Origin of the sequence: Pseudomonas sp. IT-P176, assembly GCF_949767245.1 — a bacterium.
GTDB lineage: Bacteria > Pseudomonadota > Gammaproteobacteria > Pseudomonadales > Pseudomonadaceae > Aquipseudomonas.
In genome coordinates this window covers 57,672-106,521 of the sequence record NZ_CATKPN010000032.1, presented here as the reverse complement: position 1 = coordinate 106,521, position 48,850 = coordinate 57,672, and the positions used below count along the sequence as shown (strand labels likewise).

Genomic DNA, 48,850 nt, shown 5'->3' with positions numbered 1-48,850 from the left:
TTGGTGCCGGCTTTGATGACCACGGTATCGCCGTTGCTCAGGGTCACGGTCAGGTCCTGCTTGAGGACCTGATCGACCTTGACGGTGAACTTCGGTGCAGCGTTTTCCAGGACGTCGCCGTTGCTTTCGATGGTGACGGTAACGGTGTCGATGCTATCGGAGATGGTGGTAACGGCCGGAGTAGTGCTAGGCACCAAGCTCTCAAAGTTACCGCCAGTGGTAGCCGTGATCGTCGTGCTAACGGTGCTGCCGTTGACATACACGTCGTTCGCTGGGGTATCGACCACTACAGAACCGCTGGTTTTACCCGCCTCGATGACGATGACCGAGCCATTGCTCAAGGTCACGGTCATCGGCGTGCCCGCCGGGTTGGTCAGAGTTGCAATGTAAGTGATCTGACCGCCTTCGGTAATACCGCCGGTGGCGGTAAGGGTCAGGCCAGTGGCATCCGGCGAGTCGGTAATGGTGGTGACAGCTGGTGTAGTGTCCGGCACCAGGTTCTCGAAGTTACCGCCAGTGGTGCCGGTAATCGTCGCGCTAACGGTGCTGCCGTTGACATACACATCGTTCGCCGGAGTATCGACCACCACATTACCGCTGGTTTTACCCGCCTCGATGACGATGACCGAGCCATTGCTCAAGGTCACAGTCATCGGCGTACCCGCCGGATTGGTCAGGGTCGCGGTGTAAGTGATCTGCCCGCCTTCGGTAATACCGCCAGTGGCGGTCAAGGTCAGGCCGGTGGCATCTGGCGAATCGCTGATGGTGGTAACGGCTGGAGTGGTGTCTGGCACCAGGTTCTCGAAGTTACCGCCGGTAGTACCGGTAATGCTGGTACTGACAGTACTGCCATTGTTGTAGACGTCATTGGCCGGAGTATCGACCACCACAGTACCGCTGGTTCTACCCGCTTCGATGACGATGACCGAGCCATTGCTCAAGGTCACAGTCATCGGCGTACCCGCCGGATTGGTCAGGGTCGCGGTGTAGGTGATCTGGCCGCCTTCGGTGATACCGCCAGTGGCGGTCAAGGTCAGACCGGTAGTGTCAGGCGAATCGGTAATGGTGGTGACAGCAGGAGTAGGGCTTGGCACCAGGTTTTCGAAGTTGCCGCCGGTAGCGCCAGTAATGGTGGTAGTGACAGTACTGCCATTGTTGTAGACGTCATTGACCGGAGTATCGACCACCACGGTGCCGGTGGATTTACCGGCTTCGATGGTGATGACCGAGCCGTTGCTCAAGGTCACGGTCACCGGCGTCTGTGCCGGGTTGGTCAAGGTGGCGGTGTAGGTGATCTGGCCGCCTTCAGTGATCGTCGGCTCCGCGGTCAGTGTGACCGTGGTGGTGTCGATGGTGTCGGTGATCTGGGTGACGGCAGGTGTCGGGTCGACGGTCAGTACCAGGCCGCCGCCACCGGTGGTGCCGGTTACGGTGACGGTAATTTGCGACGGGTCGGTGTAGACGCTGTCGTTCGGGGCCAGGGGAACGTTGACGCTGCCAGTGACCTGGCCGGCAGGGATGACAATGATCGCGCCATTGGACAGGGTGATGGTCAGGTCGCTCAGCGGTGCCTGGGTCACGTTCGCGGTGTAGACCAGTACGCCGCCTGCTTCGGTGATGGTCGGCGTGGCGCTCAGGCTCAGGGTCGAGCCGCGCAGCAGGTTGTCGTTACTGCGGTTGTCCTGGCCGCCGGTGGTGTCTTCCACGGCGGTGAAGGCGGAATTGATGCCCGCTGTCGGGAAACCAATGGTCGGGTCAACCCGGCCAGCGGTGGCGTCCAGCATCACAAAACTGTGACCACCTCCGGCGGCGCCCCCGGTACCTGCGGCGCTTTGGCCGGCTGCGGTGGCTTCCAGTTCGGTGGTCGGGTCGGCGCCCGCGACGATGGCTTGCTGCAGTTCTTCTACCGACGGTGCGGCCTGCGCGGTGGCTTGTGCCAAGTCGGTACTGGAGTCCGGAGCACTGCCGCTCCATTGGCTGTCGCGGCCCAGGTCCAGCATGCGCCCGTCAGCCAGTTCCAGGGTCACGGCGCCCGCCGGGCCGGTGTCCAGTTGGTCACCTACGAACAGCCGATCGCCTTCAATCAAAATACGGCGGATGCCCTCTGGGGACACCGCAAAAACTTGACCGACAATGCTTTTGACGATGGCAACAACACTGCTCATTAAGGACTCTCCGGTGTTCCGTTCAGTAGGCTTCCATAGACCTGAAAGGGCATTTTGCCGATTCAGCCTGGACGTACATAAAAATAATAGACGTACAAATGACGCGCTTTTCCGTCAATAATTTGGCAATAACTTTTCGCGATTAACTTAATGCCAAACTATTGACCTTCTGCAGGGCATCCTAAACAATTGCCCCGGTAATGTCACATTGATATTTACGCGGCGACCTGTCCTGCAGCGTGTGATCCAGTTCCTGTTTCGAGCTATCTGACATACGGCCATTTCGGTTGCCATTTTCCGCCGCAGCAGCTCCTTTTTGCTGTGATTTGAGACATGAAGTCCTGGGAAATCCTTTTATGCTTTCGCACCTGTTCAAGGCTCTACCGTTTGCCCTCGCCGCCAGTTTTGTAAACGCTCAAACCCTGCCTCAAGCCATGCAACAGGCACTGGACGTCCACCCGGAAATCCAGGCCGGCGTGAACAATCGCCTGGCTGCTGATTATCAACTCAGAGCAGCAGAAGGGGGGTACCTGCCCAAGGTCGATTTGCTCGGCGGATATGGTCGCGAAGGTACCGACAGCCCGAGCGCCCGCGCGGGTACTGGCAGGAACGATTGGGAAACCTTGAGCCGTGGCGAGTCGAGTCTGCGCCTGCAACAAATGGTTTTTGACGGTTTTGCGACGTCCAGCGAAGTCGGGCGTCAACAAGCCACCGTCAATTCTCGCGCCTATTCCTTGCTGGGGACCTCCGAGCGCACCGCGTTGACCGTGGCCCAGGTTTACCTCGATGTGCTGACCCGTCGCGAGTTCGTGCAACTGGCCGAAGACAACCTGCGTAATCACGAACGCATCTTCGATCAGATCAGGCTGCGCACCGAGCGCGGCGTAGGCCGTACCGCCGACCGTGACCAGGCAGAGGCGCGCCTGGCCCAGGCACGCAACAACCTGATCACCGAGCAGACCAACCTGGCCGATGCCCAGACCAATTACTTGAGCGCCGTGGGCCAACTGCCGGATCAACTGGAGCGTCCTGCGCCGTTCATGGCCATGCTGCCGGCCAACCTTAATGAGGCGCGCCAGCAGATGCTGGACAACAGCCCTATCCTGCGTTCCGCAGAATCGGACATCGTTGCCGCCGAGAAGCAGTACGACACCGCCAAGTCGGCGTTCTACCCGCGTTTTGATGCCGAGCTGGGCCGCACCGCCGACAACGACCTGGATGGCATGAACGGTCACAGCAATGAATGGCAGGCGATGTTGCGCATGCGCTTCAACCTGTATGCCGGCGGCAGCAACAAGGCTGACCTGGAATCCAAGGCCTATCAGTCCAACCAGGCGCTGGATATCCGCAACAATGCCCTGCGGGTGCTGAACGAGGAACTGGGCCTGGCCTGGAACGCCTTGAACAACGCCAACGCCCAGGTGCCGATCGCCCAGAAGTATGTCGACTACAGCACCAGCGTGCGCAGCGCCTACCAGCAGCAGTTCAGTCTTGGCGAGCGGACCCTGCTCGACTTGCTCGACAGTGAAAACGAATTGTTCAGCGCTTCCCGCCGCCTGGCGGAAATCAAGAACATTCAGTTATTTACTCAGTATCGAATCAAGGCGACCATGGGCGAGTTGCTCAAAAGCCAGGGAGTGGTCGCACCGATGGCCTCCGTCGTGCAGAACGACGTGAAGCCAAAAGTCCAGCTACCTGGCATGAATTGAGCTTTATTTAATGTTCAATTGATAGCCAAGAGTACCGAGCGTGGAATCAGAAGCCAGTCGAGTTCATCTCAGTCATGATCCACGCGCGATGCACGATGATCCGTTGCTCGACGGATTATTGGCGCTATGCGCCCTGCACCAGAAACCCGCCAGCGCAGCAATGCTAACCACCGGGTTGCCATTGCCCAAGCAGCGCCTGAGTATCGATCTGCTGCCCCGTGCAGCGGCGCGTGCCGGCCTGCAAGGGCGGGTGCTGCAACGCAAGCTGGACAAGATCCCCGCGATTGCCATGCCGGCGCTGTTGCTGCTCAAGGACGATCGCAGTGCGGTCCTCCTGGGCTGGCAGGGCGACGACCAGGCACGCTTGCTGCTCAGCGAAAGCGACGGTGGCGAAGTCCTGGTCAGCCGCGAGATGCTCGCGGACGATTACACCGGGCAGGCGTTCTTCGCCCAGCCCCAGCATAAATTCGATGTGAACCACGGCACCCTGATCCCGCGTGCGCGTTCCTGGTTCCGCGACACCCTCAAGCGTTCGCGCTGGCTGTACGCCGACGCCATCGCCGCCAGTTTCCTGATCAACATCATCGCCATGGCCGCGCCGCTGTTCGTGATGAACGTCTACGACCGCGTGGTGCCCAACCAGGCTGAAGCGACCCTGTGGGTGCTGGTGGTTGGTATTACCGGCGCCTATATGTTCGACCTGATCCTCAAGAGTTTGCGCAGCCTGTGCCTGGACCTGGCTGGCAAGAAAACCGACCTGATCATCTCCGCCACCCTGTTCGAGCGGATCGTCGGCATGTCGATGAAATACCGACCCGCCCGGGTCGGCAGCTTTGCGCAGAACATCCATGAGTTCCAGAGCCTGCGCGACTTCCTCGCCTCGTTGACACTCACCAGCCTGATCGACCTGCCGTTCACCCTCCTGATTTTCCTGGTGATCGCCCTGCTGGGTGGGCATCTGGTGTGGATTCCGATGCTGGCCTTCCCGATCGCCCTGTTGATCGGCTATGTCTTGCAGAAGCCGTTGCAGGCGACCATGGAACGCACCATGGCCCTGGGCGCAGAGCGCCAGTCGAGCCTGATCGAAACCCTCGCCGGCCTGGACGCAGTCAAGGTCAACAACGCCGAGAGCGAGCGCCAGTATCAGTGGGAGCAGACCATCGGCACCCTCAGCCGTCTAGAGCTGCGGGTAAAAATGCTCTCCGGGTTGTCGATCAACATCACCTTGCTGATCCAGCAACTGGCCGGGGTGATCATGATCGCCTTCGGTGTGTACCAGATCATCGCCGGCAACCTGAGCATGGGCGGCCTGATCGCTTGCTACATGCTCAGTGGCCGGGCACTTAGCCCGCTGGCCTCGCTGTCCGGCCTGCTGACCCGCTATCAACAGGCGAAGGTCACCATGGGTTCGGTCGACCACATGATGGAGCTGCCCCAAGAGCGTAACTTCGAAGAGCGCCCGCTGAGCCGCCGGGTGGTGCAAGGCGCTATCGAGTGCCGCCAATTGAACTTCACCTACCCGGGGCAACAGAACCCGGCGTTGAAAAACATCAACCTGGTGATCAAGCCGGGCGAGAAGATCGGCATCATCGGCCGCAGCGGCTCGGGCAAAAGCTCCCTGGCCAAGCTGCTGGTCGGCCTGTACCAGCCGGATGACGGTGCCTTGCTGGTCGACGGTGTGGACATTCGCCAGATCGACGTCAGCGAACTGCGCCACAACATTGGCTACGTGCCGCAGGACATCCAGCTGCTGGCCGGGACCCTGCGCGATAACCTGGTCTCCGGTGCCCGCTACGTGGAAGACGAAATGGTCCTGCAGGCTGCCGAGCTGGCGGGCGTGCACGAATTTGCCCGCCTGCACCCGCAGGGTTACGAGCTGCAAGTCGGCGAGCGTGGGCAAAACCTTTCCGGCGGCCAGCGGCAGAACGTGGCCATGGCCCGTGCGCTGCTGCTCAATCCGCCGATCATGCTGCTCGACGAACCGACCAGCGCCATGGACAACACCGGTGAAGAACGCTTGAAACAACGCCTGCAAGCCGTTATCGAGAACAAGACCGTGTTGCTGGTCACGCACCGGGCCTCACTGTTGTCGCTGGTCGACCGGTTGCTGGTCATCGATCGTGGGCAAATTCTCGCCGATGGTCCAAAAGCCGTGGTCATGGAAGCGTTGAAGAAGGGGCAGATCAGTGTTGCTTAAGTCCGGTATGCGCGACTCGATCCGTCGTTATTTCAAAGGCTCCGACTCACTCGATGGGCAACCGCTGCCAGAGGTCAAGAAGGCGCTGATCGAAGACGCCCCGCGTGTGGTGCGATTGACCATCTGGGGCATCATCGGCTTCTTCGTGTTCATGCTGGTCTGGGCCAACTTTGCGGTGATCGATGAGGTCACCCGTGGCGACGGCAAGGCGATCCCCTCGTCCAAGCTGCAGAAAATCCAGAACCTTGAGGGCGGGATTGTTGCCGAGTTGTTCGTTCGCGAAGGGCAGATCGTCGAAGCCGGCGCGCCACTGATTCGCCTGGATGACACGCGGTTTGTGTCCAACGTCGGCGAAACCGAAGCCGACCGCCTGTCCATGCTGCTGCGTGTGGAGCGCTTGAGCGCCGAGGTCGATGACCGCCCGCTGGCCTTCCCGGATGACGTGATGAAAGCCGTGCCAGTGCAGGCCGCCAGCGAAGAATCCTTGTACATCAGCCGTCGCCAGCAATTGCACGATGAAATTGGCGGGTTGCAGGAACAACTGATCCAGCGTCAGCAAGAGCTGCGTGAATTCAGCTCCAAACAAGCGCAGTACCGCCAGGCCCTGGGCTTGCAGCGCCAGGAAATCAACATGTCCGAGCCGCTGGTGGCGCAGGGCGCGGTGTCTCCGGTGGAAGTGTTGCGACTCAAGCGGGCGGAAGTCGAAACTCGCGGCCAACTGGATGCCACCACCCTGGCGATCCCTCGTGCCGAGTCGGCGATCAAGGAAGTACAACGCAAGATCGACGAAACCCGCGGTAAATTCCGCAGTGAGGCGCTCACCCAGCTCAACGAGGCGCGCACCGACCTGAACAAGGCCCAGGCAACCGGCAAGGCGTTGGAAGACCGTGTCAGCCGCACCCTGGTGACCTCGCCGGTGCGGGGTATCGTCAAGCAACTGCTGGTCAACACCATCGGTGGGGTGATTCAGCCCGGCAGCGACATGGTGGAAATCGTCCCACTGGACGACACCCTGCTGGTGGAGGCGAAGATTCGCCCGCAAGACATCGCGTTCCTGCATCCGGGCCAGGAAGCCATCGTCAAGTTCACTGCCTATGACTACACCATCTACGGTGGCCTCAAGGCCAAGCTGGAGCAGATCGGTGCCGACACCATCACCGACGAAGACAAGAAAAACACCTACTACATGATCACCCTGCGCACCGACCGCAGCCACCTGGGCACCGATGAAAAGCCCTTGCTGATCATCCCCGGCATGGTGGCCTCGGTGGACATCATCACCGGCAAGAAATCCATCCTCAGCTACCTGCTCAAGCCGATCATCAAGGCCCGGGCGGAGGCGTTGCACGAGCGGTAGTTTTCGGTTGTAGCTATCCTATGAGGGCGGCGAAACTCAGTTCGCCGCCCGAGCTGGAGTGCGCCCGAGCGTCACGGTGGTTTATGGTGCATTTCGTACGAGATTGAGCGGCTCTTGGTTTCTTAACGTCTTGGAGGCGCTCTTGGAGGCAACGGCGGAGGCGCTCTTGGAGGCAACGGTGGAGGTGACTCTGAACCCCTACGAACTCCAGCTACCGCAGCGGTGGGCCTATCATTCGACTTATGTGTCGAACCACCAGGTCTGGCAACTAATGGAGGCCCAGTCATAGACCTAGACGTGTCGCCTCTCTGTGCAGTGCCCTGGCGTGGAGGCCGGCTTGACACTCCTACAGGGTAAATCGAATAGCTTGAAGGTTGCTGTGATGCTGCAAAAGTATCAGGGCTAAAGAGTTTCATCCCGCTCGTCTGTCCATGGCTCGCTGCCTGCCCCGAATGACTCGAGCTCCCACCGGTAGTGCTACCGGTCTGGTGATGCATGACGAATGAACCCGATGGACGTGAGTCCGAGGATCTTTGGCTCACTATCCAAGGTACTGATGGTCCGTAATCTATCGGAGCAGGTGAAGAACCCTCGGAGCCATTTAGGTCACCCCCCGGAGACGAACCTATTCGTGTTCGCCTGGGGGCGGTAGCCGCGATTACAGAACCCGCTGTGACAAGTGCTGCTCCTTCTCCCGTGTTCTCAGGTCTCATTCCACCCAAACTTTCGACAATGGCCGCCTGATGCCTTGTTCGTCTGCTTGGTCCAGTGACGTCTGCGCCACCCAAAAAAAAGTCAAATGCGTGCCCGAGGAACTTTAAAATAGACATATGCCCAGTCGGATCCGAGCGATTCACTGGATCTCCCACACAATACATATATGGATTCAACGCACCCCCACCAAACGGGCTCCAGCTGTCCGGACTATGAAAGCGCATCAACCGCGGGTTATAGGCGCGGTAGCCATTGCCCAGCAAATACCAACCGATCCGCGCCTCACGCAGTTGACCGTTGAAGCCCAACCCTGTCGCGACCTCCTGCTGCGCGGACTGCTCACCGTAGGCGCTGTAGGCGATGGCGTTAGTCTTGCCATCTGCGACTTCAGCGATGATCGAATGGCTACTGTCGGTTGCCAGCAATACCGTACGTTGCCAGGAAGGGTTCTGCTGATGATCAGGGCTGGATGAGCTCATGAGTAGACCTTTGCGGTGGATAAGGCCAAGCGGAGTGCGCATTTCCAGTGTTACGCACCGACCTCATATTGGGAACTAGCAGAACTGCTAGGTGTGCGGGCGTTGAGAAAGTGGTGACATAGAAAGGCCAATTTTTACTCACGAATAGCGTCGAGGCGCCGCTGAAGACTAGAGACCCCAGAGAAAGTGCTTCCGTTACTGCCGCTACTCCCGAAACCAGACTCCCCGCTGGAAATAGAACCGAAACTGCTGATGGTGCTGTAAGAACTAATGCTGGCAGAACTTGAACTTGAACTTGAACTTGAACTTGAACTTGAACTGTTGCTATTGGCAGAGCCAATGCTGGAGCTGGACGGTCTGCGAGAGCTGTTAACCGTTGAGTTTGGTTGCGGGATCGGCGCAGCGGAGGTCGCCGAAACGGGGCTCTTCGTGGTTGTGATGTGGGGAGTATTCTGCTGGTTCCGACGGGCTGTTTTTTCTTTGCGGTTCCCTGCTCGCCCAGGACCTTTGGGCGGGTAAACGCGACGGTTTTTTGCAATGCTTTCAGTGAGAGAGCCAAAAGCATCCCACAATCCCCCTTTCTCCGGTGGACTCTGCGCTAGATTTTTGTTCATTCCGCGCATAGCCGAAGCGGCCTGCTCAATGGTCACAGGATTGTTGATTATTGGATCGGGGACATAGTTCGGCGAATGGAACGCGGCCCGAACTTTGGCGTATAGGTCAACGAAAAACCGCTTGATATCCCCTATATGCCCCGTCGGATCCGAATTCATCACCGGCTCACCCGCGCAGTACATATACGGATTCAACCCGCCCCCACCAAACGGACTCCAGCTGTCCGGACTATGAAAGCGCATCAACCGCGGGTTATAGGCGCGGTAGCCGTTGCCCAACAGATACCAACCGATCCGCGGCTCGCGCAGTTGACCGTTGAAGCCCAACCCTGTCACGACCTCCTGCTGCGCGGACTGCTTACCGTAGGCGCTGTAGGCGATGGCGTTAGTCTTGCCATCTGCGACTTCAGCGATGATCGAATGGCTACTGTCGGTTGCCAGCAATACCGTACGTTGCCAGGAAGGGTTCTGCTGATGATCAGGGCTGGATGAGCTCATGAGTAGACCTTTGCGGTGGATAAGGCCAAGCGGAGTGCGCATTTCCAGTGTTACGCACCGACCCCATATTGGGAACTAGCAGAACTGCTAGGCGGCAATCTGCCATCCAACGGCCAAGTCAGCGGCCGAACAATGGCTGGAGCGGGTGACAGTCAAGCGTTGGGGCATGCATCGCCAGGGGGCATTTCGAGGGTGAAGATGAGAACGGTTGTCCTTTGTCGGGGAGGTGCGCGACAATCGTCGCCCCTGTTTCGGCGCCTCTAAAAGGACTTTCCATGCGTCTACTTCTGCTCGGTGCAGCCCTGCTGTGCTCGTTCAACGCGCTGGCGGCATTCCCTCCGTCTACAGACACGGCCTATATGCCCAAACCCTGGTATCCGGCGGAGCTGGTCGATGTGGTGGGGGATGCGCGGATCAGCCTGAACATTCATAACGATGGTTCCGTCACCGACGTTAAAGTCCTCAGTGCCACCCATGAAGCGTTTGCTGTGGCGGCGAAAGCGGCGGCCGAGCATTGGCGGTTCGAGCCCTGGGAGGTCACGGCGGACGCGCCAGCGGTGATCGACGCACAGAACACCATGATCTTCTCGCCCGCGTCTGCGCCGAATCAGTTCCTCAATGCGCAGGAAGTCGTGCACAACATGCTGTTCCAGCCGTGCAGCGCGCTGAACGAGGAGTTGGCGCTGTTTCGCAAGAGCTACCCCAAGCAGCCCTTGAGCAGCGCGCCGACGTTCGCCAAGACCAGCGCGGCGCTGCTGCTCCCGGTCTTCGCCAGCCAGCCCGATTCGCAAGGCATGACGCTCAATCACCAGTTGATCGATGCCTTGCCGGACATCGTTCGTCGCTGTGAGGCGCAGCCGGCAAGGATGTACAGCAGTGTGCTGCCCAAAGAGCTGCAAAAGGTCTTTGGCATCCCCGGGTAGCAAAGGCTGCTAGCATTGCGTCTGAGTCAATTCTGATCAGCCATGAGTGCTTAGCATGCAGCTACCGGACATGAACCTGTTGGTCGCCCTCGATGCCTTGCTCGACGAAGGCAGCGTGGTGGGAGCCGCGCGACGGATGAACCTGAGCCCGGCGGCCATGAGCCGGACCCTGACCCGGGTTCGCGAAGCGCTCGGCGACCCGATCCTGGTGCGTGCGGGGCGTGGCCTGGTGCCGACACCCAAGGCCCTGGAGTTGCGGGCCCAGGTGCGGGACCTGGTCGAGCAGGCGGCACTGCTGTTCCGCTCGGCCGATGAGGTGGACCTCAGCACCCTGCGTCGGCGGTTCAGCGTGCGCGCCAACGACTTTTTCGTCGGGGTCTACGGTGGGCGTTTGATCGATACGCTGAATCGCCAGGCACCCCACTGCGAGTTGCGCTTTGTGCCTGAAGGCGATGGCGACGATGAGGCGCTGCGCGAGGGGCGGATCGACCTGATGATCAGCAACACCCGCCCGCGCACCCCGGAAGTGAAAGCGCAGAACCTGTTCACCACGCACTTTGTCGGGCTGGTGCGCGAAGGTCATCCACTGCTGGAGGGTGAGATCAGCGCCGAGCGCTACGCCAGTTTTTCCCACATCAGCATGTCTCGGCGCGGTATTGCCCGCGGGCCGATCGATACCGCGCTCAATGCCCTGGGGCTGGAGCGGCGGGTGGCCTTGATCGCACCGAGCTTCCACGCGGCGATGTTCGTGCTGCCCGATTCCGACCTGATCCTGCCGGTACCCAAGGAAGCGTTGCTCAGTGTCGCCCGCCTGGGCTTGCGCCTGCGCTCGTTTACCCTGCCGATCGCGCTGCCGACGCTGATGCTGACCCAGGCCTGGCACCCGCGCTACGACAAGGACCCGGCCCATCGCTGGTTGCGCGAAATGGTCAAGACCAGTTGCGCAGAGACCTGGCAGGCAGCCCAGCCGCCCGGGTAGGAGTGTGTGATAGGGGTCATGGCATTGCTGCGTCCGACGCACTTATAAGCTGTCAATAAGTCAGTTTTCGTCAGCTGTCGGTCTTTCTAAACTGCTCCGGTATTTCTGATATCTGGAGCTGTTCCTGCCATGACTTCCCTCGCTGTCCCTGCCCCGATCGAGGCGGCCAGCACCCCCAAGGTGGTGGCGCCGCCGACGTTCGGGCCGCGCATCATCATCGGCCTGGTTGGCGTGTTGCTGGCCGTGCTGGTCTCGGGCCTGAATGAAATGGTGACCAAGGTCGCCCTGGCCGATATCCGCGGAGCCATGGCGATCGGTTACGACGAGGGCACCTGGCTCGTCGCCTGCTACGCCGCGACCTCCGTGGCCGCGATGGCGTTCGCCCCCTGGTGCTCGGTGACCTTTTCCCTGCGTCGTTTCACCTTGTGTGCAATTGGCCTGTTCACCCTGTTGGGGTTACTGATCCCGTTCGCGCCCACCTATGAAAGCCTGCTGCTGCTACGCACCGTGCAAGGCCTGGCCGGTGGCGCGTTGCCGCCGATGTTGATGACCGTCGCCCTGCGGTTCCTGCCGGCCAACATCAAACTCTACGGCCTGGCCGGTTATGCCCTGACGGCCACCTTCGGCCCTGGCCTGGGCACGCCGTTGGCGGGCCTGTGGACTGAGTATGTGAGCTGGCACTGGACCTTCTGGCAGATCATCGTGCCGAGCCTGCTGGCGATGGCGGCGGTGGCCTACGGTTTGCCGCAGGACCCGCTGCGCCTGGAGCGCTTCAGGCAGTTCAACTGGCGTGGCCTGCTGCTGGGGTTTCCGGCCATCTGCATGCTGGTGATCGGCATCCTGCAAGGCAATCGCCTGGACTGGTTCGAGTCGAGCTTGATCTGCTGGCTGTTGGGTGCGGGCGTGGTGTTGCTGGTGCTGTTCCTGTTCAACGAATGGTCGCAGCCGGTGCCATTTTTCAAGTTGCAGATGCTCGGCATCCGCAACCTGAGCTTTTCCTTGCTGACCCTGGCCGGGGTGTTGGTGGTGCTGCTGGCGGTGATCATCATCCCCTCCAGCTACCTGGCGCAGGTCCAGGGTTACCGGCCGATCCAGACCGCCCCGGTGATGCTGTTGATGGCCGCCCCGCAACTGATCGCGCTGCCCTTGGTCGCGGCGCTGTGCAACCAGCGCTGGGTCGACTGTCGCTGGGTACTGGGCATCGGCCTGGGCATGCTGGCGCTGTCCTGCATCGGTGGTTCGCAGCTGACCTCGGTGTGGATCCGCGACGATTTCTACCTGCTGCAATTGCTGCAGATCTTCGGCCAGCCGATGTCGGTGCTGCCGTTGCTGATGCTCGCGACCGGCAGTATCAGCCCGATGGAAGGCCCCTTCGCCTCGGCCTGGTTCAACACCGTCAAAGGCCTCTCGGCGGTGCTCGCCACCGGCTTGCTGGAAACCCTGACCACGGTGCGCCTGCATTTTCACTCGACGATGCTGGTGGACCGCCTTGGCAACTCACCCCTGGTCGGTGGCGATAGCGCCAGCCTGGCGCGGCGCCTGCACCAGCAAGCCGTGGTGCTGACTTCTGCGGACTTGTACCTGTGCATGGCCGGGATCGCGCTGGCGCTGATCCTGCTGATTTTCTGGCTGCCGACGCGGATGTATCCGCCGCGCGCACCCACTTGAATGTTGACCGAAACAGAAGGTTTTTTATGACGATCTCTAGCAAGCAAAAACTCACCGGCGCCACCGCCGCGGTGTTGGCGGTGGGCGTATTGGTCTACCTGCTGGCCCCCGGGTTATTCGGCAAGAAGCCGCAGCAGAGCACCAATGACGCGTTTGTCAGTGCCGACTTCACCCTGGTGGCGCCACGCGTGGCCGGATTCATCAAGGAGGTGCTGGTCGAAGACAACCAGCGGGTCCAGGCCGGGCAATTGCTCGCGCTGATCGATGACCGCGACTTTCGCGCCGCCGCCCAAGCCGCCGATGCCGATACGCTGGTGGCCAGGGCGCAACTGCAAAACGCCCGGGCGACCCTTGAGCGCCAGGCGTCGGTGATCGCCCAGGCCCAGGCCACGGTGGTGGCCGCCAAGGCGGAGCAGGCCTTCGCCGAGCATGAACTGAATCGCTACAACCACCTGGCGGGTGTCGGCGCCGGCACCGTGCAGAACGCCCAGCAGGCGCGCACCCGGATCGACCAGGCGGGCGCTCGGTTGGCCAATGCCACGGCGGTGCTGGCGGCGGAACGCAAGCAAGTGGAGATCCTCACGGCCCAGCGCGACGCCGCCGAAGGCGGGCTCAAGCGGGCGCAGGCTGACCTGGAAATGGCCAGCTTCCAGCTGTCCTATACGCGCATCGTCGCCCCCGTGGACGGCATGGTCGGCGAGCGCGCAGTGCGGGTTGGCGCTTACGTCACCCCGGGCAGCAAGATCCTCGCCGTGGTGCCGCTGGCGCAGGCCTATGTGCTGGGCAACTTCCAGGAAACCCAATTGACGGATGTAGAGCCGGGGCAGGACGTCGTGGTGCACGTCGATAGCCTGGGCGGCGAAGCCCTGACCGGGCGGGTCGAGAGCATTGCGCCGGCGACCGGGGTGACCTTTGCCGCCGTCAAGCCGGACAACGCCACCGGTAACTTCACCAAGGTGGTGCAGCGTATACCGGTGAAAATCATCCTCGACCCGGGCCAGCCTTTGGCCCAGCGGTTGCGTGTCGGCATGTCGGTGGAAGCCAGCATTGACACCACAAGCTCGCAGAGCAGCGTGCGCGAGGTGACGCAGCGATGAGCCATGGCATTCCCCACAAACTCCTGTTGCTCGCCCTGGGCCTGCTGTCATTGAGCGCCTGCACCCTGGGTCCGGACTTTGTCCGGCCGCAGGCACCCCAGGTCGAGCAGTGGTCGAAAGCGCAAAAGGCAGCGGCCAGCGAGGCGGTGAGCACGCAAATGGATGAGCGCTGGTGGGAGGTGTTTGCTGACCCGCAACTGTCCGCCCTCAGCCGTCGCGCGTTGACCGACAACCTTGACCTGCAACTGGCCAGCAGTCGCCTGCAACAAAGCCTGGCGGTGCGCCAGGTGGTCACGGCCGAGCAGTACCCCAGCACCGCTGCCACGGGCGGTTACGCCCGTAAACGCAACAGCGGCGAAGGGCTGAACGACCCGTCCGGGCACAATGGCAACTCAGCGTTCAGTTTGTGGGAGGCGGGTTTCTCCGCCTCCTGGGAGCTGGACTTCTGGGGCCGCGTGCGGCGCCAGACCGAAGCCGCCGACGCCACCCTGGAAGTGGCGCAAAACGATCGCCGTGGCGTGCTGCTCTCGGTGTTGGCGCAAATTGCCCAGGACTACATCCAGTTGCGTGGCGTGCAGAGCACCCGTGCGGTCACCGAGCAAAACCTCGAGGTCGCCCGGCATAGCTTGAAGTTGTCGCAACTGCGCCTGGCCGACGGCGTGGCCACTGACCTGGACGTCGCTGAAGCGGCTGCCCAGGTGGCCGCCATCGAAGCACGCCTGCCGGCATTGCAGCAGCGCCAGGCGCAACTGATCAACGCCTTGAGCCTGTTGCTGGGCGAGCGGCCGCAAGCCCTGCAGGCCGAGTTGGCGCAAGACGGCCCGGTGCCGCAGACCCCGCGTCAGGTGGCGATCGGCTTGCCCTCGCAACTCGCCGAGCGTCGCCCCGATATCCGCCAGGCCGAGGCCCGCCTGCACGCTGCCACGGCCAGCATCGGCGTGGCCAAGGGCGATTTTTACCCTCGTATCACCCTGTCCGGCAACTTCGGTTCTCAGGCCATGCAATTGAGCGATTTCGGTTCCTGGGGCTCACGCCAGTTTGGCATCGGGCCGCAATTCAGCGTGCCGCTGTTCGATGGCGGTCGCCTGCGCGGCATGCTTGAGTTGCGCGAGGCACAACAACAGGAAGCGGCGCTGGCCTACCAGCAAACCGTGTTGCGCGCCTGGCATGAAATCGACGACCAGTTGACCCGCTACAACGCCAGCCAACTGCGCCGCGACAGCCTCGCCGAAGCGGTACGGCAAAACCAGATCGCCCTGCGCACCGCCCAACAGCAGTACGTCGAAGGGGTGGTGGACTTCGTCAACGTCTTGACCGTGCAGGGCGAGCTGCTGGCGACCCAGGAACAACTGGTGGACAGCGCGACCAGCGTGTCACTGGCCATGGTCGGGCTGTACAAGGCGCTGGGCGGCGGCTGGCAGTCGGTGTATCCGCTGGCGCAGGTCGAGGCTGCCGGCCAGGGGCATGGCTGAGCCAAAGCCGGTTGCCCTCAGCCCCTGGAGGACAAGTCCGCCATGCCCTTGAGCAACTCGATCGGTAGCGGGAAGACAATGGTCGAACTCTTGTCCCCGGCAATCGAACTCAGGGTCTGCATGTAGCGCAATTGCATGGCGCCCGGCTGCCGGCCGAGCATTTCGGCGGCCTGCATGAGTTTTTCCGAGGCTTGCAGTTCACCTTCGGCGTGGATCACCTTGGCCCGGCGTTCCCGCTCGGCTTCGGCCTGCTTGGCGATGGCGCGGATCATCGATTCGTTGAGGTCGACGTGCTTGATCTCGACATTGGCCACTTTGATGCCCCAGGCATCGGTTTGCGCGTCCAGCACCTGCTGGATGTCGACGTTCAGGCGCTCGCGTTCGGCCAGTAGTTCGTCCAGCTCATGCTTGCCCAGCACTGCGCGCAGGGTGGTCTGGGCCAGTTGGCTGGTGGCCATGAGGAAGTCTTCGACTTGAATGATGGCTTTCTGTGGGTCGAGTACACGAAAGTACAGGACCGCGTTGACCTTCACCGAGACGTTGTCACGGGTGATCACATCTTGCGCTGGCACATCGAGCACCACGGTGCGCAGGTCCACGCGGACCATTTGCTGGACCACCGGAATCAGCAGGATCAGCCCCGGCCCCTTGACTTGCCAGAAGCGTCCGAGCTGGAACACGACCCCGCGTTCGTACTCACGCAGGATACGAAAAGTCGACCCCGCCAATGCAATCAGCAGCACCAGCAGCGCGGCAAAACCCAGTTGCAGGCCCATGGTCATTCTCCCTGCGGCGCCGCGTCAGTCGCGGCCACTTCCAGCATCAGCCCCTTGCGCGCCACCACCTGGACCCATTGCCCCGGTTGCAGCGGCGTCGTACTGCGCACCTGCCAGCGCTCGCCCTGCAGATGGACCCAGCCGTGGTAGACGCTGCCGGGCTGCAGGGCCAGCACCTGGGTGATGCTGCCAAATAGTTCGGTATCGCCGCTGACCGTGTGCCGCGGACGGGTTTTCAGGGCGTGGATCAGCAAGGCCAGCAACAGCAGGGCGCTGATCAGTGCCAGGCCGATGATCAGTGGCGTCGGCACGTCGTTGTTGGCCAACATCACCGCGCCGACCACGAACATCAGGATGCCGCCCAGGCCGATCACGCCGTAATTGGGCAGCAGCGCTTCGGCCACCAGAAAGGCGATCCCGAACATCATCAGCCAGACGGCGAACGGGTTGGTCACCAGCAGCATGACCGTGTCCGCCGCGAACACTGAAGCGCTCACACCCGACAACACCACAACCGCACACCAGCCACCGATGTTCACTTGACCCTCCGGGAGAGTCGTCCGTCTGCGAGCCATACGCAGGCCCTGTCTACAGTCTAGTTGAGCCTGGGGTTGAACGAAATTTGATCAGTGCAGGTCGACTGCTCCAGTGGGCAGATTTTCCTTCGCCGCTGAACAGCCGGCCTAGACTTTGAAGTGACAACAGAAGGTTTAACCATGGTCCGCCAGCCTGGGCTGCGGACACCGAGGTGCATCATGCGTATGGCAAGAACCGTACAGCGCAGCCTGGAAGAGGCGCACTGTGAATTTGACGTGGTGGCTCACCCACATTCGGCCAGCAGCCTGGAAACCGCCCGCGTCTCGGGTATTCCGGCCGAGCGCGTGGCCAAGTCAGTGATCCTCGACGACCATCACGGGCACTATTTGATGGCGGTATTGCCGGCCAGCCGGCACCTGGACCTGAGCAAAGTGCGCGGCAGTGGCGAATGGCAGGTCACCCGCGAAAGCACCCTGGCCCACCTGTTCAATGACTGTGAACGCGGCGCTGTGCCGGCCCTGGGCGAATCCTATGGCCTGGACATGGTCATCGACCCCTTGTTGACTCGTCAGAAAGAGATCTACGTTGAAGCCGGCAACCACAACAACCTGCTGCACATGAGCATGGTGCAGTACCTGAAAATGGTGCCCCATGCACAAATCTGCGAACTGAGCCATTAACCCCCTTCACCAGGAGAGTCCCCATGGAAGCACCGACCCACAGCCTGCCCAACCTGTTCAAGCAACTTGGCCTGGAGCATGACGCCGAGAGCATCGATAAATTCATCGCCACTCATTCGCCGCTCAAACCGGAACTGCACCTGGCCGACGCGTTTTTCTGGACTAAAAGCCAGGCGCAGTTCCTGCGCGAAGAAATCCGCGAGGACGCCGACTGGGCAGAAGTGGTCGACCAGTTGAACGTGCTGTTGCGCAAAGGCCGCGGGGTATAACCCCCGTAGCAGCTGCCGAGCTCCGCGAGGCTGCGTTCGACTGCGAAGCAGTCCCAGAAGTCGACTAGAGTTTATCTACTCATGAACCGAGCGAGGACGTTGTCCTCGGGCGCAGCCTCGCGGAGCTCGGCAGCTGCTACAGGCGAATGCGAGGGTGAAGGTGAACGCGGACGAGTGAATTGGCTGCCGATCAGCAAATTGTTTCAAAACTTGACTGGATTTCCCTTCCAGTGCGATATTGATAGTTAGCAAACTAACAGTGTGCGAATTCTCCTGTGCCCCAGACCCTCGACGCCCTTCAAATGAACATCAGCAGTGCCATGGTGGTGGCCGCGCGGCATTGGCGCAAAATCTGCCAGACCACGCTGGTCAACTTTGGTATCTCCGAAGCCTGTGCTGTCCCGTTATTGATGATCGGGCGCCTGGGTGAGGGTGTGCGCCAGGTGACCGTGGCCCAGGCCGCGGGGATGGAGAGTCCTTCGCTGGTGCGCCTGCTCGACCAGTTATGCCATGCCGGGTATGTCTGCCGCACCGAAGATACCCACGACCGGCGCGCCAAATGCCTGAGCCTGACCGACTCCGGTCGCGAGCTGGTGCAAGCGGTGGAGGTGGAGTTGGTGCGCCTGCGCCGCGAGGTGCTTGAAGGGATCGATGCGGCGGACCTGGAAGCGGCGCTGCGGGTGATTCGCGCGTTCGAGACCGCCGAGCAGGCAGCGGTGAGCCCATCTTGAGCGGATTTTTTTCTGGGATGCCGCCGGCTCGCGACTGGTTCTACGGGGTACGGACTTTCTCGGCGTCGATGATTGCGCTGTACATCGCCATGCTCATGCAGATGCCACGGCCGTACTGGGCGATGGCCACGGTCTACATCGTTTCCAGCCCGTTCGTCGGGCCTACCAGTTCCAAGGCCCTGTACCGCGCCATCGGCACCTTTACCGGTGCGGCGGCGGCCTTGCTGTTCGTGCCGATGTTCGTGCAGAGCCCCTATGTGCTGGTGGTGGTGATTGCGTTGTGGACCGGCACCCTGTTGTTCCTCTCCATGCACCTGCGCACCGCTAACAGCTACGCGCTGATGCTTGCCGGTTACACCTTGCCGCTGATCGCCCTGCCGGTGGTGGATAACCCGTTGGCGGTGTGGGATGTGGCAGAGGCGCGCACTGAGGAGATCTTTCTCGGGATTGTCTGCGCGGCGGTGGTGGGCAGTCTGTTCTGGCCCCGGCGCCTGGCCCCGGTGTTCGATGACGCGGTGAGCAAGTGGTTCGGTAGCGCCGTGACCTATAGCCAGCGCTTCCTCAGTCGTGAGGTCGAGCCTGGGGAAATCAGCGCGCTGCAGGCTTCGATGGTTGCCACCTTCAACTCCCTGGAGCTGATGATCGGCCAACTGCCCCACGAAGGTGCCCGGCCGCAAACCGTGCGCAACATCAAGGAACTGCGCGGGCGGATGATCCACCTGCTGCCGGTGATCGATGCCCTGGACGATGCGCTCTACGCCTTGCAGCGACGTACCCCGGAGTTGGTCGACAAGTTTGCGCCGATCCTCAGTTCATCCCTGCAATGGCTCGAGTACAGCGATGCCTCGGTCGCGCGCTGGGAGGCCCTGCGCGCGCAACTCCAGGCCCTGCAACCCAGCGCGCAAGCCCTGGATGATCGCAAGCAACTGCTGTTTTCCAACGCGCTGTACCGCCTGGGCGAGTGGATCGACCTGTGGCAGGACCTGCGCAGCCTGCAATACGCGATTCACACCGATAACCAGGACAACTGGCGGGCGGTGTACCGGCACTGGCGTCTCGGGCGCCTGACGCCCTTTCTCGACCGGGGATTGATGCTGTATTCGGCGACCTCCACCGTGCTGGCGATCATTGTCGCCTCGCTGCTGTGGATTGCGCTGGGCTGGCCCGACGGCGGCAGCGCGGTGATCCTGGCGGCGGTGGCGTGCAGTTTCTTTGCGGCGATGGACGACCCGGCGCCACAGATCTACCGGTTCTTCTTCTGGACCGCATTGTCAGTGGTATTCGCCAGCCTCTACCTGTTCCTGATCCTGCCCAACCTGCATGACTTCCCGATGCTGGTGCTGGCGTTCGCCGTGCCCTACATCGTCGTCGGTACCCTGACGGTGCAGCCGGCGTTTTACCTGGGCATGCTGCTGACCATCGTCAACACCTCGTCGTTCATCAGCCTGCAAGGCGTTTACGACGCGGACTTCCTGAGCTTCGTCAACTCCAACCTGGCCGGTCCCATCGGCTTGTTGTTTGCATTTGTCTGGACCCTGGTGGCGCGGCCATTCGGTTCGGAGCTGGCGGCCAAGCGCCTGACCCGCTTCAGTTGGCACGACATTGTCGGCATGACGGAGCCGGCCAACCTGGCCGAAAGCCGCAAACTGGGGGTGCAAATGCTCGACCGCTTGATGCAGCACCTGCCACGCCTGGCCATGACGGGCCAGGACACCGGCATCGCCCTGCGCGAAGTGCGGGTCGGGCTCAACCTGCTGGACATCCTGGCCTACGCGCCACGGGTGCTGGGGGTGCCCAATGTGCTGTTGCGCCAGGTGGTGGCCGAGGTCGGCGAATACTTCAAGGCGTGCCTGAAGGCCGGCGAACGCCTGCCGGCCCCGGCCTCGTTACAGATGACCATGGACCGCGCCCGGCGTGCGCTCAATGGCCAGGGCCTGCAAGGCGACGATGACACCCGCCTGAACCTGTTGCATGCCCTCAGTGGCCTGCGTCTGGCGCTGTTGCCGGGCGTGGAATTCCTCGGCACGGGCGAGCTGGAAGAACCGCTACCCCATGGCATTGATGGAGCGCCTCTATGATCGGTGACCTAGACGTCAGCGGGGTGTTCCTGCCCACCCTGCTGGTGCTGATGGGCATTACCTATGTGTTGTACCTGCTGGTGCACGGGGTGCTGACGCGCTTGCACTTTTATCGCCTGGTCTGGCACCGGGCGTTGTTCAACGTGGGTCTGTACGCCTTGCTGCTCGGCGCCGTGGACTCAATCAGTCGATACCTGATGACATGAAAAAACCTTTTTTGACCCTTGGCCGTGTGGTGTTGACCCTGCTGATCGTGACGCTGGCCGTGTTCGTGGTGTGGCGCATGGTGGCGTACTACATGTTCGCCCCGTGGACCCGTGACGGACACATTCGCGCCGACATCGTGCAGATCGCCCCGGACGTTTCCGGGTTGATCCAGCAAGTGGAGGTGCGCGACAACCAGCCAGTCAAGCGTGGCCAGGTGTTGTTCGCCATTGACCCGGACCGCTTCAAGCTGGCGCTGCGCCAGGCCAAGGCGGCTGTTGCCGACCGTCAGGAAACCCTGGCCCAGGCCCAGCGCGAAGCCAAGCGCAACCGCGGCCTGGGCAACCTGGTGCCGGGTGAGCAACTGGAAGAAAGCCAGTCGCGCGTGGCCCGTGCCGAGGTGGCGCTGATGGAGGCCCAGGTCGCGGTGGACAGCGCCCAGCTCAACCTCGACCGCTCGGTGATCCGCAGCCCTGTCGACGGCTACGTCAACGACCGCGCGCCCCGGGTGCAGGAGTTCGTGACTGCCGGGCGCCCGGTGTTGTCGGTGGTCGACAGCAACTCGTTCCACATCGACGGTTATTTTGAAGAGACCAAGCTAGGTGGCATTCATGTTGGCCAGCGCGTCGACATCCGGGTGATCGGTGACAACGCGCGCCTGCGTGGGCACGTCGAAAGCATCGTCGCCGGGATCGAAGACCGCGACCGCAGCAGCGGCGCCAACCTGCTGCCCAACGTCAACCCGGCATTCAGTTGGGTGCGGCTGGCCCAGCGGATTCCCGTGCGCATTGCCTTTGACGAGGTGCCGCAGGACTTCCGCATGATCGCCGGGCGCACTGCCACTGTGTCGATCATTGCCGACCAGCCCGCCCAGGAGCCAGCCCAATGAAGACCGCTGGCGGATTAGTCACGGTGGGCCTGGGCCTGCTGCTGTCGGCCTGCCAGGTGGTCGGCCCGGATTACCAGGTGCCCAAGGACGCGGCGGTGCAGCGTGCGGACTTGCAGGGCGAGCTGCCAATCGACGCGCACAACGTGGTCTCGGCACCAGTGCCGGCGGATTGGTGGCGCCTGTACCAGGACCCGCGCCTGGATCAATTGGTGCAACAGGCCATGGCCTCCAACACCGATTTGCGGGTGGCGGCGGCCAACCTGTCTCGCGCTCGCACGCAAGTCGAGCAGGCCGAATCGGCCGGTGGCTGGAGTGGTGGGGTCAAGCTTGGCGCCCAACGCTTGCAGGAATCCGGGGAAGCTTTCTTGCTGCCGGAAAAAGTCCCGGTGGCCAACGTCGGCGACGTGGCCTTGACCACGTCCTATCAGTTCGATCTGTTCGGCACCTTGCAGCGCGGTATCGAAGCGGCCAAGGCCAATGCCGATGCCACCCAGGCGGCGGCCGATACCGCACGCATCACCGTGGTCGCCGATGTGGTGCGCGCCTACACCCAGGTGTGCGCGGCCAACGAAGAGCGCGAAATCGCCGAGCATTCTCTCGACCTGCAACGGCAGAGCACCCAGTTGATCCAGCGCCTGCGCGATGCCGGGCGCGGCGACGAAACCCAGGTCACTCGTTCGTTGACCCAATTCAAGTCCCTGCGCGCGGAAATGCCGCGCTATGAAGCGGCGCGCCAGGCCGGGTTGTTCCGCCTGTCGATGTTGCTGGCCAAGCCGGTCGACCAGTTACCCGCCGGCACTGCCAGTTGCCACGAACTGCCCAGGATCGCCCAACTGTTGCCGGTGGGCGACGGTGCCACGCTGCTCAAACGGCGGCCGGACGTGCGCCAGGCCGAGCGCCGGCTGGCGGCGGCGACCGCGGAAATTGGCGTGGCCACCGGTCAGTTGTACCCGGACATCAGCATCGGGGCGACTGTGGGCACCGTCGGCATCCTCGATCACCTGGGCGAGTCCCAGACCAATCGCTGGGGCTTCGGCCCGTTGCTGACCTGGAGCGTGCCGACCAACGGCGCCCGCGCGCGGGTGCATGAGGCCGAGGCGGTGAGCCAGGGCGCACTGGCGCACTTCGACGGGGTGGTGCTCAACGCCATTCGCGAAACCCAGACCGGCCTCACTCAATACGCTGCGCTGTTGCAGCGCCGCGATGCGCTGGCCGACGCCGAGCAGTCGGCGCAAGTTGCGGCAGACCAGACGCACCGCTTCTTCCAGGCCGGTCGGGCATCGTTCCTCGCCGACCTGCAGGCCACCCGCACCTACACCGACGTACGGGCGCAAGTGTCCATGGCCAACACCCAGGTTGCCATGAGCCAGATCGATCTGTTCCTGGCCCTGGGCGGCGGCTGGGAAAGCGGACGAACGCAAGCGGCAAAACCAACGAAACCCTGAGGCCGTTGCTATGCTTTGAGATGTCGGATCCGCGCGGGCGAATCCGCCAATCAAGGCTCGCACAGGTCATGGGGATTCCAATAATGAAAAACCCTTATGCTCCCGGCTTCTGGTGCGCGATCGCCGCACTGGTGCTGCTGTCTGCTACCTATTTTTATGGCGTCATGCTGGCTCACCAGCTCGACAAGGCCCTCCTCTTTCTCGACAGTGCCAGCGCGATGATCGGCGTACTGTCGATCGCGGTGGTCGCCTGGGCCTCCCTGCAAGGCCAGCGGATCAAGAAAAGACAACTCGAACAGGGCAAGACCCTGGTGCAGATCTGGGACACCAAGGTGGCGCTGCGCCGGGTCGAAACGGTGTTCGACCGGTATTTCTGGGGCAGCTACTGGCAGCCGGGTCGCACCTTCCAGGAGGTCATGGGCGAACTGACCGGCACCCCGCTGGAAAAAAGCCTCGAAGCGCTCAAGGTGCAATGCCGGGCCCTCGACCAGCAAGTGACCGGCGAAGGTTGGCATTGGCTGAACAACGCCCGGGAACTCGCTGACGTCGCCACCGCCATGGCCCGCGAACGCTACCAGCTGGATGTCTGCGACCCACGCTTCGATTCACCCGACGGCACGGTGATCAATCGTGACTTCGAGGTGCTGGTGTACACCTGGACCGCGCGCCTGAAAAGCTTTGATCATCAGCTCGACGAGATGGAAACGGAGTATTCCTGAGGCACAAGCCGCTCCTGCAACGGTGCGGGCGTGGCCGCGACTGGTCGTGGTCACTGGACACTCTTTCACCCTTATTCATTGGGTTGCCATAGACCGCTAATGCTAATCTGCTGCGCAATTTGAACGAAGTCGCGCCACGGCCTGTCATGGGTTCAGGGAAGACGACCCTTTCAACAACGGACAATGAACAGGTATTTCATGAATAAATCAGCAGGTGTGCTTCTTGGAATCGTAGTGGCCATTGGTGCAATCAGTGCCGGTGGCGCGTGGTACACCGGCACCAAGCTGGAAGGGGTGTTGCAGACGTCCATCGCCGACGCCAACCAGCAGTTGCAAGCGGCCATGGTCGGCTCCAACGGCACCGCGACCCTGGAATTGGTGTCGCTGGATCGCCAGCTGTTCAGCAGCACCGCCCGTTACCGCCTCAAGGGTCAGGGCGAGATGTTTGGCGAACACGCCGATGGCGTAGAGCTGCTGTTCACCGACCATATCGAACACGGCCCGCTGCCGTTCTCACGTCTGGTATCGCTGAAATGGCTGCCGGTCATGGCCACCAGTCACTACTCCCTGGAAAAAACCCCGCTGACCGCCAAATGGTTCGCCGCCACCAAGGACGTGTCGCCGCTCAAGGGGGTGATCAACCTTGGCTATGACCGCTCCACCAACGGCACCCTTGAGTTGTTGCCTGTCGACACCGTGCTCGACGACCAGTCGACGCTGAAGTTTTCCGGGCTCAACCTTGAGGTCTCGGCCAGCGCCGAGGCGCAGAAGGTCAAGGCCAACGGTTACATGGACAGCCTGACGCTGACCAGCGTCGCCGAGGACCAGTCGCCGGTCAAAGTCGAACTCAACGGCCTGACCCTGGCCAGCAACCTGACTAAAAGCAGCTTCGGCTATTACCTGGGCGATAACACCGTCGAGGTCAGCAGCAGCAAAACCACGTTCGGTGACAAACAGGCGGTGCTGCACCTGAAGAAACTGGAAATGAAGACCGCCACCAGCGAATCGGGGAGCAACGCGGCGGGCCGTGCCGATTACAAGATTGCCGAAATCACCCTCAACGACAAAGCGCTCGGCTCGGCCAAAATGGCCTGGAGCATGAAGAACCTCGACATCCCGTCGACGCTGTCGCTGGTGCAGATCTATCAATCCAAACTGCAGCCGTACGAGGAAGCCGCCGCCGCAGCCGCTGCGGCAGGGCAACCCGTGCCGGAGTTGCAACTGAGCGAAGCCGAGGAGGCCCAGGCCAAGGCTGACCTGGAAAAACTGCTGGCCGCCCAGCCGCAAATCGCCCTGGAGAACCTCTCGTTCACCACCGCCAACGGTGAAAGCAAGGCCAGCCTGGTGCTCGACCTGACCAAGCCGAAGTCGATGGACCAGCCGACCGATCAAATGGTGCGCGAGCTGATTGCCCTGCTGGACTTCAACCTGCAGGTCTCCAAGCCGATGATCACTGACCTTGTGAGTGTGCAGGCCCTGGTCGAAGGCCAGACAGACGCCAAGGCCATTGCCGAAGAAGCCCTGGCCACCAGTGATATGTTCAGCAGCATGGCGGTCGGCACCCAACTGGCGACGCTGGAAGGCAACAACGTCGTGTCCAAGCTGCACTACGCCAACAACCAGGTGGAGTTCAACGGCCAGAAAATGACCGTCGAGGAGTTTGTCGCTTTCGTCATGAGCAAGCTCGGGACCCCGGGCGAAGTCCAGTAAGCCACTGGCACCACCGCCTCACCCAAACGCCCGGCCTGTGCTTACGCACGGTCGGGCGTTTTGTTTTGTAGGACGATTCTGAAGAAATATGCGGATTCGTCTTTTGCCTACCCTCGCCATGGAAGACTGCATCGCAGGATAGCTTGGCCGTGTCATCAGGCACTGGCCGCCTGATGGTGTTGCCATCAGGGGGAAAACCCATCGCTCCAGCTTTCCTCGTACAGGAAACCTGCGAATGTTGCGTACCCTCCATCCCCACCTGCGCCCGATTGTTCGCGTAGCGCTGTGCAGCCAGTTGCTCTGGCCGACCCTGGCGGTTGCCGACACGGCATACGATGACCTGGTGCGCCAGGCCCGTGCGGGCAACTACGGGCCGGTATTGAGCGTGCTGCGCCAGGTTCCCGACAAGCAGTTATCCACAGGCCAGCTCAGCGATCATCTGCAGATCGCCAGTTGGGCGGGCCTCGACAGCGAAGTCGTCAAGGTTTATGAAACCCAGGCCCGCCAGCGGCAACTGCCCCTCCAGGCGCTGACCGCCACCGCGCGTGCCTACCGCAATCTACAGCGCTGGGATGAGGCCGCCGCGCTGTATCGCAGGGCGCTGGAGCGCGACCCCGATAACGCCGACGTGCAGCTGGGGCTGGCGCTGGTTCAGGCCGATGCCGGTCAACCGGGTGACGCGGTCAACCGCGCCAAAGCATTGGTGGCCGCCAAGCCCGGGGATCCGCATCGCCGGTTGGCACTGGCCTATGCCCTGACTCGCGCCGGGGCGACCTACGACGCCTTGTTCGAGTACGACCAGGCGTTCGTTCGTGCCGGGAGCACGCCTGAAGTCGCCCGCGAATATGTGTTCGCCCTGCAGCGTGCGCGTTTACCGGAACCGGCGCTACGCCTGGCGCGTCAGCGCCCGGGGTTGATCGAACCGACACTGTTGCGGCGTATCGAGGGCGATGTGGCGGCCGAGCGGGTGCGCCTGGCGGAGCTGGCCACGCGCAGCGAGAAGGAGCGCTACGTTATTGCCGACCGTGCCCTGGCCGACTACGACCAGCTCATCCGAACCTGGAGCGCCGACGCCCAGGCACACGATGACGTGCGGCGCTGGCGTATCGACCGCTTGGGTGCGCTCAAGGCTCGTGCGCGTACCGCCGAGGTTATCCATGACTACCAACAACTGATTGGCGAAGGTGTGCCCATTGCCACCTATGCGCTGCGCTGGGTGGCCGCCTCCTATCTGGATCAGCGTCAACCGGAAGTGGCCGTCGATATGTACCGCCAGGTCCTGGCGGCACCCGATGCCGATCTGGGTGATCGCCTGGAAGACAGCACGGCGTTGTACTACGCCCTGCTGGAAAACGATCAACCGGAACAGGCGCGCGAGCTTGCCGACAGCCTGGCCCAGAGCCAGAACCCACGGGTCGAGCTCAAGGGCTTGCCGGTGGGCAACCCCAATGATGAGTGGATGGATGCGCAGCAACTGGCGGCCCAGGCCGGCACCTATGGGGCGGATTTGCCCGGGGCCGAGCAGCGCCTGGCGGCCTTGGTCGAACAGGGTCCGGGGAATATCGGCTTGCGCCTGGCCCAGGCAGACCTGTACCGCGCCCGTGACTGGCCGCGTCGTGCGGAGTCCCAGCTCAAGGAAACCGAAAGCATGGCGCCACGCGACGTTGGCCTGGAAGTCGGGCAGGGCTATACCGCACTGGACTTGCAGGAGTGGCGGCAACTGGATGCGTTGACCGACGACGTGGTGGCGCGCTACCCGGACAACCGCCAGGTCCAGCGTCTGCAGCGTCTGCGTGAAGTTCATGACATGGCTGAACTGCGGGTCTCGGCCTATGGCGGCAAGAGTTACGGCGGCGCAGACAGCGGTGCCGGCGCGGTCAACGGCAGCCGCGACCTGGGCATTGAAACAGTGCTCTATAGCCCACCGATCGATGAGGACTGGCGACTGTTCGGTGGTGCCGGCTACGCCACCGGCGACTTCCAGGAAGGCACCGGTCACCATCGCTGGCAGCGCGTGGGTGTGGAGCGGCGGACGCGCGACATGACCCTGGAAGCGGAAATCTCCAATCACTCGTACGGCTATGGCAACAAGACCGGTGCACGCCTGGCGGCGGCTCGTGACATCGACGATCACTGGCAGTACGGCGCTAGCCTCGACTACCTGTCGGCCAATACGCCGCTACGGGCCCTGAACAGTGACATCACGGCCAATGGCGGCAGTGCTTTCCTGCGCTGGCGTGGCAATGAAAGTCGTGAGTGGCAGCTGGCGCTCAGCCCGTCGCGCTTCAGTGATGGCAATCGCCGGTTAGAGGCGTTGTTGACGGGGCGCGAGGGCGTGTACAGCACGCCAGGCCTGCAAGTCGATGCGGGTCTGGAAGTGGGCAGCAGCCACAACTCGAAGAACGCCGATGTGCCGTATTTCAATCCGAAGTCCGACCTCAGCGTGCTGCCGACGCTAAGCGCCAATCACGTGCTCTATCACCGTTACGAAACCGCCTGGAGCCAGCAGTTCCAGGCCGGTGCCGGTACCTACAGCCAGCGTGATTACGGCACGGGGGCCATCGGTCTGCTCAGTTACGGCCAGCGCGTCAGCTGGAACGACGTATTCGAGGCGGGTGCCGCGTTGAGCTGGCTCAACCGGCCCTATGACGGCGATCGCGAGAGCGATCTGCGCCTGATCATCGACCTCACCTACCGCTTCTAGAAGAGTTTGCCCATGCTTGCAATCACACGTTGCATCCTGCTGCAGGGGGTCCTGTTGCTCACCGCCTGCGCCCAGCAGGCCCCAGCATTTGTGCCGCCGTCACAACGACCGCTGGCAGCCAGTGAACAGCCCTGGCCGAAAAACCATGTGCTGGGCATTGCCTATCACGATGTCGAGGACCGCGATCCCGACCAGGCGGTGGTCGCTGTGCGCACCGAACGCTTGATCGAGCAATTGGCCTGGCTGCGGGAAAATCACTACCAGGCGGTGACCGTCGACCAGATCATGGCGGCCCGCAAGGGTGGCCCCGAGCTGCCGGCCAAGGCGATTCTGCTGAGTTTCGATGACGGCTATTCGAGCTTCTATACCCGGGTCATGCCGGTGCTGCGTGCTTATCGCTGGCCTGCCTTGCTGGCTCCGGTCGGCAGTTGGATCGACACACCGCTCAATCAACCGGTGGATTTTGCCGGTACTCCACGCCAGCGCTCGGACTTCCTGACCTGGGAGCAGATTCGCGAAGTCTCGCGTTCCGGCCTGGTGGAAATTGCCGCCCACACCGATGCCAGTCACAAGGGCGTGCTGGCCAACCCGCAAGGAAACCTGCAGCCAGCGGCGGCGACCCGTCGCTACGACGCGCTGACTCAGCGTTACGAGACAGAGGCCGAGTTCCAGGCTCGTTTGCGCAGTGACGTGGTTGCTATCTCGGCGAAAATTCGCGCGGTCACCGGCTACGCGCCACGGGTCTGGGTCTGGCCGTACGGCGCCGCCGACGGTAGCGCGCTACAGGTGGTGGACGAGCAGGGCTACCAGATGGCGTTGACCCTTGACGACGGTCTCGACAGCCTGGCTGACCTGATGAGCAGCCCGCGTTATCTGGTGGCCTCGGACCCGGACGGCGAGCATTTCGCCAACAGCATCGTCGGCGTGCAATCGAAGGCGCCGATGCGCGTGGTGCATGTCGATCTGGACAACGTCTACGACCCTGACCCGGCGCAGCAGGACAGCAACCTTGGCAAACTGATCCAGCGCATGGCCGACATGGGCGCGGACACGGTGTTCCTGCAAGCGTTCGCCGATCCCAAGGGCGATGGGCTGGTGCACTCGCTGTACTTCCCCAACCGCCATCTGCCGGTGCGCGCCGACCTCTTCGATCGTGTTGCCTGGCAGTTGCGTACCCGGGCCAACGTAAAAGTCTTTGCCTGGATGCCGGTGCTCAGCTTTGCCCTCGATCCCGCCTTGCCTCGGGTGACCCGCTGGGATCCCGACAGCGGCCAGGCCTCGGTTGACCCTGGCCAGTACCAACGCCTGTCGCCGTTCGATCCCAACGTGCGACGGATCATCGGCGAGCTCTATGAGGACGTGGCGCGCCTGACCTCGGTCGACGGCATTCTCTACCACGATGACGCCTTGCTCTCGGATTTCGAAGACGCCAGTCCACAAGCCTTGCAGGTCTATGCCGCCAACGGCTTGCCGGGATCGATCGCCCAACTGCGTGGCGATCCGGCCACGATGCAGCGCTGGACGCGTTTCAAGAGTCGCTACCTGATCGACTTCACCCACGAACTCACCGCCAGGGTCCGCGCCATCCGCGGGCCGCAGGTGCGCACAGCGCGCAACCTGTTCGCCGAGCCGATGCTCAATCCGCCGAGCGAAGCCTGGTTCGCGCAGAACCTCGATGATTTCCTCGGCGCCTACGACTGGACTGCCCCCATGGCCATGCCGCTGATGGAGGGCAAGACCCATGAGCAGTCCGGTGCCTGGCTGGAGTCCCTGGTGGCCACGGTCAAGTCCCGCCCCGGCGCCTTGCAGCGCACGGTGTTCGAACTGCAGGCCCGCGACTGGAACCGCAGCGATGCGTCCGCGCCGCTGAGCGGTCAACAACTGGCGGATTGGATGGCGCGTCTCAAGCGCGAGGGTGCCACGAGTTTTGGCTACTACCCCGACAACTTCCTCGAGAACCAGCCGGACCTGAAAACCGTGCGCCCTGCGCTCTCCAACAAGTGGAATCGCTGACATGCTGGACAGACTGCTAGCCGTGTTGGTACTGGCGATCGTGCTGGGGATTCCCCTGGGCGTGATTTTCCTGGTTACCGGGCAATTTTTGATGGACTTCGTGTTTTTCTATCCGCTGTTCATGTCCGGACTGTGGATCGCCGGCGGCCTGTATTTCTGGCTGCACTGGGAACGTCACTGGCCCTGGGGCAAAGACACGTTGCCACCGCCGCTGACCGGTGAACCGCTGATTTCGATCCTGATCCCTTGCTACAACGAGGGTGACAATGCGGCCGATACCATTCATGCCGCATTAGGCCAGCACTACCCGAACATCGAAGTGATCGCCATCAATGACGGCTCCAGCGACAACACCGCTGCCGTCCTCGATGCCCTGGCGCTGCAGGACCCGCGATTGCGCGTACTGCATCTGGCGCAGAACCAGGGCAAGGCGGTGGCCCTGCGCATGGGAGCCATCGCTGCGCGCAGCGAGTACCTGGTGTGCATTGACGGTGATGCGTTGCTCGCACCGGACACTGCGGCTTACCTGGTGGCGCCGATGCTGGACAACGCCCGGCTCGGTGCAGTGACCGGCAACCCGCGGATTCGCACTCGCTCGACCCTGGTGGGACGGGTCCAGGTGGGTGAATTTTCGTCGATCATCGGCTTGATCAAGCGCACGCAGCGGGTGTTCGGACGGATCTTCACGGTGTCCGGGGTGATTGTCGCATTCCGTCGTTCGGCGCTGGATCGGGTTGGCTACTGGAGCCCGGACATGATCACCGAAGACATCGACATCAGTTGGAAGCTGCAACTGGATCACTGGAGCATCTTCTACGAACCGCGCGCCTTGTGCTGGATCCTCATGCCGGAAACTCTCGCAGGTTTGTGGAAGCAGCGGCTGCGCTGGGCGCAGGGCGGTGCCGAGGTGCTGTTCAAGAACATCCGCGGCATCTGGCAATACCGCCATCGTTATCTCTGGCCCTTGCTGTTCGAGTACTGCCTGTCCACCGGCTGGGCCTTCACCTTCCTGCTCTCGGTGATTTTCTGGGCCGTCGGCAAATTCGTCGAAATGCCCGAAGCCATTGCCGTGCATCACTTGTTGCCACCGGCCTTCACCGGGTTGGTGCTGGCGATGGTCTGCCTGCTGCAGTTCGCGGTCAGCATTCTGATCGACCGGCGTTACGAGCGGGGCCTGTGGAAAACCATGTTCTGGGTGGTCTGGTATCCCCTGGTGTTCTGGTTCATCAGCCTGCTGACGACCCTGGTGAGCTTCCCCAAGGTGCTGTTTGGTCAACACCAGAAGCGCGCGCGCTGGGTCAGCCCGGATCGTGGGATCAAACCGCTGAACGACGACGATGACGAGGTGCTCGAACAATGAAAATCATCAGAACCCGGCAACGGCCTTTCCTGGTCGTGCTCGACGCTTTTTTCACGCTGCTGGCCTGGGTCGGCCTGAGCTACCTGTTGGTGCGCGGCCTGTGGCCGTTGCTCAATACACACACTGGACCGCGCATTGAAGTCTCGGTGCTCGACGCCCTCGGTACGTTGCAACTCTACGTCTGGGTCGCCCTGCTCAATGCCGTGCTGCTGATTGCCTGGGCTCGTTACCAGCAGCGCAGGAGCAAAGGCTTCGCGCGTCGCCGAAAAGCGGCACCGGTGGTAGGTGACCATGGCTTGCAGGCAAGCTTTCGCCTGAGCAACGAGCTCCTGATGCAGCTGCGTCGGCCCGGGGTCATGGTGATCCACAATGACGAGGCCGGTGATATCAGCCAGGTGGTCACGGGTTATTTACGGCTCGATCAGTGCAATTACCAATAGATACCCGGGCAACTGAACGTACAGGGATTGGCGTCGATCGGTGAAAGCGCGCACTATCGAGGCAAATCCTGGCGAGTTGGAGGCCAGCTGTGACACAACGTATCGACCGCATTGCCCAATTGCTCAATTGCCCGGTCAAGGGCGAAGAAATGCGCCGGGCAATTACTGAAGCCCGCAAGGACTCTCTGCTGGATGACGACGATGAGGAGGATGACGACGAGCCATCCTGCGCGCCGGACGCTGGCGATGATCCCGACCCCCAGGCTTGACCCCTACCACCAGCTGCGATTGCTCTCCAGTTCGGCCCGGCATTGCTTGAGTTGCCAGCCGTAGTTTTTCGCCTGTTGCTCAACCTTGCGCGCCACCTGCATCAGCCAGGGTTTTTGCCGGTAACTCTGGCGGCTGAACCCGCCACGCCCCTCATGGTAGGCCAGGTACTGGCTGTAGGTATCCCACTTGGAAATCCCTAGCTGGCGCTGAGTGCCGGCGGCGTACCAACCGACGAACATCACCGCGTCGTCAAAATTGTCCCGCGAGCCGCCATTGCCGGTTGCGCTCTTGTACTCGCCCCACACCGGATCCTGCGCCTGGGCATAGCCATAGGCCGAGCTGACCCGACCCCAGGGAATCACCCACAGGAAATAGTCGCGAGGGGGCAGGGCGTCCTCCACGAAGCTGCTTTCCTGCTTGATGATCGCCATCGCCACATGAGGCGGCAGTCCCCAGGCTTGCTCCATTTTCAGCGTGTCTTCATACCAGTCGGGGTACTGGCGGTAGATGCTGCAAATGTTGCCCTGGTCCCGCGGCGGCGTGGTCGAACAGCCGGCCAGCAGGGCCAGGGCCATGAGTACTGCGAAAAACCGTCCGTGCAAAAATCACTCAATTGGCGACGGGCCAATCCTTGTTGGTTGAGAGGGGGTTTAAACATTTTCGCCTCCTGGGTTGCGGGCGAAACTGGATCCGGCCCCTCTGTGTGGCACGCAGCCGGTCAGATGTGCGTTGACCCGCTCGCGCTAAATCGAGCACTATCAGGTACCTTTTTTAGTACCTTGGAGTTTGCTCATGGAGCAACTACTCGCTAGCCGCTCAGTCAGCATCACCGAACTCAAGCGCAGCCCGAGTACTGTAATCGAGCTGGCGGGGTCTGAGGCTGTGGCAATACTCAATCATAACCGCCCCGCAGCTTATCTTTTACCCCATGCGGCTTATCAGGCGTTGCTGGAGCGCTTGCATGCCGCGCAAATACGCGAAGCGATAGCGGCCAGCCGGACTGACCCTCGGCCGGCAATAGACGCGGACACGATGTTCGCCGAGCTCGACGCGATCGTTGAGCAGGTCACGGCTGAACCAGGCCGTCCGTGAGGCAGTTGTCGTTCAGCGCCATGGCGCGCGACGATCTACAACACATTGCCCGCTATATCGCTCGAGACAATCGCACCCGCGCTCGAACCTTTGTTGATGAGCTGCGCCAGCGCAGTCTATTACTGATTGAGCAGCCGGATCTGGGCGTTGCGCGTGAAGACTGCGCCAAAGGTCTGCGCATGCTTACCCATGGACGCTACCTGATCTTTTATAGCGTGAGCGGGCAAGGCATCCTGATAGAGCGTGTTTTACACAGCGCGCGGGACCTCGGGCGTCAGTTCGCAATCGACGACCAGAACCTTTAGCGCACACGCAAGTCGCTATGATGAAGTCCCCTGCATGCAGATGCTCCCACAGCCCCAGTCAGTGAGACCTCAATGCCCAATCCATTGAACCCGCCATGCCAAGGTCGGCGGCAGCTCTTGCGGCTGGCGGCTTGTGCACCGGTGTTGGCCTTGCTCGGTCCACTGGCAGGCTGCTCGCGCAAGCCGCAGATGGACGCCACTTTCCTGCAGATCTGGAAAAGCCACGCCGAACTCAGCCGCGATCAGTGGGCGACGCGTATGGCGGCCATGGCTGAATTGGGCTGTGATGAGCTGGTGCTGCAGTGGGTGGGGTTGCTCGGCGGGGACGAGCCGGACTGGATGCTCCCAGACCCGGTGATGCAGGACCTGCTGGACACCGCCGGCGAGCATGGGATGAAAGTGCGTATCGGCCTGCCTTACGACAATGGTTGGTGGCAGGCGCTGTCGGCCACTGACGAGCCGACCCAGGCCGCGTTCTTCAGTGGGTCTTTGCAGGCGGCGAGTCGCTACATGCGCGAGGCGCCGTGGTCCGCGCATGAGCAGTTTGCCGGTTGGTACATCCCGTACGAAATCGAGCAGTACCACTGGACCGAACCCGCCCGACAGGAGCGCCTGGGCAAATGGCTGACGGCCTTGTCGGGGGTGTCGCAGAACGCCGGTCATGGTGTCCCGGCCATCTCCACCTACTACAGCACCCTGCAGACCGACGGCAGCCTGGTGCAACTGTGGCAATCGCTGCTGGCCCGCACCCAGCTGCGGCCCATGGTGCAGGACGGCGTGGGGGTGGCGGGCTGGAACAACCTCAAGGCGATCGAACCGCTGCTGCAGTACCTGCGTCAGCGCGGGGTGAAGTTCGAGGTGATTGTCGAACTGTTCGAGCAACTGCCGTCAGCGCGTAACGACGGCACTGACTTCAAGGCAGTTTCGGCAGACTACCCGCGGGTCCAGCGTCAGTTGGAGTGGGCCCAGACCACGGGCGCGGAACGCATCATCGCGTTTGCCGTCGATCCCTGGGCGACCGGTACCGACCCCCAGGCGCAACGCTTGCGCCAGCAGTGGCTCAAGGCGCGCTCCTGAGGTTGGCGCCAGCAGGGCTCAGAGTGAGCGCCCGATGATCTCGCGCATGATTTCACTGGTGCCACCGAAGATCCGCAGCGCCCGCGCATCGGCCCAGGCGCGGCCAATCCCGTACTCGGCGCTGTAGCCATAACCGCCATACAACTGCAGCAACTCGTCGAGAATCTGCCCCTGCATCTCGGTGGCATTGAGCTTGGCCATGGCCGCGACCACCGGGTCCAGGTTGCCCTCCATCAGTTGCAGCGCGCAGTCGTCGAGGAATACCCGGAGCATGGTCAGGCGAGCCTTGGCATCGGCCAGGACAAAGCGGTTGTTCTGGTAGTCGATGACGCGCTTGCCGAACACCTTGCGACCCCGGGTGTACTCCTTGGTCTGTTCGAGCATGCCCTCGGTCGACGCCGCGGCCCGCAGGGCGATGGCCAGGCGTTCACGGGACAGTTCGTGACTCATGTATTGGAATCCGGCATTCAATTCGCCGAGCAGGCAATCCACCGGCACCCGCACTTCATCGAAGAACAGCTCGCAGGTGTCCTGGGCGTGCTGGCCGATCTTGCGCATGGCCGGGCCCTTGCTGAAGCCGGGCAAGCCTTCTTCGACACAGAACAACGACAGGCCGCGAGCGCCCAGTTCGGGGTCGGTGCAGGCCAGTACGATCACCAGGCCAGCGTTGACCCCGTTGGTGATGAAGGTCTTCTGCCCGCTGAGCACGAAGTCCTCGCCATCGCGTACCGCACGGGTGCGGATCGCCTTGACGTCGCTGCCGGCACCGGGCTCGGTCATGGCAATCGCGCCGATGACCTCGCCGCTGGCCATTGCCGGCAGCCAGCGGTCTTTTTGCGCCTGGGTGCCGAGGTTCCAGAGATAAGGCGAGACCATGTCCGAGTGAATCGAGAAGCCGATGCCCAGGCAATTGGCCCGCGCCAGCTCTTCGATGACCACCACGGCGTGGCCGAAATCACCGTCGGCGCCATAGGGTGCCGGCAGCGCTGAATTGAGCAGGCCTTGCTCGCCGGCCTCTCGCCACAGTTCGCGCGGGGTCACCCCAGCGGTTTCCCATTGGTCGTAGCGCGGCACGATGCGCTCGGCGATGAAGCGTTGCACCTGCTCGCGAAACAGCAGGTGGTCTTCGCGGAATATCTTGCGCATGGGGAGGCCTATTTCGCGTAGAGGTCGGTGCTGCTCAGTTGCCCGCGTAGCACGGGCGCCGCAGCGCTGCCGGTGAGGAACAGGCTGTAGTGATCACCGGGCTTGAGTTGCGGCAACGCCAGTTTCTCGGCCGTGGCCTTGCCACAGCCGGCACTCAGTGACGCGCTCACCGGGTTGATGGCACGCGCAGCAGTGCTGAGTGGTGCTACGTCGGCAAACAATACCGGGCCGCCGTCAGTCACTGCCAGGCTGCCTTTGGGGCAATCGCTCGCCAGGTTGTAGAAGCGCAATTCGGCTTTCAGGGCGTCTTCGCTGCCGGCACTGTCGTCCAGCACCTGCAACTTGCCATCCTGCGGTACCAGAGTGTTGAAGCTGTCCGGCGCCACTTGCAGTTGGCCTGCGGGCTTGCCGTCGAGGGTCACGCTGAAGGCTTCGTTGCCCTTGACGATTGCATAGCTGCTGGCCAGTTGGCTTGGACCGATCGCTTGCACGGTGCCGTTGCTGATTTGCACCTTGAGGCTTTCGGCGCTCGGGTTGACCACCCGGACAAAGGCTGAGCCCGCCGGAGGGCGGGGCGCGTACAGCTGGGCCAGGACGCCTTCGGCCATGGCCGGGCCTGCCAGGCAAGTGCCCAGCAGCAGGGTGGCGCGAAGGGTAAAGGCACGCGGGTTCATGGTTGCTCCTTGGTGGGTTTCATGCGCGTTTCCCGGTATTGGGACTCCAGGCGCTTGCGGTCGACCTTGTCGGACACGTTGGTGGGGAACAGTCCGCAGGCCACCAGTTCCGAGGGCACCATGTAGTGCGGCAGGCGCTCACCTAGGGCTTGTTTCCAGTCGTGCAATTGCTCCGGCAAGGGGCCGATCACCCCGGGCTCCAGGGTTTCGGGGGAGGAGACGAAGCCGATCATGCGCACCAGGCTGCCATCGGGACGGCGCAGGGCAATCGTGGCGGCCGCGTGGACGCCTGGCAGGCTGGCCAGCGCGGCATCGATCTCACCCAGCTCGATGCGGTAGCCGTTGAGCTTGATCTGGTCGTCGCGCCGGCCATGGAAGTACACCAGGCCCTGCTCGTCGATTTCGCCAATGTCGCCGGTGCGATAGGCGCGCTTGCCGTTGTGCAGGAACAGGCTCTTGGCGGTCAGGTCAGGCCGCCCGAGGTAGCCACGCATGACGTGGTCGCCGGCGATGCAGATCTCCCCGTCGTCGAGGAATACCTCGGCATAGGGCTTGGCCCGGCCGATCGACAGCGGATTGCGCGCGCCGTCGAGGGGGCGCTTGATTTCGACCCAGGTGGTCGAGCAGGTCGCTTCGGTCGGGCCATAGGAATTGATGATGCGCGCGTCGGGAAAGCGCGCCCAGAGCTGCTCGGCCATGGCCGGCGACAGCGACTCGGCGCCGAACACGAATACCCCCAGCTGTGGCAGGTGGGCCTGGTTGAAATCGTCATTGAGGAACTGCTGGCGGACGAAGGCCGGCGTCGACGCCCAGACCTGCACCCCGGTATCGGCCAGGTAGCGCACGAAGGCGTCGGGCGCGGCGATGGTCTCCCGTGGGCAGAGTACGCAGGCGCCACCCAGGGCCAGCGCGCCACACAGGTCGAACAGTGAGAAGTCGAAGCTGAACAGCATTTGGTTCATGAACGCCGGACGCGGCCCCAATGCCAGGCAGTCGCGGATCCAGCTGGCGAACAGCGCGACGCTGTCGCGACCGATCTGTACGCCCTTGGGTTCACCGGTACTGCCCGAGGTGAACATGATGTAGGCGATGCCCGGCTCCGCCAGCGGCGCGCAGACTGCGGCACCTGCTTCAAAACGATTGAGGGTGGCGTTGTAGCACTGGGCGGCGGCGACCCGTTCGGTGATCAGCTTCAGGCGCTCAGGTGGGTTGATGCTGTCGACGGGCACGTAGGTGATGCCCAGGCGCAGGCAGCCGAGCATGGCCACCACAAACTCGATCTCCTTGTGTCCGCTGATCACCAGCGCGTGGCCCGGCAGCACGCCAGCCGCCCGCGCGCGGTGCTGCCAGGCATCGGTAGCCGCCAGCAACCCGGCCCAACTGATCTGGTGCTGGGCGTCGCTCAACGCGGACTGCGTGGCGGCCTGATCCTGTTCGGCGAAATCACATCGATCAAAGTCAAAATACATACAGCCCCCTGAGTAGTGAGGGACGGCGTGGGCCGTCAGGCTTTCTGGTTTTCCTCGACAAAGGCGGCCAGAGCGTTGACCGACTCCAGGTGTTCTTCGATTTCGGTTGGTGGAACCTTGCAGCCAAAGGCGGCCTGCACCGCCAGCACGATATCCACGGCCGTCAGCGAGTCGACCAGGCCGGATTCGATCAGCAGATCGTCCGGTTCAACGGTGGACTGGATCACGTTGGCGACGATCTCGCCGAGTTGGGTTACGAGTGCTGCATTGGGTGTGCTCACGAGGTCATGCTCCGCTAGTCATTGATCAGAATTGGAAGTACAGGAAGCGCGCTTCCTTGTGCAGGTTCATCAGGCACAGGAACAGCAACGCCGCCAGGATCACCAGCCATTTGAACGTCGGGGCCCAGCGCAGGAAGGCCGGTCCGTTCGGCTGCGCCTTGGCCAGTGCCGGTGAGAAGGTGCCCATGATCTGGTGCGAGTTGGGCAGGAACCAGACCACGCACAGCAGGGCGATGATATGGAAGATAGCAAGGTGGCGGCCCATGAACATCCGCCAGGCGTCGCCCCAGGCGATCTGCGCCGGGTAAACCACGTTCGGCAGGCTGTCGAACCCGCGCAAGCCCAGCATGCCCTCCACCAGCCGCAGCGCATCCTGGGTGTCCTCGGCGCGGAAGAATGCCTGGGCGATGATCACCACGGCGAAGGTCAGCAGGACGTAGCCGGCTTCCTTGAGGCGGTTGTCCTTGCGCGCGGCGACCGGTGTGCGGCCCACCACGAAGATGCGCCAGGCGTGGTTGATCGACAGGTAGGCGGCGTGCATCAGGCCGAAGATCAGGTACTGCAACCCGGCGCCGTGCCAGATGCCGGCCAGGCCCATGGTGAAGGCGGTTGGCAGGATGATGGTGGCGGCAAACCCGCCCAGGCTCGACACGCCCTGGGTGCCCACCGGCAGGTTGCGCTTGGTGCGGTAGCGCGACACCGCCATGGCCACCGGGTAATAGAGGTAGGCGGTCAGGTAGCGGGTCAGGGTCATGTGCCAGCGCGCCCAGAACTCGATGATGCTGCTGGCCTTGTACGGCGAGTTGAAGTTCAGCGGGAAGCGGATGCCGAACATCTTCGCCAACCCCAGGGCCATGTCCGAGTAGCCGGAAAAGTCGAAGTACAGCTGCAGTGCATAGGCCAGGCCCGTGCCCCAGGCGGCCCAGAACTGCAACTCGCCCGGTTGGGCGAAACCGGCATCGGCGTAGGGTGCGATCGGGTCGGCCAACAGCACTTTCTTGGCCAGGCCGATGACGAACAGCATGCCGCCGACGCTGAGGTTCTCGGCGTTGAAACGGTAGGTTTCGCGCTTGGCGAACTGCGGCATCATTTCCTTGTGATGCAGGATCGGCCCGGCGATCAGGTGCGGGAAGAAGGTGACGAACAGCACGTAGCTGAGCAGGCTGCGTTCCTTGACGATGCCGGCGCGGCAATCGAGCAGGAAGCCGATCTGGGTGAAGGTGAAAAACGAGATGCCCAGCGGCAGGATGATGTCGTCCAGCCGACCGCTGCCAAACCCCCAGTCGTGGGCGAAGTTCATCAAGGTGACGAAGTACTTGTAGTGGATCAGCAGGGCGATGTCCGCCGCCACCCCGACCGTGGCCACGGCCAGTTGCAGGCGTGGTCGGTGGGCGGTGCTGAGGATGACCTGGCTGATCGCATAGTTGAAGGCGATCGAGCCGATCAGCAGCATCACGAACTGCGGGTTCCACCAGCCGTAGAACACCAGCGAGGTGATGCACAGCCATACGGCGGCCATCCGCGGGCTGATGGCGCTGAACAGGTAGTGGGCCGCCAGGGTGACCGGTAGAAACAGGAAGAGGAAGAGATAGGAGTTAAAGAGCATGGTCGTCCTGTTGCTTAGGCAATGTGGCCAGCACGGCGCGTTCGTCGGCCGTCAGCGGCAGGGATAGGGCCATCTCGGAAAACTCCCAAATGACCAGCTTGAGGCTGGTAGGCCATTTGTCACGTTTGGCCAGGGCGGCGAGCAACGCGCCGGAGAACTGGCCACCGTCCATGCTCTGGTTCCACACCTGGCGGCCCAGGGTGATCCCCAGGCGTTCGGCAAACTCACTGCGCCGGCCGTTGGAGCTGCCGGCCAGCAGCACTTCCACGGGAGGCGTGTCATCCAGCAGGCCGCCACTGCGCAGCGGTTCGATACTCACCGGCTGCGCCATGTCGAGGGCGGGGCGCCAGGCCGGGCTGGCCTGTTCCAGGCCGGCCAGGCTGATCAGGTCGCCCATGCGCGGCACGGCGGGGCCTGGGGGCGAAACGTTGAACGCCTGGCTGCCCTTGCTCCCCAGCAGTTCCACGGCCTGCGTCCCGACCACTTCGGCGGCTGCTTGAGCGCCGACTGCCGTCATGTGTACATCGGTGTGGAAAAAGCGCGGCTCGTTGCCTTGGGCCAGTGCGGGAAAAAGGTCGCTGTGGGGTACGCCGGCACGCGCCAGGCGGGCTTGCCAACCCTGCAGGCGGGCCTGCAGTTGGGTGCTCTGTTGCAGGCCGCAAAGGCCTTCGGTCTGCACCCGCGACTTGTCTGGCACCGTCACCACCAGCACTTGCAGGCCGTGTGCACGCAGGTCGCCGACCCAGTGCTGCATCAGGCGCACCCGGGCTTCATAGGCGTCGTGCACCCCGGGTTGCGCGCGCAGGCCGTCGCGATAGAACAACCAGTTCGGGCAGCCCTGGACCACCTGCGCGCCCAAGTCACCGAAGAAGCGATAACGCACCGCCGAGCTGATGGTGTCTGCCTCGTCCTGCAGCGGCAGTTTCATCACGTGCCCGAGCACCTGGCCGGCCGAACCGTCAACCCAGGCCGAGGGCTTGAGTTGTCCTGGCTCGAGCTTGGCGTGCAGCAGCATCCAGATGCCCACCGCCTGCCCGACCAGCAACAGGCCGATGATCGCGGCGGCGCTCATGCGGTGCGAGACTGGCTTTTGCTCGTTTGCCATCGATCAGCGTCCCAGTGCGCCATGCAGGCGTTGGCGCCAGGCGCTGTCGCTCATGATCGAGGCGTTGTCCCACATGCCCGACGCTTGCGGACCGTAGGCGTAGCTCGGCTCGAACATTTGCCACACCAGCACCTGCGGTGGGTTTTTCTTGAAGTCGGCTGATTCCAGGTATTCCAGGAGCATGGTCCAGTGGCCGATGTTGCCCGGCTTCCAGTTCACCGACACCGGGCGGTCGAGGGCATTCGACAGTTTCTGCGGGAAGCCGAAGTATGGCTGCACCATGCTGTGCCCGGTGACATGCACCGGTGCCGGTGCGGCATCCAGCAGGCCGCCGGTGGTGTCCTGGCGGCGCACGACAAAGGTTTCGCGGCCGGTGGCCTTGCGTTGCTCTTCGGTCAGGAAGCGCTCGGCGAGGTCGCCATAGCGACGCTCCTTGAACTCGCTGCCCAGGGCCATGCCGGTGCCGGGATTGCCCTTGAGGTTCGGCACGTCGCGCTTGATCTGCTCGGCAGTGGCCACGGCGGTGGCGTCGGCGGCGGGCTGGGTCCAGTGCTGGTCGGTGCGGTAGAACACGTCCTTGCCCGAGTTCTTCAGTTGGCTCAGTACGGCGGCGTCGTCGAACGTCGAGATACCGGCCTGCTTGAGCTTGCCGAGAATCGTCTGGTAGCGCTGTTTGACTTGCGGGCTCAGGGCTTTGTCGGCCGGTAGCTTGTCTTGATAGAACAGGGTCTTGTCCGGCAGCAGCAGGACCTGCAGTTTCACGCCACGGGCGGCCAGGGCCTGGCGCGCGTCATTGATCAGCGCGGTGTTGGCGTCGATGGCCTTGTTGTCGACCACGGTCAGGCTGCCCCAGCCCGGAAACAGCCAGCCATCGCTGCCGCGAATCACCAGCGCGGAGTCTTCGGCGTGCGCGCCGGCCATCGACAGAGCCAGCGTCATGCCGAGCAGGGGGGCGCCCAGGCGTTTGAGTGGTTGGGTGACCAGGCGTGCAAGTGACATGGCAAAGGTCCTTATGACTAGGGGGCTCAATAGGAAAAAATCAGGTTCATGAACAGCCCTTTGGCCCGTTCCGTAGCACCACCGCCAATTGGGTAGCGGTACTGCATGGACCAGCTCAGGGAGGAGCGTGGAGCGTTGTAGTGGTCTTCGCGGAACCAGTAGCGAACCGCGACGCCGGGGCCGACCCCCATGGACCACGAGGTGGCGTCATTGGTCAGTGACCAGTCCTGGCTGACGTTGCTCAGGTCGATCTGATCGTTTTTACCGAAGTCCAGGCCGGTGGCCTGGTCTTTCTGCCAGATCCAGTCCACGGCCCCGACGATGTGCGGGAACACCACCACGTTGGGCCCCAGTTGGTCGAACCGCAGGCTGCGACCGACCCGCAGCTCACTGCTGGCGAACACTTGCTGGCGCTTGAGCTGGCCATCGGTCTTGGCCAGTTGCCGGGTACGGCTGCCCTGGTTGTCCACGTCATAAGCGGTGAAGGTCGCGTCGTTGTCTTCCCAGGAATACCCCAGCTGTGCGTAGCCATCCATGGTGAACCAGTTGGATTCATTGGTGCGCAGCTCAGTGCCTTTGTAGAACCCGTAGGTGATGTACGAGAGCCAGCCGCCAGCATCGCTGTCCAGTTGATAGCGGGTGAGCATGCCGTTGATTGCCGGACTGTTGGTGGCGTTGGCTTCCTGGATCGCATTCTGGATCGCGCATTGGTCGCCGCGCTTGGACGGGTAGACGGTGCCTTCACGGGTCGCCGAGCCGAGGAAAAACCGGCGCTCCAGGCCAAAGGTGAAACCGGTATCGGCCAGCATGTAGCGCACCCCCAGTGAGCCGATGGTGCTCGGGAAGCCGGAGGTGGTACTTGAACCGTTGGTGCGGTCATTGCTGTCGCGGTTGTCGAGGGTAGTCCTGCCACTGCAGGGGTCGACGAACTGGCTGGACTCGAACTCGCTGCCTTCGTCATACAGGGTGTTGGTCAGCCGCCCGTAGACCTCGAGAATACCGTTCTGGTCATTGAACTGGGTGGGTCGCCAGTACAGCTCGGAGGTGCTGAACAGCGAATCACCTGCGGTACTCAAGCCGGCACCGCTGCTGTTGGTGGTGGGTTGTGCCCCGCGATAGCCGAGCGACACGGTCGCGCCCCATTCACGATCCAGTCCGGCAATGGCGCCACGGGTGTTGTAGCGCTGTTGGTCATCCAGTTCGAGTTGGTTGGCGTCGGCCATGTCGATGGCTTTCTTGAGTTTCTTCACGGCTCCCGGGTTGTCGCCCATGGCCGACTGGGCATAGGCCTCGTTGAGGATCACCGTCGGCGGCGCCTTGCCGGTGGCCCGTGCGGCGCTGAAGTCCTGGAGCGCGAGGTCCGGCTGGCGATTGCGCTGGCGCACGTAGCCGCGCTGCATGAACAGGTCGGCGTCGTTTGGCGAAGCGGCGAGGGCGCGGGTCAGGCGCTGCTCGGCCTCGGCGGCCTGGGCCGCGTTGCCCGAGGCCAGGGACGTGGTCAACAGGCGCTGATAGTCGGGGTTGTCCGGTGCTTGTTCCACGGCCAGGCGCGATTGCCTGATTGCTTCCTGATAGTCCTGCCGGCCATAGGCGGCGTAGGCTTCGGTGGCAGGGCCAGCCGGACCGGTGACCTGGTCGGAGGGCAACAATTCGCACTGGGTGCCATAGGGTGTGTCATGGCACGACTGGGCAGGCGCGGGGTAGAGCGTGGTGGTCAGCTTGGCCGCTGGCTTGTTGTCCTCGGCGAGGATTTCCCGGCGCTTGAGGGCGGCCTCGTCGCTGGCGTCCATCGGCCCGAGCAGTTGTTCGGCGCGGGCGGTGTCACCTGAAGCCAGCGCACCGTCGATTGCGATCAGGCGCACGTTGCGGCGTTGATCGTCGTCCAGCCAGTCCTGGGCCATGGCCTCGTCGAAGTCGCCACGGGCTGAGTCTTTCTTGCCCTGGAGCTGGCGCAGGTAGGCACGCATCACCAGCATCACGGTGTTTTCGTCGTTCTGTTCCAGAGCCTCAGTGGCCGCCTGCTCGGCGGCGGCGGGCTGTTTATCCTGGAGCAAAGCGGTGACCAGCAACAGGCGCTGGCTGGTGAGGTCCGGCGCGAGGTTCACGGCCTCGCGGGCCAGCCTGGCCGCTTCGGCGGGCTGGTTGGTGATCAGTGCCTGGTAGGCCAGTTGGGTCGGCCGTACGGCCATGCGCCGCTGCAACATGGTGCGGCGGGCCTCGATGTCGCTTTTGTTCGGCGGGTTCAGGGCAATCACCTGGTCGGCGGCGCTCACCGCCTCGGGCCATTTCTCCTGGGCCTCCAGCGCGTCGAGCCAGAGCAGGGCCCACGTACCCTGGCTGGGGTCGGCGCGAAAGGCTTGCTCGCCATCCCGGGCGGCGGCGGGCATGTCGCCGGCGTTGTAGGCGGCATACCCTTTGGTTGCCAGCGGGAAGCCACGCTGATAGGCCGCCGACGGTCCGCGGCCGGTGGCGGCGGCTGTCTTGGGTTGCAGGTTTTTCACGGTGGCGCGTAACGCCGGATCGTCAACGCCGCGTTTGATCGCCGCCTGCGCGGCCTGGCGTGCCTGAGTGATGCGTCCGAGCTTTTGCAGGGTATAGACCTGCAACAGGTTCAGGCGCACCACATCGGGCCGCAGTTTCAGCGCGGCATTCACCTGCTCCAGCGCATCACGGTAACGGCCGGCCTGGTAACTCTTGTACGCCAGGTCCGCCTGTTGCCAGGCTTCGCCCTCCAGGGGCGCCTCATAGGCGGCGGCCGACACCGGCAGCGGCAGGAGCGTCGAGCTGCAGAGCAAGGCCGCGGTGAGCAGAAGTAAACGCGAAGTAGGGATCATGGCGTCTCTGAGGAGCGTTGTTCAGTGGGACCGGCAGCAACTGGCTGGCCCGTGTCGTTCTGGAAGGAGATCGCTTCGCTCAGGGTGGCCTGGTCGAGGTAGCCGTGCTCGAGCAGGATCTGCCCCAGGGGCTTGTGTTCGGCGGCCTGGGCTTGCAGTGCCTTGTTCAGGGACTCCTGGTCGATCGCCCGCCAGGACATCAACAGATCCCCCAGGCGCAGGCGTTGCTGGACCAGTTGGTCGGAGGACGGGAAGTCATGCATGGTCTTGTCCCAGACCAACTGCTTGCCGAGGAACAGATGGCCCAGGTACAAGCGCCAGGCCCGCGCGGCGGCCATGGCATTGATGAAGTTGCCGATGATCATCCGCGGTGCCGACAACAGCGCGTGTTCCCAGCCATACAGGCGACCGACGAAGTAGCCGCGCTGGAGTACTCGCAGGCTCAACAGGATGCCGTTGGCCCACATCAACTGCATCAGCCCGCTGTGGGGGCTGAACACCGATGGGTAGTAGGTCGTCCACCAGTCCATCGAGGTCATCACCATGAACAGCAGGTGCTGGGCGAGCAGGATGTAGGCAACAATCGCCACGAAGGAAGTCACCAGGCCTTTGCGGTCGCGATATAGCAGGTACTTGGTCGCCAGCGAACCTTCCCAGCCAACCTGGCTCCAGCCCTGCAGGCCGATCCCCAGGGTCCAGCGGGCCTTCTGCCGATAGGCGGTGCGGAAGGTATCGGGGAAGTATTCACGTACGCCGAGCGGCATATGAATCGCGACCATCTTCGCTTTACCGTGGCCGAACCACTTGGCGCGTCTGGCGATGTAGTCGACCGGGAATTTACCGAAGATCTGCTTCATGCCGCGCCGTGCCAGGCGCGCACCGATGTCGTAGTCCTCGGTGAGGGTGGCGGTGTTGAACGGCTGGTTGTTGGTCTCCGCCGAGAGTTCGAGCAGGGCCTTGCGCGAGAAACAGGTGCCGACGCCTGCTGACGGGACCATTTTCGACATGCTTTCACGCACCACCAGGTCCTTGGTGTGCCACTCGGCGAATTCATCCATGTAGGTACCGGCCACCAGTTCATACCAATCCCGTTCCAGGGACGTGACTGGCAGTTGGATGAAGTCGATGCGCGGCAGCAGGTAGTTGAAGTAGTGCAACTCCAGGTGGTGCAGCACGTCTTCGCTGTCATGCAGGACGACCCCGGCAAACGGCTCGGGCTGGCGCAGGTCCTGGGCGAAGATCGCCTGGATGATCCAGTTCAGGCAGTCGGCCTTGCAGGTCGGGCCATCGTGGGGGACTTCGACGCGGATCAACTGCTTGTAGCGCCGACGCATGCGTTCCACTTCTTCAATGGTGCGTGCGTCGTTGCAGTAGGTGCCGACGAAGATGGAGTAATTCTTGTACTCCAGCGACCCGACCATGTTCTCGAGCATCGGCGCGATCACGTCGTACTCGAGCCAGGCCGGGATCATGATCGCCAGCGGTTGCTCGCGCTTGGAGCGCAGTTGTTCGGCCGTCAGCGCCTTGTAGCGGCGCTTGACCATCAGCGAACGGTACGCCTGGCGTGCCCAGAACCAGACATCGATGAACAGGTCATCAAGGCTGGAGAGCATGATCAGCACGCCCACGATGACCGTCACGATCTCCAGGATGTGGTAGTAGTCCGCAAGCAGATACGGCAGGTAGAGCGAGGACATGAGCTGTTCCCGTGGTCGTTACAAGCCTTGTTTCTTTTTGTGGCGACGCGCCAGAACACCCAGTACCAGCAAACCGAGCAGGGCCGCAGCAAACAGCGGCAGGGCCCACGCCAGGTACTTGCGCCACTCATGGAACGGCGATTCGCCAAGGCCCATCGACTGGACCAGCCCAGGCTCGGAGGTATCGACCCACGTCAGCGGACCGTCCACACCCAGCACTACGGCGTTGCCCTGGTTGAACACGAACGGTGCCCCCGGGGTCAGCACCTGGTCGCCCAAGGCATACCAGACCACCCCGTGCTGGCTGTTCGAGTCGACCACCGACGCCGCGCTCAGCGGTTGCGGACCGGTCAGGTCAAGCAGGCGTTTGTCGTCACCACCGGCACGCAAGCGCTGCAGGTCTTTGACATCGATCAGCGGCTTGGCCCCTTCCAGCGGCACATCCAGTGACAGGAATGGCTTGCTTGGTTTGAACGGCTGGCTGCTGTCGGCCAGGGTCAGTTCGGCATTGACCGGTGATATCGATGCGGCGCTGGCCAGGCGAATGATCTGGCGCAGGTTGGCCGCCGGGGTATCCAGGGCGGTCTTCGGCACGATTACCTGGGCATTGCCTGCCAGCAATGGCAGCAGGCCGACGAAGGTGCCGTCCGGCTCGGCATCGGAGGAGCGCAGGTAGCTGCTCGGCAACACGTTGACCGGATACCCCTGGGGAATTTCGGCGCAGTTTGGCGAGACCGGCTGGCGCTGGAAGCGCACCTGCAGGTTGTTGGTCACCCCCAGGGCATAGCCCGGGACACGGGCGGTCAGGCGCTCGGGTTTGCCGTCGGCCTTCAGTTGCTTGGCACTGAGCAGGACCCCGTTCCACAGCACCGAAGCCACCGGCAGGGTGATCGACGCCCCTGGTGCGGCGGCTACATCCAGAATCAGCTCGCCGGGCATCCGGCCCTGGACGGCCACCGCGCTCAGCGGGAATACGGCGTTCCACTCGCCACGGGTCACCACATCAAACGCGGTGGTCGAGCCACCGAGTGTGCCGACACGCAGTTCACGGTCACTGCCGTCCCCGGTTTCACCGGCTTGGTGAATGGTTGCCTCGGCGGAAACAAGCACGTTGCGCCAATGTGAGTCGAACACTCCGGCGGCCTTGGCCCCGGCGTCGGCGGCCACGCTGATCACGGCTTGATGGCCGAGGCTGGTCAGTTGAATCTGCTGGCTGCCCGGGACTTTCTGGGCGGCGCTGGCATGCCGGCTACGCCATTCTCCCAGGGCCTTGACCGCGTCTTCATCGTTTTGCAATTGATCGCGCAGGGCATCCAGCGCGGTGTTGATCTGGCCGACCAGCGCGGCGTCGGCAATTGCCAGGTCAGCCCGGGTCGCGGGTGCGTCGAGCACCAGCAAGGCGCCGAGTTCGGCGGCGTTGGCCAGGGTGTGGCGGTCTTTGCCTGTCAGCGCAGAGAACGGCGCGACCGTGCTCAAGGCGGCAGGAATGTTCAGTTGGTCGATAGCGACCACGTCGCCCACGGCCGGGAAGGCTTTGACCTGGGCCTGTTTGGCGTTGCGTTCCAGGGCCACGCCCAGGCGCCAGGTGCTGTCGAAACTGGCTTGCTCAAGCTTGCCGGCGGCGATCAGGATCACCGGTTTGCCCGGCAGCGTGCTCCAGGCATCGGCCAGGGTATTCAGGCCACGCATCGAATAGCGATAGGTCAGCGCAGTGTCGGGCGACAGGGTCAGTACATTGCTGCTCTGGCGGGTGGGCTCGCACAGGCGTTGGCCGCTGGGCGAGCTCCAGTCGATGGTGAAATCGACAAAACCGGACTCATGACGCCGGGCTTCGACTGGCAGCAGCCTAGCCAGGTCCCCTGCGCGTT

Annotated in this window: 40 protein-coding genes and 1 pseudogene (1 of these 41 running past the window's edge); 25 read left to right on the top strand and 16 right to left on the bottom strand. The window is 62.8% G+C overall.

The genetic code is table 11. The features are described 5' to 3' along the window. Positions 1-2,165 (bottom strand): retention module-containing protein (locus ACM6IP_RS05235; protein WP_414861086.1); only part of this gene is annotated, 2,165 nt, incomplete at its 3' end. A gap of 356 nt (positions 2,166-2,521) precedes the next feature. Between ACM6IP_RS05235 and ACM6IP_RS05230 the strand changes: the two genes are divergently transcribed. Genes ACM6IP_RS05230 through ACM6IP_RS05220 form a run of 3 tightly spaced genes read left to right on the top strand, consistent with a single transcriptional unit; the run spans position 2,522 to position 7,428 of the window. Then, positions 2,522-3,874, top strand: a complete 1,353-nt coding sequence (locus tag ACM6IP_RS05230; RefSeq protein WP_414861085.1) for a TolC family outer membrane protein — start codon at positions 2,522-2,524, stop codon at positions 3,872-3,874. Positions 3,875-3,914: 40 nt separating this feature from the next. Beyond that, entirely contained in the window at positions 3,915-6,071 is a 2,157-nt protein-coding gene (locus ACM6IP_RS05225; protein ID WP_095170824.1) for a type I secretion system permease/ATPase, read from the top strand. Next, positions 6,061-7,428: an HlyD family type I secretion periplasmic adaptor subunit gene (locus ACM6IP_RS05220; protein ID WP_095170826.1), complete on the top strand. Its 1,368-nt coding sequence runs from the start codon at positions 6,061-6,063 to the stop codon at positions 7,426-7,428. Before ACM6IP_RS05225 ends, ACM6IP_RS05220 begins: the two co-directional genes overlap by 11 nt. A 122-nt stretch (positions 7,429-7,550) precedes the next feature. On the opposite strand, the gene ACM6IP_RS05215 is transcribed toward ACM6IP_RS05220, so the two are convergent. Together ACM6IP_RS05215 and ACM6IP_RS05210 are read right to left on the bottom strand one after the other, a co-directional pair. Further along, positions 7,551-8,621: an RHS repeat-associated core domain-containing protein gene (locus ACM6IP_RS05215; protein ID WP_414861084.1), complete on the bottom strand. Its 1,071-nt coding sequence runs from the start codon at positions 8,619-8,621 to the stop codon at positions 7,551-7,553. A 134-nt stretch (positions 8,622-8,755) separates the two neighbouring features. After that, positions 8,756-9,733 (bottom strand): RHS repeat-associated core domain-containing protein, encoded by a 978-nt coding sequence (locus tag ACM6IP_RS05210; RefSeq protein WP_414861083.1) that lies wholly within the window; start codon positions 9,731-9,733, stop codon positions 8,756-8,758. A gap of 275 nt (positions 9,734-10,008) precedes the next feature. Here ACM6IP_RS05210 and ACM6IP_RS05205 point away from each other — a divergent pair, with 275 nt between their 5' ends. The 5 genes from ACM6IP_RS05205 to ACM6IP_RS05185 all read left to right on the top strand — a co-directional run bounded on the left by ACM6IP_RS05205 (position 10,009) and on the right by ACM6IP_RS05185 (position 15,872). Further along, entirely contained in the window at positions 10,009-10,656 is a 648-nt protein-coding gene (locus tag ACM6IP_RS05205; RefSeq protein WP_414861082.1) for a TonB family protein, read from the top strand. Positions 10,657-10,711: 55 nt separating this feature from the next. Then, on the top strand, positions 10,712-11,635 hold the full coding sequence (locus tag ACM6IP_RS05200; RefSeq protein ID WP_401126574.1) for a LysR family transcriptional regulator: 924 nt from the start codon (positions 10,712-10,714) through the stop codon (positions 11,633-11,635). A gap of 129 nt (positions 11,636-11,764) precedes the next feature. Continuing rightward, entirely contained in the window at positions 11,765-13,303 is a 1,539-nt protein-coding gene (locus ACM6IP_RS05195) for an MFS transporter (RefSeq protein WP_159993042.1), read from the top strand. Positions 13,304-13,329: 26 nt separating this feature from the next. Next, on the top strand, positions 13,330-14,400 hold the full coding sequence (locus ACM6IP_RS05190) for an HlyD family secretion protein (protein ID WP_414861081.1): 1,071 nt from the start codon (positions 13,330-13,332) through the stop codon (positions 14,398-14,400). Further along, positions 14,397-15,872 carry an efflux transporter outer membrane subunit gene (locus ACM6IP_RS05185; protein ID WP_401126572.1) on the top strand — a complete coding sequence of 492 codons (1,476 nt, stop codon included), beginning with the start codon at positions 14,397-14,399 and terminating at the stop codon, positions 15,870-15,872. The genes ACM6IP_RS05190 and ACM6IP_RS05185 overlap by 4 nt, the downstream gene beginning before the upstream one ends. 17 nt (positions 15,873-15,889) lie before the next feature. Here ACM6IP_RS05185 and ACM6IP_RS05180 read toward each other — a convergent pair whose 3' ends face one another. Next, positions 15,890-16,648, bottom strand: a complete 759-nt coding sequence (locus ACM6IP_RS05180) for a slipin family protein (protein WP_159993048.1) — start codon at positions 16,646-16,648, stop codon at positions 15,890-15,892. Positions 16,649-16,650: 2 nt separating this feature from the next. Beyond that, the gene (locus tag ACM6IP_RS05175; RefSeq protein ID WP_095170839.1) at positions 16,651-17,223 is read right to left on the bottom strand and encodes an NfeD family protein; all 573 of its coding nucleotides are present in this window, start codon (positions 17,221-17,223) and stop codon (positions 16,651-16,653) included. A gap of 180 nt (positions 17,224-17,403) precedes the next feature. Between ACM6IP_RS05175 and ACM6IP_RS05170 the strand changes: the two genes are divergently transcribed. The 14 genes from ACM6IP_RS05170 (at position 17,404) to ACM6IP_RS05105 (ending at position 32,696) form a co-directional block, all read left to right on the top strand. Continuing rightward, positions 17,404-17,865 (top strand): aminoacyl-tRNA deacylase, encoded by a 462-nt coding sequence (locus tag ACM6IP_RS05170; RefSeq protein WP_095170840.1) that lies wholly within the window; start codon positions 17,404-17,406, stop codon positions 17,863-17,865. A 23-nt stretch (positions 17,866-17,888) separates the two neighbouring features. After that, positions 17,889-18,134, top strand: a complete 246-nt coding sequence (locus tag ACM6IP_RS05165) for a DUF2789 domain-containing protein (RefSeq protein ID WP_095170842.1) — start codon at positions 17,889-17,891, stop codon at positions 18,132-18,134. A gap of 302 nt (positions 18,135-18,436) precedes the next feature. Beyond that, entirely contained in the window at positions 18,437-18,865 is a 429-nt protein-coding gene (locus ACM6IP_RS05160) for a MarR family winged helix-turn-helix transcriptional regulator (protein ID WP_095170843.1), read from the top strand. Continuing rightward, on the top strand, positions 18,862-20,943 hold the full coding sequence (locus ACM6IP_RS05155; protein WP_159993052.1) for an FUSC family protein: 2,082 nt from the start codon (positions 18,862-18,864) through the stop codon (positions 20,941-20,943). Before ACM6IP_RS05160 ends, ACM6IP_RS05155 begins: the two co-directional genes overlap by 4 nt. Continuing rightward, positions 20,940-21,149 (top strand): DUF1656 domain-containing protein, encoded by a 210-nt coding sequence (locus ACM6IP_RS05150; protein ID WP_095170847.1) that lies wholly within the window; start codon positions 20,940-20,942, stop codon positions 21,147-21,149. Before ACM6IP_RS05155 ends, ACM6IP_RS05150 begins: the two co-directional genes overlap by 4 nt. Further along, positions 21,146-22,036 (top strand): HlyD family secretion protein, encoded by an 891-nt coding sequence (locus tag ACM6IP_RS05145; RefSeq protein ID WP_095170849.1) that lies wholly within the window; start codon positions 21,146-21,148, stop codon positions 22,034-22,036. The genes ACM6IP_RS05150 and ACM6IP_RS05145 overlap by 4 nt, the downstream gene beginning before the upstream one ends. Further along, complete coding sequence (locus tag ACM6IP_RS05140) at positions 22,033-23,481, top strand: efflux transporter outer membrane subunit (RefSeq protein WP_095170851.1); 1,449 nt, start codon at positions 22,033-22,035, stop codon at positions 23,479-23,481. The genes ACM6IP_RS05145 and ACM6IP_RS05140 overlap by 4 nt, the downstream gene beginning before the upstream one ends. A gap of 83 nt (positions 23,482-23,564) precedes the next feature. Then, the gene (locus tag ACM6IP_RS05135) at positions 23,565-24,200 is read left to right on the top strand and encodes an NADH:ubiquinone oxidoreductase subunit N (protein ID WP_414861080.1); all 636 of its coding nucleotides are present in this window, start codon (positions 23,565-23,567) and stop codon (positions 24,198-24,200) included. A gap of 198 nt (positions 24,201-24,398) precedes the next feature. Then, positions 24,399-25,910, top strand: a complete 1,512-nt coding sequence (locus ACM6IP_RS05130) for a YdgA family protein (RefSeq protein WP_414861079.1) — start codon at positions 24,399-24,401, stop codon at positions 25,908-25,910. 235 nt (positions 25,911-26,145) lie between these two features. Then, positions 26,146-28,614, top strand: coding sequence for a poly-beta-1,6 N-acetyl-D-glucosamine export porin PgaA (gene pgaA, locus ACM6IP_RS05125; RefSeq protein WP_414861078.1), 2,469 nt, complete (start codon positions 26,146-26,148; stop codon positions 28,612-28,614). Between the two features lie 12 nt (positions 28,615-28,626). Continuing rightward, complete coding sequence (pgaB, locus tag ACM6IP_RS05120) at positions 28,627-30,627, top strand: poly-beta-1,6-N-acetyl-D-glucosamine N-deacetylase PgaB (RefSeq protein ID WP_401126558.1); 2,001 nt, start codon at positions 28,627-28,629, stop codon at positions 30,625-30,627. A 1-nt stretch (position 30,628) separates the two neighbouring features. Then, a complete protein-coding gene (gene pgaC / locus ACM6IP_RS05115; RefSeq protein ID WP_095170861.1) occupies positions 30,629-31,987 on the top strand; it encodes a poly-beta-1,6-N-acetyl-D-glucosamine synthase in 1,359 nt (452 codons plus the stop codon). Beyond that, positions 31,984-32,427 carry a poly-beta-1,6-N-acetyl-D-glucosamine biosynthesis protein PgaD gene (gene pgaD, locus ACM6IP_RS05110; protein ID WP_095170863.1) on the top strand — a complete coding sequence of 148 codons (444 nt, stop codon included), beginning with the start codon at positions 31,984-31,986 and terminating at the stop codon, positions 32,425-32,427. Before pgaC ends, pgaD begins: the two co-directional genes overlap by 4 nt. 89 nt (positions 32,428-32,516) lie before the next feature. Beyond that, positions 32,517-32,696 (top strand): hypothetical protein, encoded by a 180-nt coding sequence (locus ACM6IP_RS05105; RefSeq protein ID WP_095170865.1) that lies wholly within the window; start codon positions 32,517-32,519, stop codon positions 32,694-32,696. A 3-nt stretch (positions 32,697-32,699) separates the two neighbouring features. Here ACM6IP_RS05105 and ACM6IP_RS05100 read toward each other — a convergent pair whose 3' ends face one another. Continuing rightward, positions 32,700-33,272: a hypothetical protein gene (locus ACM6IP_RS05100; RefSeq protein WP_095170867.1), complete on the bottom strand. Its 573-nt coding sequence runs from the start codon at positions 33,270-33,272 to the stop codon at positions 32,700-32,702. A 217-nt stretch (positions 33,273-33,489) separates the two neighbouring features. Between ACM6IP_RS05100 and ACM6IP_RS05095 the strand changes: the two genes are divergently transcribed. The 3 genes from ACM6IP_RS05095 to ACM6IP_RS05085 all read left to right on the top strand — a co-directional run bounded on the left by ACM6IP_RS05095 (position 33,490) and on the right by ACM6IP_RS05085 (position 35,171). Beyond that, on the top strand, positions 33,490-33,789 hold the full coding sequence (locus ACM6IP_RS05095) for a type II toxin-antitoxin system Phd/YefM family antitoxin (RefSeq protein ID WP_095170869.1): 300 nt from the start codon (positions 33,490-33,492) through the stop codon (positions 33,787-33,789). A 20-nt stretch (positions 33,790-33,809) separates the two neighbouring features. Then, positions 33,810-34,094 (top strand): type II toxin-antitoxin system RelE/ParE family toxin, encoded by a 285-nt coding sequence (locus ACM6IP_RS05090; protein ID WP_256585536.1) that lies wholly within the window; start codon positions 33,810-33,812, stop codon positions 34,092-34,094. 72 nt (positions 34,095-34,166) lie between these two features. Beyond that, a complete protein-coding gene (locus tag ACM6IP_RS05085) occupies positions 34,167-35,171 on the top strand; it encodes a DUF4434 domain-containing protein (RefSeq protein ID WP_095170873.1) in 1,005 nt (334 codons plus the stop codon). Between the two features lie 18 nt (positions 35,172-35,189). On the opposite strand, the gene ACM6IP_RS05080 is transcribed toward ACM6IP_RS05085, so the two are convergent. The 10 genes and pseudogenes from ACM6IP_RS05080 to ACM6IP_RS05035 form a co-directional block, all read right to left on the bottom strand. Further along, positions 35,190-36,317: an acyl-CoA dehydrogenase family protein gene (locus ACM6IP_RS05080; RefSeq protein ID WP_095170875.1), complete on the bottom strand. Its 1,128-nt coding sequence runs from the start codon at positions 36,315-36,317 to the stop codon at positions 35,190-35,192. Positions 36,318-36,325: 8 nt separating this feature from the next. Then, positions 36,326-36,991: an alginate O-acetyltransferase AlgF gene (locus ACM6IP_RS05075; protein ID WP_414861077.1), complete on the bottom strand. Its 666-nt coding sequence runs from the start codon at positions 36,989-36,991 to the stop codon at positions 36,326-36,328. Beyond that, positions 36,988-38,460, bottom strand: coding sequence for an AMP-binding protein (locus ACM6IP_RS05070; protein WP_414861076.1), 1,473 nt, complete (start codon positions 38,458-38,460; stop codon positions 36,988-36,990). The genes ACM6IP_RS05075 and ACM6IP_RS05070 overlap by 4 nt, the downstream gene beginning before the upstream one ends. 35 nt (positions 38,461-38,495) lie before the next feature. Beyond that, positions 38,496-38,741 (bottom strand): acyl carrier protein, encoded by a 246-nt coding sequence (locus ACM6IP_RS05065; protein WP_414861075.1) that lies wholly within the window; start codon positions 38,739-38,741, stop codon positions 38,496-38,498. A gap of 25 nt (positions 38,742-38,766) precedes the next feature. After that, positions 38,767-40,347 carry an MBOAT family O-acyltransferase gene (locus tag ACM6IP_RS05060; protein ID WP_401126545.1) on the bottom strand — a complete coding sequence of 527 codons (1,581 nt, stop codon included), beginning with the start codon at positions 40,345-40,347 and terminating at the stop codon, positions 38,767-38,769. Then, on the bottom strand, positions 40,337-41,452 hold the full coding sequence (locus tag ACM6IP_RS05055; protein ID WP_414861074.1) for an alginate O-acetyltransferase AlgX-related protein: 1,116 nt from the start codon (positions 41,450-41,452) through the stop codon (positions 40,337-40,339). The genes ACM6IP_RS05060 and ACM6IP_RS05055 overlap by 11 nt, the downstream gene beginning before the upstream one ends. 3 nt (positions 41,453-41,455) lie before the next feature. Then, a complete protein-coding gene (locus ACM6IP_RS05050; protein ID WP_401126541.1) occupies positions 41,456-42,451 on the bottom strand; it encodes an alginate O-acetyltransferase AlgX-related protein in 996 nt (331 codons plus the stop codon). Between the two features lie 26 nt (positions 42,452-42,477). Further along, entirely contained in the window at positions 42,478-45,285 is a 2,808-nt protein-coding gene (locus ACM6IP_RS05045) for an NfrA family protein (RefSeq protein WP_414861073.1), read from the bottom strand. Between the two features lie 53 nt (positions 45,286-45,338). Beyond that, positions 45,339-46,982 (bottom strand): annotated as a pseudogene (locus tag ACM6IP_RS05040) (glycosyl transferase family protein); the annotation flags it as partial. Between the two features lie 18 nt (positions 46,983-47,000). Continuing rightward, positions 47,001-48,850, bottom strand: partial view of a hypothetical protein gene (locus ACM6IP_RS05035; RefSeq protein WP_414861072.1) — the 3' portion only. Its footprint extends 358 nt past the window's final position; only the last 1,850 of its 2,208 coding nucleotides appear in the window; its start codon lies beyond the right edge, outside the window; it ends in the stop codon at positions 47,001-47,003.

What these genes read in the sequence shown, in the direction of transcription:
- ACM6IP_RS05230 (WP_414861085.1), top strand. Translation starts at nt 2,522, where the DNA reads ATGCTTTCGCACCTGTTCAAGGCTCTACCGTTTGCCCTCGCCGCCAGT.
- ACM6IP_RS05215 (WP_414861084.1), bottom strand. Translation starts at nt 8,621, where the DNA reads ATGAGCTCATCCAGCCCTGATCATCAGCAGAACCCTTCCTGGCAACGT.
- ACM6IP_RS05210 (WP_414861083.1), bottom strand. Translation starts at nt 9,733, where the DNA reads ATGAGCTCATCCAGCCCTGATCATCAGCAGAACCCTTCCTGGCAACGT.
- ACM6IP_RS05205 (WP_414861082.1), top strand. Translation starts at nt 10,009, where the DNA reads ATGCGTCTACTTCTGCTCGGTGCAGCCCTGCTGTGCTCGTTCAACGCG.
- ACM6IP_RS05200 (WP_401126574.1), top strand. Translation starts at nt 10,712, where the DNA reads ATGCAGCTACCGGACATGAACCTGTTGGTCGCCCTCGATGCCTTGCTC.
- ACM6IP_RS05195 (WP_159993042.1), top strand. Translation starts at nt 11,765, where the DNA reads ATGACTTCCCTCGCTGTCCCTGCCCCGATCGAGGCGGCCAGCACCCCC.
- ACM6IP_RS05190 (WP_414861081.1), top strand. Translation starts at nt 13,330, where the DNA reads ATGACGATCTCTAGCAAGCAAAAACTCACCGGCGCCACCGCCGCGGTG.
- ACM6IP_RS05185 (WP_401126572.1), top strand. Translation starts at nt 14,397, where the DNA reads ATGAGCCATGGCATTCCCCACAAACTCCTGTTGCTCGCCCTGGGCCTG.
- ACM6IP_RS05180 (WP_159993048.1), bottom strand. Translation starts at nt 16,648, where the DNA reads ATGGGCCTGCAACTGGGTTTTGCCGCGCTGCTGGTGCTGCTGATTGCA.
- ACM6IP_RS05175 (WP_095170839.1), bottom strand. Translation starts at nt 17,223, where the DNA reads ATGGCTCGCAGACGGACGACTCTCCCGGAGGGTCAAGTGAACATCGGT.
- ACM6IP_RS05170 (WP_095170840.1), top strand. Translation starts at nt 17,404, where the DNA reads ATGCGTATGGCAAGAACCGTACAGCGCAGCCTGGAAGAGGCGCACTGT.
- ACM6IP_RS05165 (WP_095170842.1), top strand. Translation starts at nt 17,889, where the DNA reads ATGGAAGCACCGACCCACAGCCTGCCCAACCTGTTCAAGCAACTTGGC.
- ACM6IP_RS05160 (WP_095170843.1), top strand. Translation starts at nt 18,437, where the DNA reads ATGAACATCAGCAGTGCCATGGTGGTGGCCGCGCGGCATTGGCGCAAA.
- ACM6IP_RS05150 (WP_095170847.1), top strand. Translation starts at nt 20,940, where the DNA reads ATGATCGGTGACCTAGACGTCAGCGGGGTGTTCCTGCCCACCCTGCTG.
- ACM6IP_RS05145 (WP_095170849.1), top strand. Translation starts at nt 21,146, where the DNA reads ATGAAAAAACCTTTTTTGACCCTTGGCCGTGTGGTGTTGACCCTGCTG.
- ACM6IP_RS05140 (WP_095170851.1), top strand. Translation starts at nt 22,033, where the DNA reads ATGAAGACCGCTGGCGGATTAGTCACGGTGGGCCTGGGCCTGCTGCTG.
- ACM6IP_RS05135 (WP_414861080.1), top strand. Translation starts at nt 23,565, where the DNA reads ATGAAAAACCCTTATGCTCCCGGCTTCTGGTGCGCGATCGCCGCACTG.
- ACM6IP_RS05130 (WP_414861079.1), top strand. Translation starts at nt 24,399, where the DNA reads ATGAATAAATCAGCAGGTGTGCTTCTTGGAATCGTAGTGGCCATTGGT.
- pgaA (WP_414861078.1), top strand. Translation starts at nt 26,146, where the DNA reads ATGTTGCGTACCCTCCATCCCCACCTGCGCCCGATTGTTCGCGTAGCG.
- pgaB (WP_401126558.1), top strand. Translation starts at nt 28,627, where the DNA reads ATGCTTGCAATCACACGTTGCATCCTGCTGCAGGGGGTCCTGTTGCTC.
- pgaC (WP_095170861.1), top strand. Translation starts at nt 30,629, where the DNA reads ATGCTGGACAGACTGCTAGCCGTGTTGGTACTGGCGATCGTGCTGGGG.
- pgaD (WP_095170863.1), top strand. Translation starts at nt 31,984, where the DNA reads ATGAAAATCATCAGAACCCGGCAACGGCCTTTCCTGGTCGTGCTCGAC.
- ACM6IP_RS05100 (WP_095170867.1), bottom strand. Translation starts at nt 33,272, where the DNA reads ATGGCCCTGGCCCTGCTGGCCGGCTGTTCGACCACGCCGCCGCGGGAC.
- ACM6IP_RS05095 (WP_095170869.1), top strand. Translation starts at nt 33,490, where the DNA reads ATGGAGCAACTACTCGCTAGCCGCTCAGTCAGCATCACCGAACTCAAG.
- ACM6IP_RS05090 (WP_256585536.1), top strand. Translation starts at nt 33,810, where the DNA reads ATGGCGCGCGACGATCTACAACACATTGCCCGCTATATCGCTCGAGAC.
- ACM6IP_RS05085 (WP_095170873.1), top strand. Translation starts at nt 34,167, where the DNA reads ATGCCCAATCCATTGAACCCGCCATGCCAAGGTCGGCGGCAGCTCTTG.
- ACM6IP_RS05080 (WP_095170875.1), bottom strand. Translation starts at nt 36,317, where the DNA reads ATGCGCAAGATATTCCGCGAAGACCACCTGCTGTTTCGCGAGCAGGTG.
- ACM6IP_RS05075 (WP_414861077.1), bottom strand. Translation starts at nt 36,991, where the DNA reads ATGAACCCGCGTGCCTTTACCCTTCGCGCCACCCTGCTGCTGGGCACT.
- ACM6IP_RS05070 (WP_414861076.1), bottom strand. Translation starts at nt 38,460, where the DNA reads ATGTATTTTGACTTTGATCGATGTGATTTCGCCGAACAGGATCAGGCC.
- ACM6IP_RS05060 (WP_401126545.1), bottom strand. Translation starts at nt 40,347, where the DNA reads ATGCTCTTTAACTCCTATCTCTTCCTCTTCCTGTTTCTACCGGTCACC.
- ACM6IP_RS05055 (WP_414861074.1), bottom strand. Translation starts at nt 41,452, where the DNA reads ATGGCAAACGAGCAAAAGCCAGTCTCGCACCGCATGAGCGCCGCCGCG.
- ACM6IP_RS05050 (WP_401126541.1), bottom strand. Translation starts at nt 42,451, where the DNA reads ATGTCACTTGCACGCCTGGTCACCCAACCACTCAAACGCCTGGGCGCC.
- ACM6IP_RS05045 (WP_414861073.1), bottom strand. Translation starts at nt 45,285, where the DNA reads ATGATCCCTACTTCGCGTTTACTTCTGCTCACCGCGGCCTTGCTCTGC.